The organism is Streptomyces violaceorubidus (assembly GCF_000717995.1).
GTDB lineage: Bacteria > Actinomycetota > Actinomycetes > Streptomycetales > Streptomycetaceae > Streptomyces > Streptomyces violaceorubidus.
Genome location: NZ_JODM01000033.1, coordinates 1 through 54,821, shown reverse-complemented (window position 1 = coordinate 54,821; position 54,821 = coordinate 1). Strand labels below are relative to the sequence as shown.

Sequence of the window (54,821 nt, the reverse complement as noted above, 5' to 3'; positions counted from 1 at the left end):
CTGCGCCAGGGCCACGCCGACAAGGCGGTCGCCACGGCCGTGCGGATGGCCGAGCAGGCCCGGGGAATGGAGTCCCAGCGGCTGCGCGACCGGCTGCGGGCGGTGCGTGAGCACCTGGTGAGCAGCGGGTGCGCGGGCACGGCCGAGGCCGCCGAACTCATCGACGGGGCCCTGCGCGTGCCGCTGTAGACGGGCCGGTCCGCGCGGCCCCCGCGGGCCTGTCCCTGCGCCCGTTACTGCGCCCGTTCCTGCGCCGTGAGCGATCGCCGTACGCCTCCTGCCGGGGCGCTGCTGCTGCGATATTGCCACCTACTCAAAGAAAGGTGGCAGAACCGTGCAGTGGACGAAAGAGACTGAACAAAATGTGTACTCGAATCGCTGGTTCAGCGTCCATCTTGCCGACGTCGCCCTACCGGACGGCCGGCACCTCGACCACTTCCTGATACGGATGCGTCCGGTGGCCGTGGCCACGGTCGTGAACGAGGCGGACGAGGTCCTCCTGCTGTGGCGGCACCGCTTCATCACCGACAGCTGGGGCTGGGAACTCGCGGCCGGCGTCGTCGAGGACGGCGAGGACGTCGCGGCGGCGGCGGCCAGGGAGCTGGAGGAGGAGACCGGCTGGCGGCCAGGGCCCCTGCACCACCTGATGAGCGTGGAGCCCTCCAACGGCCTCACCGACGCCCGGCACCACGTCTACTGGGCCGACGAGGGCACGTACGTCGGCCACCCCGTGGACGACTTCGAGTCCGAGCGCCGGGAATGGGCCCCCCTCAAGCTCGCCCCCGACCTGGTCGCCCGCGGGGAGGTCCCGGCCGCCAACATGGCGGCCGCGTTGCTCCTGCTGCACCACCTCAGGCTCGGGCGCGATCAGCCGTAGGCGTAGAAGCCCGAGCCGCTCTTGCGGCCGAGGCGGCCCGCGTCGACCATGCGCTGGAGCAGCGGGGGAGCGGCGTACAGCGGCTCCTTGTACTCCTCGTACATCGAGTACGCCACCGAGGCGACCGTGTCCAGGCCGATCAGGTCGGCCAGCTTCAGCGGACCCATGGGGTGGGCGCAGCCCATCTCCATGCCGTTGTCGATGTCCTCGCGGCTGGCGATGCCCGACTCGAACATCCGGATCGCGGAGAGCAGGTAGGGGATCAGCAGCGCGTTGACCACGAAGCCGGAGCGGTCCTGGGCACGGATCGCGTGCTTGCCGAGCACCTTCTCGGTGAACAGCTGGGCCCGGCTGAGGGTGCCCTCCGAGGTGGTGAGCGCCGGGATCAGCTCGACCAGCTGCTGCACCGGGGCCGGGTTGAAGAAGTGGATGCCGATGACGTGGTCGGGCCGCGAGGTGGCGACCGCCAGCTTCACCAGCGGGATCGAGGAGGTGTTCGAGGCCAGGATCGCGTCCGGCCGGGTCACGACCTGATCGAGCACCTGGAAGATCTCGGTCTTGACCTGCTCGTTCTCGACGACGGCCTCGATCACCAGATCACGGTCGGCGAACTCGCCGAGGTCGGTGGTGAAGCTGAGGCGCGCCTGCGTCGCGTCCCGCTCCTCCTCGGTGATCTTGCCGCGCTCGGCCGCCTTGGTCAGCGAGTTGTACAGCCGGGTGCGACCGATCTCCAGGGCCTCACCGGTGGTCTCGGCGACCCTCACCTCCAGACCCGAGCGGGCGCACACCTCGGCGATGCCCGCTCCCATCTGACCGCAGCCCACCACGCCGACGCGTGCGATATCTCCCGAGATGCCGGTCACATCGTCCCTTTCGCTGACTTCACGGCTGGCAGCAGGCACGCCGGGGTCCCCGGTGCCTGCTCCGATCGAGCACGTTACCTCCGAATGGTCACGGATCCGTCTCCCGGGTCGGGCATGCTGAGGCCCGTACACGATCCGTGACCGTACGGATCCACAGCGTTCAGGAGGTCTTGACATGGGCGGTGTCTCGCGCCGTGCCTTCACGGTGGCGGCGTTGTCGGCGTTCACGGCGGCATCCGGGGCATCGGGGGCGTCGGCGGCGCCCGCCGCCCGGGACCTCGCCGAGCCGGCGCCGGCGCCCTCGCGCAGCGCCGCCGCCGGGATGCGGGGGATGTGGCTGGCCACCGTGGCCAACCGCGACTGGCCCACCCGCGCGGGGCTGCGCGCCGCCGAGCAGCGCGCGGAGCTGATCGGACACCTCGACAACGCGGTCCGGCACGGCCTCAACACGGTGATCCTCCAGGTGCGGCCGACGGCCGACGCGCTGTGGCCCTCGGCACACGAGCCGTGGTCGCAGTACCTCTCCGGCAGCCAGGGCCGCGACCCGGGCTGGGACCCGCTGGGCACCGCCGTCGAGGAGGCCCACGCCCGCGGCCTGCACCTGCACGCCTGGTTCAACCCGTACCGCGTCGCCACCCACGACGACCCGGCCCACCTCGTCTCCTCCCACCCGGCGCGCAAGAACCCCGGGTGGGTGGTGCCCTACGGCGGGCAGCTCTACTACAACCCCGGACTGCCCGAGGTCCGGGCCTTCGTGCAGGACGCCATCATGGACGCGGTGGCGAAGTACGCGGTGGACGGGGTCCACTTCGACGACTACTTCTACCCCTATCCGGTGGCGGGCCAGAGCTTCGACGACGGTGGGACCTTCGGCACGTTCGGCACCGGCTTCGCCACGAAGGCCGACTGGCGCCGGGACAACATCGACCGGCTGGTGCGGGAGACCGCGCAACGCGTCAAGGAGGTCCGCCCGGCCGCCCGCTTCGGCGTCAGCCCCTTCGGCGTCTGGCGCAACGCCGCCACCGACGAGCGCGGCTCCGACACCCGGGCCGGCGTGCAGACCTACGACGACCTGTACGCGGACACCCGCAAGTGGGTGCGCGAGGGCTGGATCGACTACGTCGTGCCGCAGCTGTACTGGAACATCGGCCAGGACGGCGCCGACTACGCGAAGCTGCTGCCCTGGTGGGCCGAGGCCGCGCGGGGCAGCCGCACCCAGCTGTACGTGGGCGAGGCGCTGTACAAGTCCGGGGACCCGGCCCAGCCCGCCGCCTGGCAGGACCCGGCCGAACTCTCCCGGCACCTGACGCTGGCCGCCCGCTACCCGGAGGTCCGCGGACACGTCTACTTCTCCGCTAAGGACGTGGCCGAGGACCGCGGCGGCGCGATGGCGCGGGTGGCCGCCGACCACTACACGCAGCCGGCCACCGCCCCGCGCTGAACAGCTCCCGCGCGGTGTACGGCCGAGGCGCTACAGCTGGGTCTCCCTGTGCCGGATCTCCGAGTCGGGGCCGGGCGAGCACACGGCCTCGCGCCCGTCCTCGAACCGGACCCGGTACGGGGGAGTGCCCCGGTCGCCCATGACTTCGACGATCTCCGCGACCTTGTCGTGCTCACCGACCACCCGGCCGTGCTGGACCAGCTGGTCGCCCTTGGTTGCGTGCATCCGTGAGGCCTCCTCACCCATGTGCCGCCCGAGGGCAGGATGTTCGGATGGAACCGGGTCTAGCCCCTGGCCCGCTGGGTGACCGCGATGCACACCAGTACGGCCGCGGCCGTCAGCGGAGCGGCCACCGGCAGGTGCTCGCCCAGGAGAAGTACCGACCACACCAGTGTGAGCAGCGGCTGGGCCAGCTGCAACTGGCTGGCCTTCGGGATGCCGATCGCCGCCATGCCCCGGTACCAGACGACCAGACCGAGGAACTGCGAACCGAGCGCCACCCACAGCAGCCCGGACACGCTGTGCGCCGACAGGTGCACCGGCTCGGACGACAGCGCCACCGCCGCCATCGGCACCGTCAGCGGCAGGCACAGCACCAGCGCCCAGCCGATCACCCGCCACCCCGGCATCTCCCGGGCCAGCCGGCCGCCCTCCGTGTAACCGGCCGCGCACACCAGCAGCGCCCCGAAGAGATAGGCGTCGGCCGAGGTCAGCGCGCCACCGCTCTGCTGCACCGTGAAGGCGATCACGGCCGCCGCACCCGCCAGGGCCGCGATCCAGAAGGTGCGCGAGGGGCGGGTGCCGACGCGCAGGGCGGACAGCAGCGCGGTGGTCAGCGGGAGCAGACCCACCACGACGGCGGCGTGCGCGGTGGTCGACGTCTGCAGGGCGAGCGTGGTCAGCAGCGGGAAGCCCAGCACCACCCCGGCGCCGACCACCCCGAGGCCGAACCAGTGCCGCCGCTCGGGCGGCGCCGAGCCCACGGCCACCAGGCAGGCACCGGCGACCGCGGCGGCCAGGATGCTGCGCACGGCGATCAGGGACCAGGGGCCGAAGCCCTCCAGCCCCCAGGCGGTGGCGGGAAAGGTGAGGGAGAAGGCGACGACACCGAGGGCGGCCTGGACGGTGCCGGAGGACCTGCCGCCGGGATCCGTGCTCGTGGCGCCGACTGCTATCCGGGAAGGTGCGGTAGCGCTACTCTGTGCTCTCATGCAAGAGCGTAGCAGCGTCGCTGAACTGGTGACTGTTTTGCGGCGGGAGCTAGACCGCTACTCGCCGGGAGGAAAGCTCCCGTCCAGCCGCGCCCTCGTCGACCGGTTCCGGGTGAGCCCAGTGACCGTCTCCCGCGCCCTGGCCCAGCTGGCCGCCGAGGGGCTGGTCGTCACCCGGCCCGGCGCCGGAGCCTTCCGTGCCCGGCCGCGCCCCTCGGCGGCACCGACCGGGGACACCTCCTGGCAGGAGGTCGCGCTCAGCGCCGACGTCGCCGCCGACCTCGTACCGCGCTCGGTGGACGCCTCCGGGGTGCTGGTCTCGCTGGCCGCCCCGCCACCGGGTGTCGTGGAGTTCAACGGCGGCTACCTGCACCCGTCCTTGCAGCCGGAGCGGGCGATGGCGGCGGCCCTGGCACGGGCCGGGCGGCGGCCGGGCGCCTGGGGGCGGCCGCCGATGGAAGGACTGCCGGAACTGCGGGAGTGGTTCGCGCGCGGCATCGGCGGGGCCATCACGGCGGCGGAGGTGCTGATCACCGCCGGCGGCCAGTCCGCGCTGGCCACCGCCCTGCGCGCGCTCGCCCCGCCCGGCAGCCCCGTCCTCGTCGAGTCCCCGACCTACCCCGGCATGCTGGCCATCGCGCGGGCGGCCGGACTGCGCCCCGTGCCCGTCCCCGTGGACACCGACGGCGTTCGGCCCGCCCTGCTCGCCGACGCCTTCCGCGCCACCGGCGCCCGGGTCTTCGTCTGCCAGCCCCTGTTCCAGAACCCGACCGGCGCCGTGCTCGCCCCCGAACGGCGCGGGGAGGTGCTGCGCATCGCGCGGGCGGCCGGTGCCTTCGTCGTGGAGGACGACTTCGTGCGCCGGCTCGTGCACGAGGACGCGGGCCCGCTGCCCGCCCCACTCGCCGCCGACGACCCGGACGGCGTCGTCGTCCACGTCTGCTCGCTGACCAAGGCGACCTCGCCCAGCTTCCGGGTGAGCGCCCTGGCCGCGCACGGGCCGGTCCTCGACCGCCTGCGCGCCATCCAGATCGTCGACACCTTCTTCGTGCCCCGGCCCCTTCAGGAGGCGGCCCTGGAACTCGTCGGGTCACCCGCCTGGCCGCGCCATCTGCGGGCCGTTTCGGCCGAGTTGAAGGCTCGCCGGGACGCCATGACGTCCGCCCTGCGCCGCCGGCTCCCGGCGATCTGTCCGGCCCACATCCCCTCCGGCGGCTACCACCTGTGGCCGCGCCTGCCGGAGGGCGCCGACGAGACCGCCCTGACCACGGCCGCCCTGCGCGCGGGCGTCGCGATCACCCCGGGCCGCCCCTACTTCAGCGCCGAACCCCCGGCCGCGCACTTCCGGTTGAGCTTCGCGGCGGTGGCGAACGTCGGGGAGATCGAGGAAGGGGTGCGGCGCCTGAGCACCGCCTGCCCGCGGGCATGGGGCGGCTGACGCGCGCCCGATATCCGGTCGACGCGCTCTCACCGGCCCTGCGAGCATCCGGGGCATGACCTACACGCCGAGGCTCCCCGAGGGCTACGAGATCTCCACCGACCCGCACCGCGTCGACGCCGGGCGCGTGCACCAGTGGCTGTCCACCGACGCGTACTGGGCCCTGGGACGGACCCGCGAGAAGCAGGACCGGGCCATCGAGGGCTCGCTCAACTTCGGGGTCTACGACGCGGTCTCGGGCGAACAGGTCGCCTACGCGCGCGTGATCACCGACCTGGCCACCTTCGCGTGGCTCTGCGACGTGTACGTCGACCCGTCGGCGCGGGCCAAGGGCCTCGGCACGGCGCTCGTCGCGGCCGTGCGCGAGCACCTGGCGCCCCACGGACTGCGCCGCATCCTGCTGGCCACGCACGACGCGCACGGGGTCTACGAGAAGCTCGGGTTCACCGCGCTGGACCGGCCGGAGCAGTGGATGGTGTTCGCCTTCGACCGGTGAGCCGCGGCAAACCCTGCGTGAACCACAGGTAACACCCCTTGACCTGGACCCCGCCGCGCTCCACCATCACCGCATGGCGCTTCGGGTCACGTTCGTCGCGGCTGCGCGCAGCTCACCGCTGCTGGCGGAGCGCTTCGACGACGACCGTCCGCTGGACCGGGCCGGCTGGGACGAGGTGCTGCGCGTCGCGGGCGGCCTGCTGCCGCTGGCCGCGGCCGAGCTGCGCTACTGCTCGCCCACACCCCGCTGCCGTGCCACCGGCGATGCCATCGGCTGCGCGCCGCTGGTCCAACTCGCCCTGCGGGACTGCGACATGGGCCGGTGGCGCGGCCTGACGCTGGGTGAGGCCATGGCCCGCGAACCGGCTGCCGTGGACGCCTGGCTCGCCGATCCCCGGTCGGCGCCGCACGGCGGGGAGTCGCTGCTGGGCTTCATCACCCGGGTCGGCGGCTGGCTCGACACCCGTCCCGGCGAGGACGGCGACCGGATCGTCGCCGTGGCCGAGCCCTCCGTGATCCGGGCCGCGCTCGTCTACGCGCTGAAGGCGCCGCCCGGAACGTACTGGAACCTGGACGTCCGCCCGCTGTCGGCGACCACCGTGACGGGCCGCGCGGGCCGCTGGAGCCTCCGCCTCGAAGGCGCACCGGAACAGGGCCCTACGCACCCGGCGTTTCGCGAAGGTAATCCGTTGTGAGCAGCAGGTCCTTGGCCGGGCCGCCCACCCGCCACACGGTCCGCCAGCGGTCCGGATCCCGGACGGTGAACTCGCCCCGGTAGAGGTCGGCGGCGCACGGGTGGTCGGCCGCATGGCGGCCCGAGCTCAGGTCCAGCCCGTGGAAGGGGCGGCCGTCCGCGAAGCGCACGTCGGCGCGGCCCGGCGCACCGCCCGGCTCGTAGCGCAGGGTGCGCTCGGCGGGACGGGTCACGCCCTGCCAGGTGAAGGCGCCCGACTCGTGGCCGAGCAGCCCGCCGCCGTCGAGTGCGTCGAAGGACGTGACCCCCTCGAACCAGCCGTCGAGGCCGCTCGCCAGATCCCGCACCGAGCGTTCGGTGCGCCAGCGCCCCGCGAGGTACGCCAGGACATCGGGCACCGGCCACAACTCGCCCATTTCCACTCGCTTTCCCGCTCCGGCCCTCTCGTCGCCGCGCGACCCATTGACGCGCTGCCACCCCCTCCCTATCTTGCCGTTCGAAGTGCTGACCAATGTCCGATATCTCGAACGCCTAGTGAGAGCCGCGGAGTATCCATGTCACGCACCCGCTGGAGACTCGGTCTCAGCACCACCGCCCTCCTGACGGCCTCGGCCCTGCTGCCGTCCCCGGCACACGCCGAAGCCGTCGCCGACTACACGATCACCGTCGACCCGTCCGCCCAGGGCCCCGCGATCGACGACACGATGTACGGCGTCTTCTACGAGGACATCAACCGCGCCGCCGACGGCGGCCTGTACGCCGAACTCGTGCAGAACCGGTCCTTCGAGTACTCCACCGACGACAACGCCTCGTACACCCCGCTCACCGCCTGGGCCGCCGAGGGCGCGGCCGAGGCGGTGAACGACGGGGGCCGGCTCAACGAGCGCAACCGCACCTACCTCTCCGTGGCCGCCGGTTCCACCGTCACCAACGCGGGCTACAACACCGGCATCCGGGTCGAGGAGGGCCGCAAGTACGACTTCTCCGTCTGGTCCCGCGCGGAGAGCGGCACCACCCTCACCGTCGCCCTCCGGGACGCCGCGGGCACCCTCGCGAAGGTGCGCGAGGTGGCGGCGAAGGGGAAGTGGCGCAAGTACACCGCCACCTTCACCGCGACCCGCACCAGCAACCGCGGCCGCCTCGCCGTCACCACCACCGCCCCCGCCGCCCTCGACATGGTGTCCCTGTTCCCCCGCGACACCTACAGGCACCAGCCGAACGGCCTGCGCAAGGACCTCGCGGAGAAGATCGAGGCCCTCCGCCCCGGCTTCCTGCGCTTCCCCGGCGGCTGCCTGGTCAACACCGGCTCCATGGCGGACTACAGCGCGGACTCCGGCTGGCAGCGCAAGCGGTCCTACCAGTGGAAGGACACCGTCGGCCCCGTCGAGGAGCGCGCCACCAACGCCAACTTCTGGGGTTACAACCAGAGCTACGGCCTCGGCTACTACGAGTACTTCCGCTTCGCCGAGGACATCGGCGCCATGCCGCTGCCCGTCGTCCCCGCCCTGGTCACCGGCTGTGGCCAGAACCGGGCCGTCGACGACGACGCCCTGCTGAAGCGGCACGTCCAGGACACCCTGGACCTCATCGAGTTCGCCAACGGCCCCCGCACCAGCGAGTGGGGCGCCAAGCGCGCCGAGATGGGCCACCCCGAGCCCTTCCACCTCACCCACCTGGAGGTCGGCAACGAGGAGAACCTGCCGAAGGAGTTCTTCGCCCGGTTCGAGCGGTTCCGCGCCGCCGTCGAGGCGGAGTACCCGGACATCACCGTCGTCTCCAACTCCGGCCCCGACGACTCCGGCGCCACCTTCGACACCGCCTGGCAGCTCAACCGGGACGCCGGCGTCGCGATGGTCGACGAGCACTACTACAACGGCCCGCAGTGGTTCCTCCAGAACAACGACCGCTACGACTCCTACGACAGGAACGGCCCCGAGGTCTTCCTCGGCGAGTACGCCTCCCAGGGCAACGCCTGGAAGAACGCCCTCGCCGAGGCCGCCTTCATGACCGGCCTGGAGCGCAACGCCGACGTGGTCAAGCTCGCCTCCTACGCCCCGCTGCTCGCCAACGAGGACTCCGTGCAGTGGAGGCCGGACCTGGTCTGGTTCAACAACCACGCGTCCTGGAACTCGGCCAACTACGAGGTCCAGAAGCTGTTCATGAACAACACCGGCGACCGCGTCGTCCCCTCGAAGGCCAGCGGCACCCCCGCCGTCAGCGGCCCCGTCACCGGCGCCGTCGGCCTGTCGACCTGGGCGACCAGTGCGGCCTACGACGACGTGAGGGTGACCTCGGCCGACGGGAAGACGCTCCTGTCCGACGACTTCTCCGGTGACGCCTCGCGGTGGACCCACTCGGGCGGCGGCAGCTGGACCGTCCAGGACGGCCAGTAAGTCCAGACGGACCCGGCCGCCGAGAACACGATGGTCACGGCGGGCGACCCGGCCTGGCACGACTACGACCTGCACGTGAGGGCCACGAAGAAGTCCGGCAAGGAGGGCTTCCTGGTCGCCTTCGGCGTCAAGGACACCGGCACCTACTACTGGTGGAACCTGGGCGGCTGGAACAACACCCGGTCCGCGGTGGAGCAGTCCGCCGACGGCGGCAAGTCGACGCTGCTGTCCAAGGCCGGGTCGATCGAGACGGGCCGCGCCTACGACATCGACGTCAAGGTCAGGGGCCGCCAGGTCACCCTCTCCCTCGACGGCGAGAGGTGGGGCAGCTTCACCGACGACAAGCCGGCCGAGCCCTTCCGCCAGACCGTCACGCGCGACGAGCGCACCGGCGAGCTGATCGTCAAGGTCGTCAACGCCCAGGACGCCGCGGCCCGCACCGCCGTCGACCTCGGCGGCGCCAAGGTCGCGCCCAGGGCCCGCGTCACCACGCTGGCCGCCGACCAGGACGCGGTCAACACCGAGACGGACGCCCCGGTGACCCCGGTGGCGTCGACGTTCTCGGGGGCGGCGAGCCGGTTCACGTACAGCTTCCCGGCGAACTCGGTGACGTTCCTGCGGATCAGGCAGCGGTAGTCCGGCAGCCCGCGACCCGACCCGGACCGGCGACGAAACCCCCCACGGCGTCGTCGGTCCGGGCTAGCGTGGGGACGCATGATCGTATGGCTCAACGGCACCCACGGTGCGGGCAAGACGACGACCGCCGCGCTCGTGCGGCGGCTGCTGCCGGACTCCCGGGTCTTCGACGCCGAGAAGGTCGGCGAGACGCTCCTGGACATCTCTCCGGCGCTGCCCCCCGACGGGACGGACAACTTCCAGCACTGGCCGCCGTGGCGGCCCCTCGTCGTCGAGACCGCCCGGCACGTGCTCGACTACACCGGTGGCACCCTGGTGATGCCGATGACGGTCCTGGTCGAGGAGTACTGGCGGGAGATCGCGAGCGGCCTGGCCGCACACGGGATCCCCGTGCGGCACTTCGTCCTCCACGCCGACCAGGAGACCCTGCGCGGGCGCATCGCCGGGGACACCGTGCTGGGGCCGGACTCGCCGTTCCGCCTCCGGTACCTCCAGCCCTACGCCGAGGCCGCCCGCACCTGGCTGCACGCCGAGGCCGAGGTCGTCGACACCACCCGTCTCACGCCGGCCGAGGCGGCGCTGCGGATCGCGGAGGCCGTCAAGGGCCGAGGTGTGGACGGCCCGGCCGAGACCGGTATTCCCTGGATTGCATAAACGTGCAGCGAAACGTATAGTCATGCCATCCAGGAGGAGGGTTTTCCATGGCGGTACGTGCGGCGGTGGCCGGAGCGAGCGGGTACGCGGGCGGTGAGCTGCTGCGTCTGCTCCTGACCCACCCCGAGGTCGAGATCGGCGTCCTGACCGGCAACTCCAACGCCGGGCAGCGGCTGGGCGCGCTTCAGCCGCATCTGCCGCCCCTGGCCGACCGAGTCCTGGAGCCGACCACGGCGGAGGTTCTCGCGGGGCACGACGTCGTCTTCCTCGCGCTGCCCCACGGGCAGTCCGCCGCCGTCGCCGAGCAGCTCGGGCCGGAGGTCCTCGTCGTCGACATGGGCGCCGACTTCCGGCTGAAGGACGCCGGTGACTGGGAGCGGTTCTACGGCTCGCCGCACGCCGGCACCTGGCCCTACGGCCTCCCCGAACTTCCGGGTGCCCGCGCCGCGCTGGAGGGGTCCAAGCGCATCGCGGTGCCCGGTTGCTACCCCACGGCCGTGTCCCTGGCCCTCTTCCCGGCGTACGCCGCGTCGCTGGCCGAGCCCGAGGCCGTGATCGTCGCCGCCTCCGGCACCTCCGGCGCCGGCAAGGCGGCCAAGCCGCACCTGCTGGGCAGCGAGGTCATGGGCTCCATGTCGCCGTACGGCGTCGGTGGCGGACACCGGCACACCCCCGAGATGATCCAGAACCTGGGCGCGGTGGCGGGGGAGCCGGTCACCGTCTCCTTCACGCCGACCCTCGCGCCGATGCCGCGCGGCATCCTCGCCACCTGCACCGCGAAGGCGAAGCCCGGAGTCACCGCCGAGATGGTGCGGGCCGCCTACGAGAAGGCCCTCACCGACGAACCGTTCGTGCACCTGCTCCCCGAGGGGCAGTGGCCCGCGACCGCCTCCGTGTACGGCTCCAACGCCGTCCAGGTGCAGGTCGCCCACGACGCCGCCGCGGGCCGGATCATCGCCATCAGCGCCATCGACAACCTGGCCAAGGGCACCGCGGGCGGTGCCGTCCAGAGCATGAACATCGCCCTGGGGCTCGACGAGAGCACCGGACTGACGACGATCGGAGTTGCGCCGTGAGCGTGACGGCAGCGAAGGGATTCACGGCGGCGGGCATCGCCGCCGGGATCAAGGAGAGCGGCAACCCCGACCTGGCCCTCGTGGTCAACACCGGGCCCCGACGCTCCGCCGCGGGCGTCTTCACCTCCAACCGGGTCAAGGCCGCTCCGGTCCTGTGGTCCGAGCAGGTCCTCAAGAGCGGTGAGCTGACCGCCGTCGTGCTCAACTCCGGCGGCGCCAACGCCTGCACCGGGCCCAAGGGCTTCCAGGACACGCACGCCACCGCCGAGAAGGCCGCGGAGGTGCTCGGGACCGGGGCGGGCGAGGTCGCCGTGTGCTCCACCGGGCTCATCGGCGTACTGCTGCCCATGGACAAGCTGCTCCCGGGTGTGGAGATCGCCGCCGGTCAGCTCTCCGAGCACGGCGGCGAGAAGGCCGCCATCGCCATCAAGACCACCGACACCGTGCACAAGACGTCGGTCGTCAGCAGGGACGGCTGGACCGTCGGCGGCATGGCCAAGGGCGCGGGCATGCTCGCCCCCGGGCTCGCCACCATGCTCGTCGTGCTCACCACCGACGCCGACCTGGAGAGCGAGGCCCTGGACCGCGCCCTGCGCGCCGCCACCCGCGTCACCTTCGACCGGGTCGACTCCGACGGCTGCATGTCCACCAACGACACCGTGCTGCTGCTCGCCTCCGGCGCCTCCGGTACCACCCCGGAGTACGACGACTTCGCCGAGGCCGTCCGCACCGTCTGCGACGACCTCGGACAGCAGCTCGTCCGGGACGCCGAGGGCGCCAGCAAGGACATCAGGATCGAGGTCGTCAACGCCGCGACCGAGGACGAGGCCGTCCGGGTGGGCCGCACCATCGCCCGCAACAACCTCCTCAAGTGCGCCATCCACGGCGAGGACCCCAACTGGGGCCGTGTGCTCTCCGCCATCGGCACCACCGACGCGGCCTTCGAGCCCGACCGGCTGAACGTCGCCATCAACGGCGTCTGGGTCTGCAAGAACGGCGGCGTCGGCGAGGACCGCGAGCTGGTCGACATGCGCTACCGCGAGGTCCACATCGTGGCGGACCTCGCCGCGGGCGACGCCACGGCCACCATCTGGACCAACGACCTCACCGCCGACTACGTCCACGAGAACAGCGCGTACTCGTCATGAGCAGCGGACCCACGCGGAAGCACACCGCGCTCCCCAAGGCCCAGATCCTCATCGAGGCGCTGCCCTGGCTGACCCGGCACCACGGCAAGACCGTCGTCATCAAGTTCGGCGGCAACGCCATGATCGACGAGGACCTCAAGGCCGCCTTCGCCCAGGACGTCGTCTTCCTGCGGCACGCCGGTCTCAAGCCCGTCGTCGTGCACGGCGGCGGCCCGCAGATCAGCGCCGCCCTCGACAGGCACGGCATCGTCAGCGAGTTCAAGGCGGGCCTGCGCGTCACCACCGAGGACGCCATGGACGTCGTACGGATGGTGCTGGCCGGGCAGGTGCAGCGCGAGCTGGTCGGGCTGCTCAACCAGCACGGACCGTTCGCCGTCGGCCTCACCGGCGAGGACGCGCACACGCTCACCGCCACCAAGCACCAGCCCGAGATCGACGGCGAACCGGTCGACATCGGCCGGGTCGGCGAGATCACCGAGATCGACACCGGCGCCATCGAGGCACTGCTGGCCGACGGCCGCATCCCGGTCGTCTCGTCCATCGCCCGCTCACAGGACGATCACCATGTCTACAACGTCAATGCTGATACGGCGGCTGCGGCACTCGCTGCGGCGCTCGGCGCCGAGACTCTCATGGTCCTCACCGACGTCGAGGGCCTCTACGAGGACTGGCCGAACTCCGACGAGGTGATCAGCCGCCTCACCGCCACCCAGCTGGAGAAACTGCTGCCCGACCTGTCGGCCGGCATGGTGCCGAAGATGGAGGGCTGCCTGCACGCCGTACGCGGCGGCGTCACCACCGCCCGGGTCATCGACGGCCGGGTCCAGCACTCGATCCTGCTGGAGATCTTCACCGACGAGGGGATCGGCACGATGGTCGTGCCGGACGAACAGGGGGAGTCGTGAGCAACACGGAGCTGACCGAGCGGTGGCAGGGCACCCTCATGAACAACTACGGCACGCCGCGCCTGCCCCTGGTGCGCGGTGAGGGCTCCCGGCTGTGGGACGCCGACGGCAAGGAGTACCTCGACTTCGTCGGCGGCATCGCGGTCAACGCGCTCGGCCACGCCCACCCGGCGGTCGTCGACGCGGTGAGCCGCCAGATCGCCTCCCTGGGCCACGTCTCCAACCTCTTCATCGCCGAGCCGCCCGTCGCCCTCGCCGAACGGCTGCTCCGGCACTTCGGCCGCGAGGGCAGGGTCTACTTCTGCAACTCCGGCGCCGAGGCCAACGAGGGCGCGTTCAAGATCGGGCGGCTGACCGGCCGGCCGCACATGGTCGCCACCCGGGGCGGCTTCCACGGCCGCACCATGGGCGCCCTGGCGCTGACCGGCCAGCCCGGCAAGCAGGAGCCGTTCCTGCCGCTGCCCGGCGACGTCACGCACGTACCGTACGGCGACCCGCAGGCGCTGGCCGCGGCGGTCACCGAGGAGACGGCACTGGTCGTCATCGAGCCGATCCAGGGCGAGAACGGCGTCGTCGTCCCGCCCCCCGGCTACCTGAAGGCGGCCCGCGCCATCACCGCCGCCACCGGTGCGCTGCTCGTCCTGGACGAGGTGCAGACCGGCGTCGGCCGGACCGGGCACTGGTTCGAGTACCAGGCCCACGAGGGCGTCCTGCCGGACGTCGTCACCCTCGCCAAGGGCCTCGGCGGGGGCCTGCCCCTGGGCGCCACGGTCGCCTTCGGACGCGCCGCCGAGCTGCTCCAGCCCGGCCACCACGGCACGACCTTCGGCGGCAACCCGGTCGCCTGCGCCGCCGGACTCGCCGTCCTGGACACCATCGAGGACGAGGGACTGCTGGACAACGTCAAGCGGCAGAGCGAGACGCTGCGCGGCGGCGTCGAGGGCCTGGGCCACCCGCTCGTCGCCCACGTCCGGGGCGCCGGACTGCTCCTGGGTATCGTGCTCACCGAGCCGCTCGCCGCCCAGGTGCAGCAGGCGGCTCAGGACGCCGGAATCCTGGTGAACGCGCCCGCATCCGATGTCGTACGGCTGATGCCCGCGCTGAACCTCGGCGACGACGTGGTGGACGCGTTCCTCGGGGCGCTGCCCGGCATCCTTGACCAGGCCGCCGACGCGGCCCACGGGGACGGACGATCCGGAGAATGAGACGACGATGAGCCACGCGCAGGAGCACGAGCAGACGGCGGGGCCGGCCCTGCCGCAGACCCGCACCGCACGCCACCGCCGGATCGTGGACATCCTCAACCGGCAGGCGGTGCGCTCGCAGAGCCAGCTGGCGAAGCTGCTCGCCGACGACGGGCTCACCGTCACCCAGGCGACGCTCTCCCGGGACCTGGACGAGCTGAACGCGGTCAAGATCCGCAACACCGACGGCGACCTCATCTACGCGGTGCCCAGCGAGGGCGGCTTCCGCACCCCGCGGGCCCCGCTCGGGGAGTCGGCCAAGGAGGAGCGGATGCGGCGGCTCTCCGCGGAGCTGCTGATCTCCGCGGAGGCGTCGGCGAACCTCGTGGTCCTGCGGACCCCTCCGGGGGCGGCGCAGTTCCTCGCCTCGGCGATCGACCAGGCGGAGCTGCACGACATCCTGGGAACGATCGCGGGCGACGACACGCTGATGCTGATCAGCCGGGAGCCGACGGGTGGGCAGGCTCTGGCGGACCACTTGCTGCGGTTGGCGCAGAACGGGGCCTGAAGGGGGCGGTGCGGTGGTCTGCCGACCGCGGGCACGCCGAGGCCGGTCGCGCGGTTCCCCGCGCCCCCAGGGTGTTCGCGGCAAGGTCGGCCACATCGGCACGACGCCACCGCGGCGAGTGGCAACGCCGGTACCTCAGCCCAGACGGGCCGCCAGTCCCCCCGTGCACCGCACCTCGTCCCCCGCCGTGATCAGCAGCCCCTCGACATCTGGCAGCGACTCCAGCCACCGCAACCCCTCCCGCGCCCCCATCGCGAACGCCGCCGTCGCCCAGCAGTCCGCCCACGTCAGCCGGGGCGCCACCACCGTCACGGACAGCAGGTCGGTCACCGCCGAGCGGCCCGTGCGCGGGTCGACGACATGCGGGCCGCGCTCGGCGGAACCGGACGTCGCCACGGCCAGCTCCGCGGTCCCCGCCGCCGAGACGACCGCCGCGAGGCCGCCCGGACGCAGCGGGTCCGACACCCCGACCCGCCAGGGCCGCGCCGCACCCGGTGACCCGAGCAACTGGACGTCCCCGCCGCCGTTGACGCTGACCCCGCTCGCACCGCCCGCCGCCGCGATCCGCCGCGCGGCGCGCTCCACGGCCCAGCCCTTGACGATCCCCGTCGGGTCGAGCCGCCCCTCGTACCGCGTGCTGAACCAGCCCTCGCTCACCCGCTCCGCCTCGGCCGCCAGCTCCAGTACCTCGGCGACCTCCGGCGCGCAGGCGGCGACGGTCAGTTCCCCGCGCGCCAGCCGGGAGATCTGGCTGCCGTCCCGGTAGGTGGAGAACACCTCGTCGGCCCGGTGCAGCCCGGCGACCGCCTCGTCCAGCGCCGCCCGGACGGCCGCCGGTTCCCCGCCGCGGACGTCGATGGAGAAGACGGTCCCCATCGCCTCCTCCACCTGACGCACCGCGGCGGGAGTCCGTGCGGACCCGGCGCCGGTGTCAGCCACCGGCCCGGTCCAGCGCCGACTGGAGGGACCGCCGGTACCCGGCGCTGGTGCAGGTGGCGCCGGAGACCGCGTCGATGTCGGCGTTCCCGGCCGCGACGGCCGCCCGGTTGAGCTTGGGCACGGCGTCGGCGGTGACCTGGTCGCTGCGACCGCCCTTGGGCGCCTGGAGGGCCTCGGCGCCGGTGATCCTCCCGCCGCTGACGGTGACCCGGACCTGCACGGGTCCGTACTCGGTCTGCGCGGCGTCCCCGGTGAGCACCTGCGTGCCCTGCCCGGCTCCGGCGCCCTCTTCGGCGGCTCCGGCTTCGGCGTTGGATCCGGTCGCCGCGGCGGCCTTGTCCAGGGCCGACTGGAGGGACTTCACGTATCCGGCACTGGTGTAGGTGGCCCCCGACACCGCGTCGATGTCGGCGCTGCCGGCCGCGACCGCCGCCCGGTTGAGCCTGGGCACCGCGTCGGCGGTGACCCGGTCGCTCTGCCCGCCCTCGGGCGCCCGCACGGCCTCGGCCCCGGTGATCTTCCCGCCGCTCACGGTGAGCCGGACCTGCACGGGGCCGTACCGCGTGCGGACCGCGTCACCCGTGACCGCGCCGTCCCCGGTTCCCCGGCCGCCCTGCGGCGACTGCGCGGCCACGGGCGGGGCCGCACCGCCCGCCGCCGAGGCGGAGCCCGGGTCGGACCCCGGTTTCAGCGACAGCAGCAGCACGATCCCGGACACCGTGGCGGCCCCGGCGAGCACGGCACGCCGAACGGGGTGGCTTTTCCTCATCTGTCCTGGACTCCCGATGTCCGTCGCTCACATCTCGAACGACTCGTGGTGGATACGGCGAGCGGGGACCCCCGCGCCGCGCAGTGCCTCGTACACCGACTGGGCGAAGCCGGGCGGCCCGCACAGGAAGACGTCGTGGCGCTCGACGTCCGGGATCTTCCGGGCCAGGGTCTCGGCCGAGATGTCCGGGCGCCGGCCGTCCGGGCTGTTGACCGCGTACATCAGCCGGGCGCCGCGTTCGTCGGCGATCGAGGCCAGCTCGTCCCACAGCGCCAGGTCCTGGGTGCTGTTGGCCCGGTAGAGCAGCGTGATGTCGCCGGACGCGCCGGGCAGCGTCTCGAACAGCGCCCGCATCGGCGTGATCCCCACCCCGCCCGCCACCAGCAGCACCTTGCCGCGGCTGCGGCGCCGGGCGGTCAGGGCGCCGTACGGGCCCTCCGCCCACACCCGGGTGCCGGGCGCCAGCTCACGCAGCCGGGCGCTGTGGTCACCGATCGCCTTCACGGTGATCCGCAGCATGTCCGGGCGGGGCGCCGCCGACAGCGAGTACGGGTGCGAGCTGAACCGCATGCCCGGCGCCAGGAACCGCCAGCGGAAGAACTGCCCGGCCTCCGCGCCCATCCGGTGCAGCCGGCGCCCGCCGATGAGCACCGACACGATCCCGGGCGTCTCCTCGATCACCGCCTCCACCCGCATCCGGTGCCGCAGGTTGAGCCGGAGGGGGGTCAGTACGCGGTACCAGAGCACGAGCGCGGTCACCGAGCCGTACAGCGCGTACCAGACGGTCTTGGCGGCCGGTTCGACGGCGAGGTCGTTGCCGGTGGTCAGCTGGTGCCAGAAGGTCAGGAACACCGCCGCGTAGGTGAGCAGGTGCACGTGGTACCAGGCGTCGTACGGGATCCGGCGGCGGACGGGGCCGATGGACAGCAGCCCGATGACGACCAGCAGGCCGGTGCCGACGGCCGCCTTGCCCAGGTCGGGCAGCCGGTTCACCGAGTCGACCGTCTGGCCGACGATGTCGCCGGGACCCCGGCCCGCCTGCGCCGCGTAGCCCCACATGATCAGGAGGACGTGGGCCAGGACCAGGCAGAGGGTGTAGCGGCCGGTCATGGCGTGCCAGCGGGCGACCCGGTCGGACCCGACACGCCGCTCCAGGGCCGGCACCCGGGCCATCTGGAGCACCACCAGCGCCATCAGGTACCCGGCGAGCAGGCCGGTGATCCGCCCGGCGCCGAGGATCCTGCCCGTGTCGTCGGAGATGGCGGGCGTGTTGCGCCACCACAGCCACAACACGCCCGCCGCGCCCGCCCACACGGCGAGCAGCAGGGGGACGGCGGGGGAGCGGCGCGGACGGATGCGCCGCATCGTCTGGCGGCGGGCGGCACGGCCGCCGGCGAGCGTGGTGGTCACGGTTCCTCCGTGGGGGACTCGGCCCTTGGCCCACAGATACGCGCCGTGCCCGGCGAGCGTTCAGCCCGCGCCGGCGATGGCGTCCGCGTTCAGTACCGGGTGACCGCGGTCGCCCCGCCCTCGGTGCCGATGGCGAGGTGCGGCCGCTGCCCCGGCTCGGCCCACCGCAGGATCCGCCGCATCGCCTCCTTCGGCACCGACACGCATCCCGCGGTCGCCCCGCGCCCGTTGACGTGCAGGAAGATGCCCGCGCCGCGGCCGTGCACCGGGCGCTCGTAGTTGAAGCCGACGACCAGGGCGTGGGCGTACTGGGCGGTGTAGGTGACCAGGTGCTCGGCCTCGGCGGCCCGGCAGTCGGCGGGGCGCGGCTCGGTCCAGCGGTTGTAGGAGCGGGAGGCGTTGTCCTGGCACCACCAGGAGTCCTCGCGGACCGGACGGTACCGGTACGCCGTGCCGGGCGGCGCGGGTTCGATGCCGAAGGCGTAGGGCAGGTCGTACAGGCCGGTCGGGGTGGTGCTGGTGCCCTGGACGCGCGTCGGTCCGTCGGCGAGTCCGCCGGACCCGAAGCGGGCGGGCGCGGAACCGGCCGCCACCCAGTGCCCGTCGCCCTCGTGGTCCCACCAGGTGACGGTGCCCGTGGTCGAGCCGGTGTCCGGCGCGACGGCGGTGATCAGCTGGGTGCCGCCGCCGGTGTCGGCCATCCGGGTCGGCAGCGGCGGGGCGGTGGGCCCGTCGGCGGGGGCGGCGCCGAGCAGGAGGAGGGAGGCGGCGGACACGAGGACGGCGACGGCACCGGGAGGCATGGTTCAGACGGTAGAAGGAGGCAGCGGCAACGGCAGCCCGGGAAGGCCGTCGATGCTGGAGGCGATGTGCTCCTTCTTGGTGAAGTACGCGCTGAGCGAGGCGTCGTCCTCCCGCGCGAACCGCTTGCCGTGCAGGTTGCGGTCGCTCTCGTAGGCCATGAAGGGGACGGCGTAGCCGCAGGTGTCGCGGATGCGTTCGGCGCTCACCACGATGACCGCGCGCAGTCCGTGCGCGGTGGGGTCGATGTCCGGGAAGTGGGTGAGCAACTCGGCGAAGCGGGGGTCGTCGCGGAAGACCGGCTCGCCCCGGCCGTGCACCCGCACGATGTTCGGCGGGCCCTGGAAGGCGCACCACATCAGGGTGATCCGCCCGTTCTCCCGCAGGTGGGCGATCGTCTCCGCGTTGGAACCCGCGAAGTCGAGGTAGGCCACGGTCAGTTCGTCGAGCACCGCGAAGCAGCCCGTGAGGCCCTTGGGGGACAGGTTGACCGTGCCGTCGCCGGCCAGGGGAGCGGTGGCGGTGAAGAAGAGGGGCTGCGCCTCGATGAAGGTGCGGAGTCTGCCGTCTATGCGCTCATAAGTCTTTCCCATGTCTAACGATTATGGGGGCGCGGTGCGGGGCGGGCGGCGCCACTCCGCAAGATTGACGAAACATGCAGAGTTCTGCATACTCATGCATGACAGTGATCGTACGGTGAGGAGCGACCCAAGTGAGCAGCAACAGCGGTGACGTCCGGCTCTGGGGCGGGCGTTTCGCCGACGGTCCCGCCGAGGCCCTGGCGAAGCTGTCCGCGTCCGTCCACTTCGACTGGCGGCTCGCGCCCTACGACATCGCCGGTTCGCGTGCCCACGCGCGCGTGCTGCACAAGGCCGGGCTGCTCACCCAGGACGAGCTGACGCGGATGATCGCCGGGCTCGACCGGCTGGAGGCGGACGTCGCCGACGGCTCCTTCACCGGCACCATCGCCGACGAGGACGTCCACACGGCCCTGGAGCGCGGGCTGCTGGAGCGCCTCGGTGCGGACCTCGGCGGCAAGCTGCGCGCCGGCCGGTCCCGCAACGACCAGGTGGCCACCCTCTTCCGGATGTACCTGCGCGACCACGCCCGGACCGTCGGCTCCCTGATCGCCGACCTCCAGGACGCGCTGATCGGTCTCGCCGAGGCCCACCCGGACGTGGCCATGCCCGGCCGCACCCACCTCCAGCACGCCCAGCCGGTGCTCTTCGCCCACCACGTCCTCGCCCACGCCCAGGCGCTGGGCCGGGACGCGGAGCGGCTGCGCCAGTGGGACGAGCGCACGGCCGTCTCCCCGTACGGCTCGGGCGCCCTCGCGGGCAGCAGTCTCGGCCTGGACCCCGAGGCGGTCGCCCGCGACCTCGGCTTCGAGCACGGCAGCGCCGGCAACTCCATCGACGGGACGGCCTCGCGGGACTTCGTCGCCGAGTTCGCCTTCATCACCGCGATGATCGGCGTCAACGTCTCGCGGATCGCCGAGGAGATCATCATCTGGAACACGAAGGAGTTCTCCTTCGTGACCCTGCACGACGCCTTCTCCACCGGCTCCTCGATCATGCCGCAGAAGAAGAACCCGGACATCGCCGAGCTGGCCCGCGGCAAGTCCGGCCGGCTGATCGGCAACCTGACTGGCCTGATGGCCACCCTCAAGGCCCTCCCGCTCGCGTACAACCGCGACCTCCAGGAGGACAAGGAGCCGGTCTTCGACTCCATCGACCAGCTGGAGGTCCTGCTCCCCGCCTTCACCGGGATGATGGCCACCCTCACCGTGCACCGGGAGCGGATGGAGGAGCTGGCCCCGGCCGGGTTCTCGCTGGCCACCGACATCGCCGAGTGGCTGGTCAAGCAGGGCGTGCCGTTCCGGGTCGCGCACGAGGTGGCCGGCGAGTGCGTCAAGGTCGCCGAGGCCGACGGCAAGGAACTGGACGAGCTGACCGACGAGCAGTTCGCCAAGATCTCCGAGCACCTCACCCCCGAGGTGCGCACCGTCCTCAACGTCCCCGGTGCCCTCGCCTCCCGCGACGGACGCGGCGGTACGGCGCCCAGTGCGGTCGCCGTCCAGCTCGCCGAGGTGAAGGCGGACGTGGCGGCCCAGCACGCCTGGGCGGACGCCAAGAAGTAGCGGCGGGCGCCGGCAGCCTGTGTGCCCGAGGGGCATCGCGGTTACGTTGGTCAACAGCCCACCAGCTGAACAGCTCAGTAGCTGAGCAGCCCAGTAGCTGAGCAGCGCAGCAGCTGAACAGCCCAGCAGCTCAACAGCTTCAGCAGCCGACCGAACGGAGCCCGCGATGCCCTTCGCCCGCCTGGCCGCGGCGACCACCCCCACCTGCCACATCGGACTGGGTCTCGCCGCCGTGGGCCGCCCCGGCTACATCAACCTCGGCCGCGACCGCGACCTCGGAGCGGACCGCTCCGTCGAGGCGCTGCGCGAACGCACCCACGACCTCCTCGACGCCGCCTACGCCCAGGGCGTGCGCTACTTCGACGCGGCCCGCTCCTACGGCCGTTCGGAGGAGTTCCTGGCCGGCTGGCTCCGGGACCGCCCGGACGTCGACGACGTGGTCGTCGGCAGCAAGTGGGGCTACACCTACACCGCCGACTGGTCCACCGACGCCGAGAAGCACGAGGTCAAGGACCACGGCGTCGCCACCTACGAGCGCCAGCGCGCCGAGACCGACGCCCTGCTCGGCGACCGGCTCGACCTGTACCAGATCCACTCGCTCACCCCGGACAGCCCCGCCCTCACCGACAAGGAACTGCACGACAGGCTGGCCGAGGCCGCCGCGCAGGGCAGCACCGTCGGCTTCTCCACCAGCGGCCCCGCCCAGGCCGAGACCATCCGCGCCGCGCTCGCCGTGACCGTCGACGGCGAGCCCCTCTTCCGTACCGTCCAGTCGACGTACAACGCGCTGGAGACCTCCGCCGGACCCGCGCTGGCCGAGGCGCACGAGGCCGGGCTCACGGTGATCGTGAAGGAGGGCATGGCCAACGGCCGCCTCGCGGAGCCGCACGCCCCCCACGTCCTGAAGGCCGTCGCCGAGGAGACGGCCCTGGGCTGCGACGCGGTCGCCCTCGCCCTGGTCCTGCGGCAGCCCTGGGCCGGTGTCGTGCTGTCCGGCGCGGCGACGGTCAACCAGCTCGGCTCCAATCTGCACGCCGCCGTGGTCGACCTCGACGACGACCAGGTGGCGCGCCTCGGCGCGCTCGCCGAGGACCCGCACGCCTACTGGGAGCACCGCGGGCAGTTGCCCTGGCACTGAGCCGCCGCCCCCGCTGGACCCCGTGACCGCCCCGAGGGCTGAGTCACGCATGCCCGGCATGAGACAAGAATGTCTCATGTGGGTTATCGTTGTCTCATGGCTGTCGATCGTGAACAGGTACTGCGCAGCGCCGCAATCCTGCTGACCCGGAAATCCACCGCGACCATGGACGAGGTCGCCAGGGCCGCCGGACTCAGCCGGGCCACCCTGCACCGGCACTTCGCCGGGCGCGACGCCCTCGTCCGCGCCCTGGAGTCGCTCGGCATCGCCGAGTGCGAGGCCGCCCTCGCGGCGGCCCGGACCGACGAGGGCCCGGCGGCCGAAGCGGTGCGCCGGCTGGTCCGCGCGATGGAGCCCTCCGCCGGTCTGCTCGCCTTCCTCTACACCGAGAACCAGCTGTTCGAGGGCGAGGAGCAGAACGAGGGCTGGGCCCGCATCGACGCCGGGCTCACCGAGCTGTTCCGCAGGGGCCAGGAGAGCGGCGAGTTCCGCATCGACCTCACGCCCGCCTGGCTCACCGAGGCGCTGTACGGCCTGCTGGCCTCCGGCGCCTGGGCGGTGGCCGAGGGCCGCGTGGCCCGCAACGACTTCACCCACATGATCGTCGAGCTGCTGCTCGGCGGCGCGCTCCGGAGAGAGGAACCATGACCCGCACCCTGCAGCCGGCCCACCCGACCGAGGCGGTGAAGCGCCCCGGCCGCTGGCTGGCGCTGTCCGTCCTGGTGCTGGCCGTGCTGCTGGTGGCCGTCGACGCGACCGTCCTCGGTCTCGCGACTCCCTACATCAGTGAGGACCTCGCACCCTCCGGCACCCAGCTGCTCTGGATCGGCGACGTCTACTCCTTCGTCATCGCCGGCCTGCTCGTCTCCATGGGCAGCCTCGGCGACCGCATCGGACGCAAACGGATCCTGCTCGTCGGCGCCACCGCGTTCGGCGCGATCTCCGTCCTCAACGCCTACGCGCACACCCCCGAGGTGATGATCCTCGCCCGGGCCCTGCTCGGCGTCGCGGGCGCCACCCTGATGCCCGCCACCCTCGCCCTGATCCGCAACCTCTTCCACGACCCGCGCGAACGCAGCCTCGCCGTCGGCATCTGGGGCGCGGCCGCCTCCGCCGGTGCGGCGGTCGGTCCGGTCGTCGGGGGGTTCCTGCTGGAGCACTTCTGGTGGGGCTCGGTCTTCCTGATCAACCTGCCCGTGATGGCCGTCCTGGTCGTCGTCGGCGTCAAGCTGCTGCCCGAGTCCCGCAACCCGAACCCGGGTCCCTGGGACCTGGCCAGCGTCGCCCTGTCGCTGATCGGCATGGTCGGCGTCGTGTACGCGGTCAAGGAGACCGCCGCCCACGGATTCGCCTGGGCCACGCTCGCCGCGGGCCTGCTGGGCGCCGCCGCGCTCTACGGCTTCGTCCGCCGCCAGCTGACCATGCCGCTCCCGCTGCTCGACATGCGCCTGTTCCGCAACCGCGGCTTCAGCGGCGCCGTCCTGGCCGACCTGCTGACCATCCTGGGCCTGTCGGGGCTGGTGTTCTTCCTCTCCCAGTACCTGCAACTCGTCCAGGGCAGGCGGCCCTTCGAGGCGGGCCTGGCCGAACTGCCCGCCGCCGTCGGCGCCGTGGTGGCCGGTCTGATCGCGGGCCGCGCGGCCCGGCGCTTCTCGGTCCGCGCCGTGGTCTCCGGCGGGCTCGCCGCCGTCGGTCTGGCGCTCGCCGCGCTGACGGTCATCGGCCAGGACACCGGCTATCCGCTGCTCGGCGCGGCCCTCCTCGTCGTCGGCCTCGGCGCGGGCTTCGCCTTCACCGTCACCGCCGACGTGATCCTCTCCAGCGTGCCCGGGGAACAGGCGGGCGCCGCGTCCGCGGTCTCCGAGACGGCGTACGAACTCGGCGCCGCCCTCGGCATCGCGGTGCTCGGCTCCATCGTGACCGGTGTCTACCGCGACTTCACCGGCCCCGCGGGCACCCCGGCCGCCGCCCACGAGTCACTGGGCGGCGCGGTCGAGGCCGCAGCCCAACTCCCGGCGCCCACCGGCGCGGCGCTCCTCGACTCCGCCCGTCAGGCCTTCGTCGACGGTCTGACCCTCGCGGCGGGTGTCGGCGCCGCCGTGCTGCTTGCCGCCGCCGCGGCGTCCTGGTACCTGCTGCGCGGCCAGCGCCTGGAGGACGGGGTGGAACACCCGTAGCCGCACGGCGCGGCGACGCGGCACGGGAACGCGAGACGGCGGACCGCCCACCGGGCGGTCCGCCGTCTCGCGCGGTCGGGTGTGCGGCGCTACGCCGCCTTCGCCTTGCTCGCGTAGATGTCCACGTACTCCTGGCCGGACAGCCGCATGACCTCCGTCATCACGGAGTCGGTCACCGCCCGCAGGACGTAGCGGTCGCGGTCCATGCCCTCGTAGCGGGAGAACTCCATCGCCTCGCCGAAGCGGACCGTCACCCTGCCCGGCCGGGGCAGGCCCGCACCGCCCGGCTGGAGCTTGTCGGTGCCGATCATGGCGAACGGGACCACCGGGGCGCCGGTCATCAGGGTCAGCCGGGCGATACCGGTGCGGCCACGGTAGAGGCGGCCGTCGGGGGAGCGGGTGCCCTCCGGGTAGATGCCGAAGACCCGGCCCTCGTCCAGCACCCGCCGCCCGGTCATCAGCGCCGCGACACCGCCCCGGCCGCCGTCGCGGTCGACCGGGATCATGCCGACGCCGGTGAAGAACCAGGCCATCAGCCGGCCCTTGAAGCCCTTGCCCGTGACGTACTCGTCCTTGCCGATGAAGAAGACCTGACGGTCGCAGACCAGCGGCAGGATCATCGAGTCGATGAAGGTGAGGTGATTGCCGGCCAGGATCACCGGACCGTCGCCCGGGATGTTCTCCACACCCTCCACCCGTGTGCGGAACATCAGGCGCATGATCGGACCGAGCATTGCCTTGATGAACACGAAGCGGGACAACGGGCCCTCCGGTGTCGGGGATACGGTATGAGTCTGTGCAGGTGAGGACATTACTCGCGGCCCGGGGGGTCACGCACCTCGGGTCACGCGGGTCTTACACGCCGTTGACGCGTGTTCACCTGCGGTGTGTGGGCGTTGCGCGGAGGTAACGCCCGCACGCGGATGTGAGGCAGGTCGCGCCCGCGAGGACCGGCGTCCGGGCTCCACGGTGCGGCCACGGCCCGGATCGAAGCACATGCGGCCCGCGCACCGGGTGAGGCGCGCCGCCCGGATGCCGCCACCGAGCCCCTGCCCTTCGCCTACCCCGCGAGCTCGCCGCCAAGCCGACGGCGCGTCAGCCGTCCGCCCCACACGACATCTGCGCGCACCCGCGTGTTCCGGCCGGGGTCTCCCGCTCGTCATGTACGCGCCCCTACGATCGGCCCGCACCGGACGGTCAACGGCAGGAGAGCCCCATGGGAACACAGGAGTCGAACGAGCAGTCGGGCGGCGGCACCGCACGGCGGGCGCTCCTGTGCGCGGCGGTGCTCGGCGCGGGCGGGGCGGTACTCGGCCTGCCCGGCACGGCCAAAGCCGCCGGCGCCCGGCACGGAGGCGGCCACGGCGGCGGGGTCGAGAGCCTGCCCGTCCCGACCGTCATCGGTCACCGCGGCGCCAGCGGCTACCGCCCCGAGCACACCTTCGGCTCCTACGAGCTGGCCCTCGACATGGGCGCCGACATCGTCGAGGCCGGTGACCTGGTCCCCACGAAGGACGGTCACCTCGTCTGCCGGCACGAGCCGGAGATCGGCGGCACCACGGACGTCTCCGACCACCCGGAGTTCGCCGACCGCAAGAGCACCAAGCTGCTCGACGGGGTGTCCACCACCGGCTGGTTCACCGAGGACTTCACGCTCGCCGAGCTGAAGACGCTCCGCGCCACCGAACGCATCCCGGCCAACCGCCCGCACAACACCCTCTACGACGGCCGCTGGGAGATCCCCACCTTCGAGGAGGTGCTGCGCTGGCAGGACGAGCAGACCCGCAGGCGCGGCAGGCAGGTCTGGATCTACCCCGAGCTCAAGCACCCCACCTACTTCCGCAAGCTCGGCCTGGGCACGGAGGAACGCCTGGCACGGCTGCTGCGCAGGTACGGCAAGGACCGCAGGAACTCGCCCGTGATCATCCAGTCCTTCGAGCCCACCAGCATCCAGCGGATGAACAAGCTGGTCGGCAACCCGCTGGCCGTCCTGCTGTCCGGCGCGACCAGCCGCCCCTGGGACTTCGTCGAGACCGGCGACCCGCGCACCACGGCGGACCTCGTCACGCCCAAGGGCCTCAAGGAGATCGCCTCCTACGCCGAGGGCATCGGCCCCACCCTGGACCTGATCATCCCGAAGGACTCCGCCGGGCGGCTCACCGAGCCGACGACACTCGTCCGCGACGCGCACCGAGCGGGCCTGATCCTGCACCCGTACACCATGCGCAACGAGAACCCCTTCCTTCCCGCGGACTTCCGCACGGGCAGCGACCCCGACGCCTACGGCGATGTCTTCGGCGCGTTCCGGACGTACTTCGCCACCGGTATCGACGGCATCTTCACCGACAACCCGGACACGGGTGTGCTGGCCCGCGAGGACTTCGTCAACGGCTGAGCGCACACTCCCGGTTGGGGTGAGCTTCGGCCGTCCGGGCAACCCGCCGCCCGGACGGCCGCGTCGACCCGCATATGACGCACGACCTGCTCACCTCCCTGCGCCCCCTGCTCACCGCCGAGGCCTCGGCCGAGGCATATGCGTGCGGAACCGAGCCCGGCGATCTCGAACAGGCCGTCTGGCTGCGCCTGCTGGAACGCCTGGCGTCCGAGGGCCCGCCCCCCGATCCGCACCGCTGGCTGCGCGGCGCCGTCCGCACCGAGGCCCGCCGCACCCGCCGCGCGGCCCGCAACGAGCGGCCGTACGGGAGGGAACCCGCCGGCGTCGCCGAGTACGCCCACGAGCCCGAGCGGCTCGCGCTCGCCGCGGCACGGCAGCGCGCCCTGCGCGAGGCCGTGCGCCGGCTGCCGGGCCGCTGCCCCCGTCTGATGGAGGCGCTGTTGTCGCCCAGGGACCTCACATACCGGGAAATCGCGGGGGAGTTGGGTATGTCACAGGGCAGTCTTGGCCCGGAACGCTCCCGATGTCTGGGATGTCTGCGTCGATTGCTGACGGCGGAGGTTGCGGTGGGGTGAGGACGGGGATAGGAGTGGGGGACCACAGGTGATCAGGTGAGCGGGAGGCATGCGCACATGGGCATGAGCGTGACCATCTCGGCGGCGACCGAACAGGACACCGAGCAGATCTTCCGGCTGCAGTACCTCTGCTTCCAGAGCGAGGCGGCGCTGTACGCCAACTACCGCATCGACCCGCTCGTCCAAACCCTGGACTCCGTGCGCGAAGAGGTCGCCGCCGACTGCGTCTTCGTGGCGCGGCTCGGCGACGAGGTCGTCGGCTCGGTGCGGGGGCGGGTGACCGAGGACGGGGCGGCCTCCATCGGCAAGCTCTGCGTCCACCCCCGGCTCCAGGGGCACGGCATCGGGGCCCGGCTGCTGCGGGCCGCCGAGTCCGCCCTGGTCGAGGAGCGCGGGGCCAGGCGGTTCCGGCTGCACACCGGGCACCGCAGCGAGGGCAACCTGCGGCTGTACCGGCGTGTCGGCTACGAGCGGGTGGGGACCGCCGAGGGCGCCGACGGCGTACCCATGATCGTCCTGGAGAAGCCGGCGCAGACGTACGCGACCACGGCCTGAGCGATCGCCGGGCCCCGACGGCCGCTACGCGGTGCGGGCCCGGCGCAGCCAGTACAGGGCCGACAGCGGCAGCAGCACGGGAATGAAGAGGTAGCCCATCCCGTAGTCCGACCACACGGTCGCGTCGGGGAAGGCCGACGGCTCCACCAGCGTCCAGGTGCCGACCGTCAGCACGCCCACCAACTCGGCGGCGCAGCACACCCGCGCCGCCCTGCGGGCCCTCTCGCCGCCGCGCACCAGGGTGTAGGTGATGAACCCGTAGACCACGCCCGCGAGAGCTGACAGCGAGTAGGCGAGCGGTGCCCGGTCGAACTCGGTCGCGATCTGGTACACGGACCGCGACACCGCGCCGACGACCATCACGCCGTACAGCCACACCAACAGGATGCCGGGCCCGCCGATCAGCCGCTGTCCGGTCCGCTTCTCCTGCGTGGCCACCATCTCAGCCTCCCCAGATGTCATACAGCCGGACTTCCAGGACGGCGAGGACGACACCGCCCGCCGCGACCGTCACCGAGCCCCAGCGGGTGCGCTCGGCCAGCGACATGAAGCCCGCCGCCGGCACACACGCGAAGGCGCCCAGCAGATACGCCACGAAGATCGTCGTGCCCTGATCCGGTTCCTCGCCCCGCGCCAGCTGCACGACGCCGACCACCAGCTGGATCAGCGCCAGCGCCGAGACCACGGCTATGCCGATGAAGTGCCAGTCCTTCGTCGGCTGGTCACGGTAGGCGGCCCAGCCGCACCAGGCGGCGAGCAGCAGCGCGGCGACGCCGGTCACCAGCGTCAGGACGTCAAGCATGGCAGCGAGCCTATTACGGCGGAAAAGGCCCGCCGTCCCCGGCCCCGTAGGGTCGGGGTCATGAAGCTCCACGCACAGGCCCTCCTGTTCGACAACGACGGCACCCTCGTCTCCTCCCTCGCATCCGTGCGCCGCTGCTGGACGCGGTGGGCCGCCGAGTACGGGATCACCGCCGAGCGGTTCGGGCGGGTGGAACTGCACGGGCGGCCGGCCGCCGAGATAGCCGCCGACCTGCTCCCCGCCGACGTGGTCCCCGAGGCCGTCGCCCGCATCGAGCAGCTGGAGGTCGAGGACGTACCGGACGGGGGCGTGCACCTGCTGCCCGGCACCCGCGACTTCCTCGACGCGCTGCCCGCCGACCGCTGGGCCGTCGTCACCTCCGCCACCCGGCGCCTCGCCGAGGCCCGCCTCGACGCCGTCGGCATCCTCCCCAAGACCCTCGTGGCGGCCGACGACATCACCCGCGGCAAGCCCGACCCCGAGCCCTACCTCGTCGGCGCCCGCGCCCTGGGGGTCGACCCGGCCGACTGCGTCGTTTTCGAGGACGCCCCCGCCGGGCTCCAGGCCGGCCGCGCCGCCGGCATGCGGACCGTGGCGTTGGCCACAACCCACCGCGCCGACGAACTCGACGCCGACCTGGTGGTCACCGACCTCTCGGCCTTGTCGGCACTGGCCACCGGGGCCGGAGTCGAGATCGCCGTCCGAGGCTGATCCGGGCCCCCGGGACCAGCCACCGTCCACCGCTGTCCAGTATCCGGACAGCGGTCCCCGGGCCGGTCCGTACGTCTGCTTTACTGATCGGCATGAGCACCACGAGCGACCGCACCCCTGCGACCGAGGCGACGACCACGCCCGGTGCTCGTTGTATGTGCCGCCGAATGTGCGCCTTCTAGAGGGCCCCCGCACCACCTGAGCCTCGCGCCCCGAAGCGAGCGCCCGCTCCCGCCCGCCCGCGCCCGACGCGCAGGCGGCGGAGCCACGCCCCGCGCACACGTTTCTCCCCGGTCCCCCCGTCATGGCGCACCGCCACCGCGAGAACCGTGCCGCGTTCCGAAGGGCCCCCAGAACCCGAAGAACAACGCCCCGTGCCCGGCGCACACCACCGCGCCGCGCACTCGACAGTGACGGAAACCCACGTGATCACCACCTCGGGCCTCACCAAGGTCTATCGTTCACGCGGCCGTGAGGTCACCGCCCTGGACGGCGTCGACCTGCACGTCCGCGAGGGCGAGGTGTACGGCGTCATCGGCCAGTCCGGCGCCGGCAAGTCCTCGCTCATCCGCTGCGTCAACCTCCTGGAGCGTCCCACCGCCGGCACCGTGACCGTCGCCGGGCAGGACCTCACCGCGCTGGCCGGGCGCGGGCCTCGCGCGGGCCGGGAACTGCGGCAGGCGCGCAGCCGTATCGGCATGGTCTTCCAGCACTTCAACCTGCTCTCCTCCCGGACCGTCCGGGACAACGTCGAACTGCCGCTGGAAATCCTCGGCAAGTCCGGGAAGGAACGTTCCCGCAAGGCGCTGGAGCTGCTCGACCTCGTCGGTCTCGCCGACAAGGCGGGCGCCTACCCCGCCCAGCTCTCCGGCGGCCAGAAGCAGCGCGTCGGCATCGCCCGCGCCCTGGCCGGCGACCCCAAGGTCCTGCTCTCCGACGAGGCCACCAGCGCCCTCGACCCGGAGACCACCCGCTCCATCCTCCAGCTGCTGCGCGACCTGAACCGGCAGCTCGGGCTGACCGTCCTGCTCATCACCCACGAGATGGACGTCGTCAAGAGCATCTGCGACTCGGCCGCCCTCATGGACCGGGGCCGCATCGTCGAGTCCGGCACGGTCGGCGAACTCCTCGCCACCCCGGGCTCCGAACTGGCCGCCGCGCTCTTCCCGGTCGGCGGCGAGGCCTCCGGGGACGACCGCACCGTCCTCGACGTCACCTTCCACGGCGAGGCCGCCACCCAGCCGGTGATCTCCCAGCTGTCGCGCACCTACAACATCGACATATCGATCCTCGGCGCCGCCATCGACACCGTCGGCGGCCTCCAGGTCGGCCGGATGCGCATCGAACTGCCCGGCCGCTACGAGGACAACGTGGTGCCGGTCGGCTTCCTGCGCGAACAGGGACTGCAGATCGACGTGGTGGACGAGAGGCCGGACGCCCCGGCCCTGTCGGCTTCGCTGGTGAAGGAAGGTGCCAAGTGACCTGGTCGGAGATGCAGCCGCTGCTGGAGCAGGCCTCCTGGGAGACCCTGATCATGGTCGGCTGGTCCACCGTGATCGCCGTCGTCCTCGGACTGCCGCTCGGCGTGCTCCTCGTCCTCACCGAGCGCGGCGGCCTGCTGCAGAACGTCCTGCTGGGCAAGGTCATCGGGCAGATCGTGAACATCGGCCGCTCGATGCCGTTCATCATCCTCATGGTCGCGCTGATGAGCTTCACCCGCTGGGTCACCGGCACCACCATCGGCAGCGAGGCCGCGATCGTGCCGCTCGCCATCGGCGGCATCCCGTTCTTCGCGCGGCTCGTGGAGACCGCCGTGCGCGAGGTCGACGGAGGGCTCGTGGAGGCCGTCCAGTCCATGGGCGGCAACACCTGGACCATCGTCCGCAAGGTCCTGGTCCCCGAGGCGCTCCCCTCCTTGATCGCCTCCACCACCACCACGGTCATCGCCCTGATCGGCTACTCCGCCATGGCCGGCACCGTCGGCGGCGGCGGCCTCGGCGACCTCGCCGTCCGCTACGGCTACCAGCGCTTCGAGCCCGGCTTCATGTGGATCACCGTCGCGCTCCTCGCCGTCGCGATCTCGCTCATCCAGTTCGCCGGCGACCACACGGCCCGCACCCTGCACCGCCGCGGCGGACGGGGCGGGGTGGCGCCCAGGCTCCGGCTGCTCAAGGCCAAGGAGCCCGCCGCGGCCGACGTGAGCAAGGTCGCCTGACCGCACCGCGAAGAAGACCGCAAAAGACTCCCCGCCCTACCGGGACGGGGCCGCACCACCTTAAGGAAAGGCACTTTTCGTGCGTAACACCGCCAAGTTCACCACCGCCGTCCTCGCCGCCGGAGCCCTCACCCTCGGCCTCACCGCCTGCGGCTCCGACAAGGACTCCGCCTCCGACACCTCCGGCCCGCTGGTCGTCGCCGCGAGCCCCACCCCGCACGCCGAGATCCTCGACTACGTCAAGGACAACCTGGCGAAGAAGGCGGGCCTCGACCTCGAGGTCAAGGAGTTCACCGACTACGTCACGCCGAACACGGCGACGGAGGACGGCTCCGTGGGCGCCAACTACTTCCAGACCCAGCCCTACCTCGACGACTTCAACAAGAAGAACGGCACCCACATCGTGTCCGTCGTCGACGTGCACCTGGAGCCCCTCGGCCTCTACTCCCACAAGGTCAAGAAGGCCGAGGACCTGAAGAGCGGTGCGACCGTCGCCGTCCCCAACGACACCGTCAACGAGGGCCGCGCGCTGCAACTGCTCGCCTCCCACGGGATCATCACCCTCAAGGACGGCGTCGGCACCGCGGCGACCCCCGCGGACATCACCAAGAACCCCAAGAACCTGGAGTTCAAGGAGCTGGAGGCGGCCCAGACCCCGCGCTCCCTGGACGACGTGGACGCGGCGGTCGTCAACGGCAACTACGCCATCGAGGCCGACCTGAAGCCCGCCCAGGACGCCCTCGTCCTGGAGAGCGCCAAGGGCAACCCGAACAGCAACCTCCTCGCCGTGAAGGAGGGCCACGAGGACGACCCGCGCGTCAAGAAGCTCGCCGAGCTCCTCAACTCGCCCGAGGTGAAGAAGTTCATCGAGGACGAGTACGCCGGCGCCGTGCTGCCCTCGTTCTGACCCTCCCTCCGGCCCGCCGTACGGGCCGGACACCGCGTCACCCACCGGGTCCGCTCCGTGCTCACGGGGCGGACCCGGTGGTGTGGTTGAGTGCTTTCATGCTGCATGCTGGGCAGTTCGAACAGGCCCTGACGGTCACACAGGTTACGGAGCGGCGCATGACGAGCACCTTCCCCAACATCTCCATCAGCACGGAGCGGTTGGTGCTGCGCCCCCTCGACGAGGACGACGTCCCCGCGCTGGCCGCGATGATGAATGACGAGCAGGTCGCCGCCTGGACCCACGTCCCCCAGCCCTTCACCGAGGCCGACGCCGGCACCTGGATCGGCGACCACGCCCCCGCCGAGCGCACCGCGGGCCGCGGGCTCGACCTCGCCGTCACCGAGTTCCTGACCCAGCGGCTGGTCGGCGTCATCCAGCTGGCCAAGACCAACTGGCACGTACGGTCCACCGAGCTGTCCTACATAGTCGCCCCCTGGGCCCGGGGTGAGGGGTACGCGTCCGAGGCGGCGCTCGCCACCGCCCAGTGGCTCTTCGGCGACCAGAAGTTCGAGCGCGTCGAGCTGCGCACCGCGGCCGACAACACCGCCTCCCAGCAGGTCGCCCAGAAGATCGGCTGCATCAACGAGGGAGTCCTGCGCGGCGCCTGCATCGCGCGCACCCGCGGCGACGACGGCGTCTGGACGGACGTACGCACCGACTTCATCGTGTGGAGCCTGCTGCCGGAGGACCTCGAAGGCACCACCGGACAGCTGACCGACACCGACGGTTTCACGACCTTCACGGACTGGAACTGACAGAGGGGGGGCCGACCGGCGCCACCACTGCGGAGCCGGGCCGCACCAGGTACCCTCACGGGGCGCGCCCGCGACGGTACCGCGACCACGACCTGCGAAAACCCTGGAGACTGACGACGATGGCCGACCGGGTCACGGTGATCGGCTGGGACGGTTCGCCGCTGACCGCCGCGGCACGTTCCGCACTGGGCGCCGCCACCCTGGTGGCCGGCGCCGCCCACCACCTGGCACTTCCCGAGGTACCACCCGACGCCGAACGCATCCGCCTGGGCAGCGTCGCCCTCGCCGCCCGCCGCCTCGCCGCCCACCGCGGCACCACGGTGGTGCTGGCCGACGGCGACCCCGGCTTCTTCGGCGTCGTGCGCACCCTGCGGGCTCCCGAGTTCGGCCTGGAGGTGGAGGTCGTCCCCGCCGTCTCCTCCGTGGCCGCCGCCTTCGCCCGCGCCGGGATGCCCTGGGACGACGCCCATGTGGTCGTCGCCCACCCCCGCACCCTGCGACGCGCGGTGAACGTATGTCGGGCCCACACCAAGGTCGCCGTCCTCACCTCACCGGGCGCCGGACCGGCCGAACTCGGGCTGCTGATGGAGGGCGTCCACCGCACCTTCGTCATCTGCGAGGAGCTCGGCACCACCCGCGAGCGGGTCACCGTCGTCACCTCCGACAAGGCCGCCGACCACACCTGGCGCGACCCGAACGTCGTTATCGTCGCGGGCGGCAGCGCCGGACCGGCCCCCGCGGGCGACGGCACCGGCTGGATCGCCGGCCGCGACCCCGCCACCGGCCCCCGCGGCTGGTCGCTGCCCGCCTCGGCCTACGGCGGTGAACTGGGCGAGGGCGAGACCGATCTGCTGCGCACCGCCCAACTCGCCCGGCTCGGGCCCCGCCTCGGCGACCTCGTGTGGGACATCGGCTGCGGCAGCGGCGCCTTCGCCACCGAGGCCGCCCGTGGCGGCGCCGCCGTCATCGCGGTCGACCGGGACGCGGAGGCCTGCGCCCGTACCGAGGCCACCGCACGGCACTTCGGCGTCCAGCTCCAGACCGTGCACGGCGACGCCCCGCACATCCTGGAGAACCTCCCCGAACCGGACGTCGTACGGGTCGGCGGCGGGGGAGCGGCCGTGGTCTCCGCGGTCGCGGACCGCCGTCCGCAGCGCATCGTCGCGCACGCCGCGACGCGCGACGCGGCCGAACTCGTGGGCAGGGACCTGACGGAGCACGGGTACCGCGTCGAGTGCGCCCTGTTGCAGTCCGTCGGACTCGACACCCGTGCCTGGACGGAGACGGAGCGGAGCGTCGCGTTCCTGCTCAGCGGAGAGATCGTGCGGCGCGAGTCACCCCGCTGAGGAGCGAGGGGGAGCGCGCCCCGTGATCGGTTGGTCATACCGCGCGGGGTAGGCTGGCGGATTGTTGTACCGCATGCGGACACCCGGCAGTTCGTCGGTCGATGTCCGTAAAAACCCACTCCTTCGGGGGCGGGTGTGGTACGGCAGAACCGGAGGACGCGCAACGTGGCGCAGTCCACAGCGGGCCGTCGCGGATCAAGCTGTCGTGGCGGGGGAACGACCGCGACAATGCCACTCAATGGCTTTGTCGTCTTTTCCCGCGGGTCGTTCGTGCCGCTGGGCACGCCCGCTCGTTCTTCACTACGGGGCGGTCGGTGCGCCGTCCCGGGTGAGCTGGTCGTAGAAGCACTAACCGATGGGCGAGGGGTTACGCATGACCGACACCGGCCAGATCCCGGGCGAGGGGCTGCCGGAGAACGCAGGCATGGTGGAGCAGCCGGGCGTCCCCGCACCCGGCGCGTACACCTACCTCTCCGAGGCCACCGCCGAGGACGAGGACCTGTTGTTGCTGCCGGGAGCCCAGAGTGCCTGGGGCAACGAGGTCGCGCCGCCGGCGCCGGAGCCGGTCGTCGAGACCGTGCACCAGCCCGGCCCGCACGAGATGTCCGGCCGTGACAGCGGCTCGGTCGACCTCGGCGGCGTCCGGCTGCCCGACCCGGCGCAGGACGCCGCCTCCGCCCCGGCCCCGCCGCGCAGGCCCCTCCACCTCGGTCCACCGATCCCGGACAGCTCCGCGAGCCCGGTCCGCTCCCTCGCCGACCGCGGCCCCGCCGACGCGCCGGTACGGCACCCCGGCCCGCCGGCCGCGGGACCCGAGTACCTCGACGCGCCGCAGGCCGCCGCGCCGACCCTGCAGGCGGCGGCTCCCTGGGGAGCACAGACGGTGGCCCCCGCCCAGGAGGCCCCGGTGAACGCCGGGGCGGGGCATGCGGAAACGGTTGTTCCGGTACCCGAGCAGCAGTCGGCCGAGCCGGTGGGCGCGGCCCAGGCGCTCGTGACCCGCGTGGCGACGGAGGCCGTGGCGGCGACGGGCGGGACGCCGGCAGGCGCGGGCGAGTCCGGCGAACCGCAGGAGGTGGCGCGGGCCGACGCGGAGCAGACGAGCGGTCCCGCGGAGGACGCCGTACCGGCTCCCGAGGCGGTCCCGGCGGAGCCCGTGGTCCCCGTGGTCCCCGTGACCTCGGTGACCGAGCCGCCCGTCCAGACGTCTCAGGACAACGCGGGGCCGGAGGCGGCGCCCGCGGTCCCGGAGGCCCAGGAGCCTTCCGTGGTCCACCCCCTGCAGGCGCCGCCGGAGGAAGCACCGGTGGAGGAACCGGCGGTGGCCCCGGCAGAAGCACCGCGACCGCTCGACGAAGCGCCGGTGGGCGACACCCCGGAGGCCGCCGCCCCGGGGGAGGTCCCGCCCTCCGACGTACCCGAGGCCGAGGCCGAGCCCGAGCCCGAGCAGGATGACGTCCAGGCGTCCGACGCGTCGGTGGCCGTCGCGGAACCCGGGGCGGCCGTGTCCGTGCCCGTGCCCGAAACCGCCAGCCCCGAGCCGTCCCCGGCTCCGGACGAGCCCGCTGCCGCCGAGGCGGAGCCCGCGGCGCAGCCGGACGTTTCGCCCGCGCCGCGGTCCGCCGTCCCGCAGCCGTCCCCGGAAGCCGCTGTGGAGCCGCAGCCCGCCGAGGCCCCCGCACCGCAGCCCGCCCAGGGCCCCCAGTCCGTCCCGGACGCCGACCTGGCGCAGGAGCAGGAGCAGGAGCAGGAGGCGGCCGTGGCCGACGGCACGGCGGAGCCCGTGCCCGCGCCGGCCCCCGACGCCCAGGAACCGCACCCCGCCCAGCCCGTGGGCCAGTTCCTGCCCGTCGACGGCGGACAGGTGCCCACCACCCCGCACCTCGCCCCCACGCCGCCCGAGACGGTCCTGGTCCCGCCGGAGTTCCCGGCACCGGAGCCCGTCGCCGCGGCCCCGGAGGCCGAGGACGCCGTGGCCGCCGTACCGGTGCCGCGCGAGGCCGACCCCGAAGTCGAAGTCGATGTCGAAGTCGCCCAGAGCGTCGACGACCTGGACACCCGCGACGCCGGACAGGAAGACCAGGCAGACCAGCAGGACCAGCAGGACCAGCAGGACCGGGACGCGAGCACGGCCGCGGCCGCGGCGGCACCCCGGCCCGTCGGCCCGGCGGCACCCGCCTACGACGACGCCGAGCGGGAGGCCGTGCTGAAGGTCATGCGCGAACGCCGCGACATCCGCAACGGCTTCCGCAGCGACCCCATCCCGCACGAGGTGCTGCTCCGGGTCCTGGAGGCCGCGCACACCGCGCCCTCCGTCGGCCACTCGCAGCCCTGGGACTTCGTCGTCATCCGCTCCGCCGACACCCGCCGCGCCATGCACGAACTGGCGACGCGTCAGCGCGACGCGTACGCGAAGTCGCTGCCCAAGGGCCGGGCCAAGCAGTTCAAGGAACTGAAGATCGAGGCCATCCTCGACACTCCGGTCAACATCGTCGTCACCGCCGACCCGACCCGCGGCGGCCGGCACACCCTCGGCCGCCACACGCAGCCCCAGATGGCGCCGTACTCCTCCGCGCTCGCCGTCGAGAACCTCTGGCTCGCCGCCCGCGCCGAGGGCCTCGGCGTCGGCTGGGTCAGCTTCTTCGACGAGCGCGAGATGGTCCGCGCCCTCGGCCTGCCCGAGCACCTGGACATCGTCGCCTACCTGTGTGTCGGCTACGTCGACGAGTTCCCGGACGAGCCCGAGCTGATGCAGGCCGGCTGGTCCAAGCGTCGCCCGCTGTCGTGGGTGGTGCACGAGGAGACGTACGGGCGTCGCGCCCTGCCGGGCGAGGCACCGCACGACCTGCTCGCCGAGACCGTCGCGCAGATCCGCCCGCTGGACGCCAAGGCGCTCGGCGAGGCGTGGGAACGGCAGAAGCGGATGACCAAGCCGGCCGGCGCGCTCGGCATGCTGGAGATCATCTCCGCGCAGCTGTCCGGGCTGTCCCGGCAGTGCCCGCCGCCCATCCCGGAGCCCGCGGCCGTCGCCGTCTTCGCCGGCGACCACGGGGTGCACGCCCAGGGCGTCACCCCCTGGCCGCAGGAGGTCACCGCCCAGATGGTGGCCAACTTCCTCGGCGGCGGAGCGGTCTGCAACGCCTTCGCCACCCAGGTCGGCGCCGAGGTGTGCGTCGTGGACGTCGGTGTCGCCACCGACCTGCCCGCGACGCCGGGCCTGCTGCCCCGCAAGGTCCGCGCGGGCACCTCCGACATGACCACCGGCGCGGCGATGACCCGCGAGGAGGCCAAGCAGGCCATCGAGGTCGGCATCGAGACCGCCCGCGACCTGGTGGCGGCCGGCAACAAGGCACTGCTCACCGGCGAGATGGGCATCGCGAACACCACCGCGTCCGCCGCCCTCATCTCCGTCTTCACCGGCGCCGATCCGGCCGAGGTCACCGGCCGCGGCACCGGCATCAACGACGAGACGCTGGCCCGCAAGACCGAGGTCGTCCGCCGCGCCCTCGAACTCCACCAGCCGGACCCGGCCGACCCGATCGGCGTGCTCGCGGCGATCGGCGGCTTCGAGCACGCGGCCATGGTGGGCCTGCTGCTCGGCGGCGCCTCCCTGCGCACCCCCGTGATCCTGGACGGCGTCAGCGCCGGTGCCGCCGCCCTGGTGGCCCGCGCGATCGCCCCCGAGGTGCTGGCGGCCTGCATCGCCGGCCACCGCAGCGCCGAGCCCGGCCATGTCGCCGCGCTCAACAAGCTGGGCCTGCGTCCGCTGGTCGACCTCGACCTCCGCCTCGGCGAGGGCACGGGCGCGCTGCTCGCCCTGCCCATGGTGCAGAGCACGGCCCGGGCCATGCACGAGGTGGCGACGTTCGACTCGGCGGGGGTCACCGAGAAGTAGAGTCGCGGAGGCCGGGCGGGGGCGGTTCCGGGGGCCGCCCGGCGGACCCGCGGCAGAGAGGTCCAGCCAACGGACCGACCGAGCCCCCGCTCCCGGCCGCACCTTAAAATGCGCACGTCAGCACCAGCGCATCACCGCACCAGCGCACCACCGCCCCGCCGCCCCGCCGCCCCAAGAGGAGCCGTCCCCGCATGGCCGAACACCCCGCGTACCCCGTAGGCCTCCGCCTCACCGGCCGCCACGTGGTCGTCCTCGGCGGCGGACAGGTCGCCCAGCGCCGCCTGCCCGCCCTCATCGCGGCGGGCGCCGACATCCGCCTCGTCTCCCCGGGTGCGACCCCGTCCGTCGAGGCCATGGCGGACTCGGGGGAGATCACCTGGGAGCGGCGCCCGTACGCCGAGGGCGACCTTGCGGACGCCTGGTACGCCCTGATCGCGACCAGCGACACCGAGGCCAACAACGCCGCCTCCGCCGAGGCCGAGCGGCACCGCGTCTGGTGCGTCCGCTCCGACGACGCCGACCGCGCGACGGCCTGGACCCCGGCGACCGGACACAGCGAGGGCGTCACCGTCGCCGTGCTCACCACCGACGCGCGCCACCGCGACCCCCGCCACACCGCCGCCATCCGCGACGCGGTGGTCGAGGGCCTGCGCGACGGCACCCTCGTCGCCCCGCACCAGCGCACCCGTACGCCCGGCGTCGCCCTGGTCGGCGGGGGCCCCGGCGACCCGGACCTGATCACCGTCCGCGGCCGCCGCCTGCTCGCCGAGGCCGACGTCGTCATCGCCGACCGGCTCGGCCCGCGCGACCTCCTCGCCGAACTGCCGCCGCACGTCGAGGTCATCGACGCGGCCAAGATCCCCTACGGGCGCTTCATGGCCCAGGAGGCCATCAACAACGCGCTGATCGAACACGCCAAGCAGGGCAAGGCGGTCGTACGGCTCAAGGGCGGCGACCCGTTCGTCTTCGGCCGGGGCATGGAGGAGGCGCGGGCGCTCGCCGAGGCGGGCATCGCCTGCACCGTCGTCCCCGGCATCTCCAGCTCGATCTCGGTCCCCGGCGCGGCCGGCATCCCGGTCACCCACCGGGGCGTCGCCCACGAGTTCACCGTGGTCAGCGGGCACGTCGCCCCCGACGACGAGCGCTCCCTGGTCGACTGGCCGTCCCTCGCGAAGCTGACCGGCACGCTCGTGATCCTCATGGGCGTCGACAAGATCGGCCGGATCGCCGAGACCCTCGTCGCGCACGGCAGGTCACCCGACACCCCGGTCGCCCTCGTCCAGGAGGGCACCACCGCCGCCCAGCGCCGGGTGGACGCGACCCTTGCCACCGTCGCCGACACGGTGGTCGCGCAGGAGGTCAGGCCGCCCGCCGTCATCGTCGTCGGCGAGGTCGTCGCCGTCGGTCCGCAGGGGACGGTCTGACGTGGCCGGCATCGTCACGATCGACGACCCCGACGACCCGCGCCTGCACGACTACACCGGCCTGACCGACGTCGAACTGCGGCGCCGCCGCGAACCCGCCGAGGGCCTGTTCATCGCCGAGGGCGAGAAGGTCATCCGGCGGGCCGGCGAGGCGGGCTACGCGATGCGCTCGATGCTGCTGTCGGCCAAGTGGGTCGACACCATGCGCGACATCATCGACGCGGCCCCGGCCCCGGTGTACGTCGTCGACCCTGCGCTCGCCGAAAAGGTCACCGGCTATCACGTGCACCGCGGCGCGCTCGCCTCGATGCAGCGCAAGCCGCCGACCCCGGCCGCCGACCTCCTGACCACGGCCCGTCGCGTCGTCGTCATGGAGTCCGTCAACGACCACACCAACATCGGCGCGATCTTCCGCTCCGCCGCCGCGCTCGGCATGGACGCGGTCCTGCTCTCCCCGGACTGCGCGGACCCCCTGTACCGGCGCAGCGTCAAGGTCTCGATGGGCGCGGTCTTCTCCGTGCCGTACGCCCGCCTCGACACCTGGCCGGCCGGTCTGGCGACGGTGGGCGAGGCGGGCTTCACCCTCCTCGCCCTCACCCCCGACGAGCGGGCCGAGCCGCTCGACGCGGTCGCCCCGCACCGCATGGACCGGGTGGCCCTCATGCTGGGCGCCGAGGGGAGCGGCCTGTCCCGGCGGGCCCTGGCGGCGTCCGACACGTGGGTGCGCATCCCGATGTCCCACGGTGTCGACTCCCTGAACGTGGGCGCGGCGGCCGCGGTCGCCTTCTACGCGGTGACGGCCGGACGCCCCTCGGCGTAGGCCGCTTCGGGCGCTGCCCTCAGAGCTCGGGGGTACGCCGCCCCGGAAGGCCGCCGGACGGGTCCACGCGCTCCTGCTGCGCCGCCCGCAGCACGCCGCCCCGCTCGTCGCCGAGCCCGCGCGAGGGCCCCTGGCAGCCCTGGGCGGCGGCGATGCCCAGCGCCACCAGCAGCGTCACGACCACGAACACGAACAGGCGCTGGCGCAGCAGCCGGGGATTGGCGGGCCGCCGCCAGCCGGTCCCCGTCGTCCTGGACCCCGTACGGCCGGCTCCGCCGCGCGGTGCGGACCGGCCACCGTCGTTGCGGGAGGCGTTCCGGCCGGTCGTGTCGCGGGAGGACGGCACGGGCCGGGACCCGGACCGGGCCCCCGTACCGCCGCCCCGCGACGGCGTACCGCCGCGCGAGGGACCGGAGCCACGCGCAGGCGTTCCGCCCCGCGACGGAGCGGAACCCCTAGGCACCTGCCCCCGTGACGCGGACGCGCCGCGCGGCGGGGGAGTGCCCTGCGCGCCGGGCCGGCCCTGCGGTCGCCGCTGGGCACGCTCCGGGTAGGTGTCGGCGAGCCGCCCCGTGGGCACGTCCGCCTCACCACTGCGCGGCGCGGGCGGCCGTACGTCGGCCATGCCCTGGGCCTCCCGGGCGGCGATCTCCTTGAGCCGCAGCGACAGTTGCAGGGTGCTGGGGCGTTCCTCGGGGTCCTTGGCGAGGCAGGCCCGCACCAGCGGGGCGAGCGCGTCCGGGACCCCGTGCAGCTGGGCCTCCTCGTGCACCACGCGGTAGAGCATCACCTCGGAACTGCCGTGCCCGAAGGGCGAGTCGCCCATCGACGCGTACGCCAGCGTGGCACCGAGCGAGAACACGTCCGTGGCCGGGGTGACGGCGGCCCCGCGCACCTGCTCCGGCGCGAGGAACCCGGGGGAGCCGACCGCGGTGCCGACGTGCGTGAGGGTGGAGGCACCGGTCGCCCAGGCGATGCCGAAGTCGATGATCCGCGGCCCCTTCGGGGACAGCAGGATGTTGGACGGCTTGAGGTCCCGGTGCACCACCCCGGCCTCGTGCACGGCGACCAGTCCCTCGGACAGCGCGGCACCCACGGCCGCGACGTCGGCCGCGACGAGCGGGCCCCCGTCGACGACCTTGTCGTGCAGGGAGGGGCCGGGGACGTACTGCGTGGCGAACCAGGGTCGGTCCGCCTCCAGGTCCGCGGCGACCAGCCGGGCCGTGCAGCCCCCCCGGATGCGCCGGGCCGCCGACACCTCGCGCGCGAACCGTGACCGGAACTCCTGGTCCTCCGCCAGGTCCGGCCGGATGACCTTCAGCGCGACCCGCTGCCCCTTCTTGTCGGAGCCCAGGTAGACCACGCCCATTCCACCCGCGCCGAGCCGCCTATGAAGCCTGAACGAGCCGACGACGCGCGGGTCCTCGCGCCTCAGGCGCATCATCGCCATGTTCATCCCCGCTGCCCGGTCCCTGTGACGTGCCACAGCTTACGTTTCCACGGCCGCCCGCGCGCAGAGGCCGCGCCCTCTCGCGAGAACGGATTGTCAGTGCCCGGTGCGAGAGTTGAGAGGCGGTCAGCGCATCCGGGGACGCGGCGGCCACGCCCCGTCCTTGATCCCAACCGGCAGCCGGGGCGGGGGGATTGAGCCGGGAGAGCGGGACCGGCCGGTGACGGCCGGGCGCGGCGGGGCGAGGCCGCGCACGTACGGCGCGGTGGCGGGCCGAGTGGGCCCCGGGGCGGGCGCGGAGGCGTGCCGGGAGGTGATCGAAGTGAGGGAAGTCACCGGACAGTCCGGAGATACCGGCACACGCTGGGCACCCCGTCCGGGAAGACCCCGAGACCCGGGAGCCGGTCTCCACCCAGGGGAGTACTCGGCAGGTGACGGCTCATCCTCCGGGAGGCCCGGCAATCGGTACGAGGGCATGACGTCCGGCGATCGCCCGACGCCTAGATTTGAGGTCAAGCGGCGGGTGCAGCACTCGTCCCCCGAGGTCAGACACCCGCCGCTGCACGAGACAACGAAACGGTCAGGAGAGGGACCATGGCCCAGACGGTTCCGCGGACGCTGCTCCGCACCCGGCAAAGCCGCCGTCAAGGCCGTCGCCACCCCGCGGTGGCGACGCTCATGGCCCTGCCCCTGGCGGTCCTGCTCCTCCTCGTCTTCGACGGGTGGGAGACAGTGGCCACACAGGCGTCGTCCGTGGGTGCGGTGCTGGGGCGCTGAGCGGCGACCCCAGGCCCGGAAGAGCGGTCCGGGCGGGGACACCCATCCATGAAACCCCGTGGGGACGGGGGTGCGGCGGACGGCAGAATGCCGGCGCAGCTGGGGAGCTGCGCCGGCATTGCCTTTCCCCCGCACGGCGAAACTCCGACGCACGGCCACGACAACCGGCCCCCACGTGGCGCGGGTGTCGTGCGCGCCCCGACGACCGGCCCCCAGGGGGTGCGGGTGTCGTACGGCCGCGGTGACCGGCCCTCAAGTGGCGCGGGTGTCGTTCCGGCCCGGCGACCGACCCCCGGGGTATGCAAAGCGGGCCCGGCGACCAGCCCCCAGGCGGTACGGACGCCCCCTGGAAGGCGGAACCGGTGCCGGGCCGCGGGGACCTGAGCGGGACCGGTGCCGGACCGAAGAAGGACCAGTACGGGCCGGATCGGGTCGGGACCGGGACCGGGACCGGGGCCGGGCCCGGGGCCTGGCCGCCGCCCTGCTTGCGTACCCTCACCACGTGACCACGGACGCCCACGCCCTCCTCCCCGCCCTCGCGGCCCGCGTCAGGGAGACGGCCCACGCCCGCACCCCGGCCTGTCCCTGCGGCGCGGCCACCCTCGCCGACCGCCCCGACGCCACCGTTGTCCGGCACGCGGGCACCGTCGCCAAGGCGCACGCCGTGGACGCCGACCCCGCCGAGCTGGCCCTCCGTGTCACGGCCGCCGCCCACCTCCCCGGCGTGCTCCTGCCCCCGCTGGCCCCGACCCCCGCCGACCTGCACGGGCGGCTCGTCACGTACTGGCCCTACGGCGAGCCCGTCGACCCGCAGGACCCGGACGCCGCTCCGTGGGAGGCCGCGGCCACCCTCCTCGCCCGCCTCCACCGCACCCCGGCCCCCACCCCCGTGCCCCCGATGCGCGGCCCCGCGAAGGCGGCCCTGGCCGCGACCCGGCTCCGGGACACCGCCCCCGGTCACTCCGCCACCGCGCCCGTGCTCGCGGCCTGGGCGGCGCTCCCCGCCTGGGCGCGCGGCGAGGCCGCCATGCCGGACACGACCACCCTCTGCCACGGCGACCTCCACCTCGGCCAGCTCATACGCCACCCCGCTCCCGCGGGCCCCTGGCTGCTGATCGACGTCGACGACCTCGGCACCGGCATGGCGGCCTGGGACCTGGCCCGCCCCGCGGCCTGGTACGCCTGCGGGCTGCTCCCACCCGACGCGTGGCACCGCTTCCTGACCGCCTACCGCGCCGCCGACGGCCCCGCCGTCCCCGCCGACGGCGACCCCTGGCCCGCCCTGGACGTCCCCGCCCGCGCCCTCACCGCCCAGACCGCCGCCAGGGCCGTCACCAAGACGGCCCTGGAGGACCGGCCGCTGGACGAGGTCGAACGCGCCCTGGTCGACGCCTGCGCGCGCATGGCGTCCGTCCCGCCCGCGGCCCCTCGGGGTTGAGCCGAAGTTCCGCGAAGTAGGGTGCAACCGACCCGCGGCGGGACAGAGTCTGTCCTGGCGATACGCGAAGCAGGACCGACCGGCGAGGAGTTGAGCCGAGCATGCAGTGCCCCAAGTGCCACGCACCGATGCACACCTACAACCGCAACGGCGTTCAGATCGAGCAGTGCAGCGGCTGCCGCGGCATCTTCCTCGACTACGGCGAGCTGGAGTCGCTGACCCGCCTGGAGGCCCAGTGGTCCCAGCCCGCGCCGCCGGCCCCGCCCGCCGCCCCGCAGGCGTACCCGGCGGCCCAGCCCCCGGCCTGGGGCGCCCCGCAGCACGGCGGCCACGGTCACTACGGCCACCACCGCCAGAAGAGCTTCGGCCGCATGCTCTTCTCCAGCTGATCCGCCCACGACGAAGCCCCCGGCCGCTCGAGGCGGCCGGGGGCTTCGTTCCGTGTGGACGATACTGGGATTGAACCAGTGACCTCTTCCGTGTCAGGGAAGCGCTCTCCCGCTGAGCTAATCGTCCGGGAGTGGTGCGATTACTGCGTGCGCGATACTGGGATTGAACCAGTGACCTCTTCCGTGTCAGGGAAGCGCTCTCCCGCTGAGCTAATCGCGCGGGGATCCGTACGGATCGGTGATCCAGGCGGATCAGTGGACGATACTGGGATTGAACCAGTGACCTCTTCCGTGTCAGGGAAGCGCTCTCCCGCTGAGCTAATCGTCCTTGGAGGTGGAGACGGGATTTGAACCCGTGTAGACGGCTTTGCAGGCCGTTGCCTCGCCTCTCGGCCACTCCACCAGGAGTGCAGAAGGCCCGGGAGGCCCCCTGTTCCTGCGAGCGGACGACGAGGCTCGAACTCGCGACCTCAACCTTGGCAAGGTTGCGCTCTACCAACTGAGCTACGTCCGCCTGTCGGTTCGGTCCGCTTGCGCGGCCCGGCGACGTGATGAACTCTAGCGGATTCCGGGGCCAGCACAAAAACGCGTTTGCGCAGCGTGCTGCGGTGCGTCCGCTCGCGGACCAGGTCAGGGCACCCGGAAGGACACGTTCGGGTCATCTCGGGGCCACCGGCCTAGACTCGACAGCGTGCTCGGCCTCCCTCCCCTCGCCCGCTTCGGCGACCGTCTCGCCACCGGCCTCCTCGACGTCACGAGCGATCCCGCCGCCCTCGACTCCGAGGGGTTCTGGGCGGTCTGCGCGGACTTCGAAGGACGCCTGACCTGCGCACGCTTCGCACAGGTGCGGACCGAACCGGTTCCCGCGCCCACGGCGGGAGCGTGGCGGGGCCCCGCCGCCGGCGACTGGACGTCGTCGCTCGACCGCGCCGCGTACACAGCCGGCGTACGACGCATCCGCGCGCACATCGCCGCCGGCGAGGTCTACCAGGCCAACCTCTGCCGGGTGCTCTCGGCGCCCGTGGACCCCGGCGCCGACGTGGACGCGCTCACCGCCCTGCTGGCCCGCGGCAACCCGGCGCCGTATGCCGGAACGATTCGGCTGCCCGGGCACGGCGTCGAGATCGCCACCGCCTCGCCCGAGCTGTTCCTGCGCCGGGACGGCCGCACGGTCGAGTCCGGGCCGATCAAGGGGACCGGGCGGACCGAGGCCGACCTGCTGGAGAAGGACTACGCCGAGAACGTCATGATCGTGGACCTGGTCCGCAACGACCTGGGGCGGGTCTGCGCCACCGGCACGGTCACCGTGCCCGACCTGTGCGCCGTCGAGAAGCACCCGGGCCTGGTCCACCTGGTCTCCACGGTGTGCGGCGAGCTGTCCGCGGACGCCGGGTGGCCCGAACTGCTCGACGCCGCCTTCCCGCCCGGATCCGTCACCGGCGCGCCCAAGTCCAGCGCCCTGCGGATCATCGAGGCCCTGGAGACCGCGCCCCGGGGCCCGTACTGCGGGGGCGTCGGCTGGGTCGACGCCGACCGGGGCACGGGTGGGCTGGCCGTCGGCATCCGTACCTTCTGGATCGACCGGGCCACCGACGGCTCCGCGCGGCTGCGCTTCGGCACCGGCGCCGGCATCACCTGGGGCTCCGACCCGCAGGGCGAGTGGCGGGAGACCGAACTGAAGGCCGCCCGGCTGCTCGCGATAGCGTCGGGGGCGTACGAGGCGAACGGAACCGGAGAGGCGTTGGCGACGTGAAGATCTGGCTCGACGGCGGGTTGCAGGACATCGAGTCCGCCCGCGTCTCCGTCCTCGACCACGGACTGACCGTGGGCGACGGCATCTTCGAGACGGTGAAGGCGGTGGACGGCAGGCCGTTCGCACTGACCCGGCACCTGGACCGGCTGACCCGCTCGGCCCGCGGCCTCGGCCTGCCCGACCCCGACCTCGACGAGGTGCGCCGCGCCTGCGCCGCCGTCCTCGACGCCAACCCGATGCCGCTCGGCCGGCTGCGCATCACCTGCACCGGCGGCCACGGCCCCCTCGGCTCGGACCGCGGCGAACACGGCCCGACCCTCGTCGTCGCCCTCGGTGAGACCGGCCGCCGCCCCGACTCCACCGCCGTGATCACCGTGCCGTGGACCCGCAACGAACGCGGCGCGCTCACCGGACTGAAGACCACCTCCTACGCCGAGAACGTCGTCGCCCTGGCCCGCGCCCGTGAACGGGGCGCCTCCGAGGCGCTGTTCGGCAACACGGTCGGGCAGCTGTGCGAGGGGACCGGGTCCAACGTCTTCGTCGTCCTCGACGGCGAGATCCACACCCCGCCGGTCGCCTCCGGCTGCCTCCCCGGGATCACCCGCGCCCTGGCCGTCGAGTGGACCGGCGCCCGCGAGAGCGACCTCCCGCTGGACGTCCTGGAGCGCGCCGACGAGGTCTTCCTCACCTCGACCCTGCGGGACGTCCAGGCCGTGCACCGCGTCGACGACCGCGAACTGCCCGGCGCACCGGGACCGGTGACCGCCAAGGCCATGCGGATCTTCGAGGAGCGGTCCGGGGACGACCTGGATCCGTGACCCCGGAGCCGCGAAGCCGCCGATATTCGGCTGCCGTTCTCGTCCACGGTGGGTAGAACTGCGGTGATGACCACGACCCTGCGGCCGACCGAGCCGCTCCAGCGCACCGCCGACGGGACCCGTTCGCGCCACTACCAGGTGTGCGTGAACAGCCGCCCCGTCGGCGTGCTGCACCTCGGCACCTCGTCCTCCCTCGGCGACTCGGTGGCCGTGATCCACACGCTGCGCGTCGACGAGCCGGACCGGCGGCGCGGCCGGGGCACGGTGGCCGCGCTCGCCGCGGAGGAGGTGGCGCGGGCCTGGGGCTGCGGGCAGATCGAGGCGGGCGTCCCCGGCGACGCCGAGGCGGGCACCCGGCTCGCGCAGACGCTCGGCTACGTCCTGCGCAACCGCGCCATGACCAAGCCGCTCGGCGCCACCCCGCCCGTCCTGCCCGCGGGCAGCCGAACGCGGCCCATGACACCGCAGGACTTCGCCGCCTGGCAGGCGTACGAGTCGCAGCGGTACGCCCGCACCTGGACGGAGCGGGGCGTGCCCGAGGCCGACGCGCACGAGAAGGCCCGCCGCGACCACGAAGTGCTGCTGCCCCAGGGGCTGGACACCGAGAACGTGCTGCTGAGCGTGCTGGAACACGAGGGCGAGCGGGTCGGGGTCCTGTGGCTGGCGTTGCAGGACGACCGGGCCTTCGTCTTCGGCGTCGAGGCCGACGCGCCCCACCGGGGCCGGGGCCACGGCCGCACCCTGATGCTGGCGGCCGAGGCCCAGGCGATCAGCGCCGGCCGCTCCCTGATCGGCCTCAACGTCTTCGCGGGCAACACCCCGGCCGAGCGGCTCTACGAGTCGCTCGGCTACCGGACCACGCGGTACAGCTACTACAAGCCGCTGCTGTGACGGCGGGCGGCCGGCCCCGGCCGGGCCGCCGCTCCTCAGCCCGGCTGCCCGGCGAGCAGCCGGTCGGCGATCTCCTCGACGCGCTCGCGCAGCCCTTCCTGGCTCTTGCCGCCGTCCAGCCGCTCACCGCCGATCACGTACGTGGGGGTGCCGGTCACGCCGATCGCCTTGCCCTCGGCCTGGTCGGCGTCGACGATCAGGATGTGCCGGCCGTCGATCAGCGCCGTGTCGAACTCCTCCGCGTCCAGACCCAGTTCCCGGGCCACCTCGACCAGGAAAGGCTCTCCCGCGCGGTCCAGCTCCGCGACCCGGTTCAGGACGGCCTCGGTGTACGCCCAGCCCCTGCCCTGGGCGAAGGCCTCCTCGGCGGCCTGCGCGGCGGCGAAGGCGTGCCGGTGCTTCTCCAGCGGGAAGTGCCGCAGCCGTACGTCCAGACGGTCGCCGTAGCGGGCGCGCAGGGCACGGAGGTCGTCCAGAGCCGTGTGGCAGTCCGGGCACTGGAGCTCGCACCAGACGTCGAGGACGGGCACGGCGGGACGGGCGGGGGAGGAGTCGCTCATGCCCTCCATCCTCCCAGCCCGCGGCGCGCCGCCCCAACCGGCCTCGTACCGGGCCGACCGGCACCTGTGGAGGAGCCGACCCCGAGATCTCCCTGATCTCGGTCTCCCGGCATGGCCGCGCGGCGGGCGGACGGTGCAGGATGGAAGGGACGAAGTACCCATGCCCGACCGAGCCCAGCCCTGGAGGACCGGATGATTGCCGAGACCGTCTGCTCCGCGGTGTCCGCGGCGGGCCTGGGCATCGCGGCGGTCACCGCGTACCGCAAGCGCTTCCTCACCGCCGCCCGCATCGCCGCCTACGCACTGGTACCGATCGGCCTGGTGATGACGGGGGTCGTCGAGTGGCTGGCCGACACCGCCTTCAGCCCGGTGGCCTGGGCCGGCTTCGGAGTGCTGGGCGTGGCCTGGGTGCTCTTCATGACCACGCGCGCCGTGGAGCGCCGCCGCGGCGGCACCCGCAAGGAGCGCAAGGAGGCCCGGGCCGCGGCCCGGCGCGAGGCGGTGGCTCCCGGCGCCTCCGCGCCCTCCCTGGGCACCGGCCCCCGTCCGGCCGCCGAGCCCGCGTCCCGCCCGGCGAAGACCTCCCGGGGCGGTGACGACGACTTCAGCGACATCGAGGCCATCCTCAAGAAGCACGGCATATGAAGCAGGGGACTTGAAGCACGCCTGACGGCCGATGCCAGGGGTGAAACGACACAGCGGTCCCAGGTCGACAGCGCGTGCTCCGGAATGATCACGATCCGACCGGAGATTGCGACATTCAACCAACACGCGGTCGAAACGGGCGTGTTGATCGCGTAGACCCCGCCCGCTGCGTCATCATCGCGGCGAGATGCCGGACACCACTCAGCTGGATTCCCAGCTGGACACGAGACAGAGCGAAACCGCGCGGGTGCAGGACGAACCACGCGGCTGCCTCTTCGCCCTATCCCAGCCACCGCTCATGATCTTTCTGGCGGTGATCGGGTGTCTGCTGCTCATGGCTTCGTTGCACGATCTGCTGTTGCTGTGAGCCGTACCCGCGCTCCCCGGCGCCACCCGCCGGGGGCCGCGTCGCAGTCCGCGCCTCGGCCTGCGCACGGCGCCCCGAGAAGTGGCGTCAGCCCGCCGCCTCCTTGCGCCGGGCCCGGTAGGCGGCCACGTGCAAGCGGTTCCCACAGGTGCGACTGTCGCAGTAGCGCCGCGAGCGGTTCCGGGAGAGGTCGACGAAGGCGCGGCGGCAGTCGGGCGCCTCGCACCGGCGCAGCCGCTCCTGCTCCCCGGCCACCACGAAGAAGGCCAGAGCCATCCCGCAGTCCGCGGCGAGGTGGTCCGCGACGGAGGCGCCGGGCGCGAAGTAGTGGATGTGCCAGTCGTAGCCGTCGTGGTCGGTGAGCCGGGGCGTGGTGCCGGCGGCCGCGACCAGGTCGTTGATCAGTCCCGCCGCGGTCAGGGCGTCGGAGGCGGCGAAGACCGCCGCGAACCGGCCGCGGATCCCCCGCACCGCCGAGAGATCGAGGTCCGTGAGGACGCCGACCTCGCTGATGTCGTGCGTCGTCACGAATTCCTGGAGGGCCGCGACGTCCGGCAGCCCGTCCGGAGCCGATTCGTCCTCCGGCATCGTGTTCACCAGATCCACCACGGTGTCGAGCGCGCACCGGGTGTCGTGGGTGATCAGCACGTTTCGCTCTCCCTGGCCTGGGGGTCGGGCGGGCGCCCGCCGATGCTGGCCGATGGTAGTGGCTGGCGCGGCGGGCGAAACCGGCCGCGAGCCGGGTCCCGGTCGTCGGTTGCCCCTACAACGGCGGCCGGCGCCCCTTCGTTCCCCGTGCCGCGCACACCGCGGCGCCGCCCCCGCGGAGATCCGCGGCGACGACGCCGTGTGTGCCGTATGCGGTTGTCCGGGCCCGTGCCGTCACCCCGAGTCGACGGCGACGGGCGGCTTCACGCGGGGTCCCGCCCTAGCTTTCCGCCAGGATGTGCGAGAGCTCCTGATCGAGGTCGAAGTGCCGGTGTTCCGTGCCGGGGGGCACGGCGGCGTCTGTGCGCTTCAGGAAGGACTCCAGGGCCCGCGCCGGGGCCTCGAGCAGTGCTTCGCCCTCCGGGGAGCTGAGAGCGATGCACACGACGCCCTGGCCGTGACTGCGGGACGGCCAGACTCGGACGTCGCCGGTGCCCGTGGGGCGGTGGAGGCCTTCGGCGAGGAGGTCGCGGGCGAACACCCACTCGACGGTCTCCTCGGCTCCGGTGTGGAAGGTGGCGTGCACGGCGTAGGGGTCGGCCGTGTCGTACCGCAGGCCTGCGGGGACAGGCAGGGAGGACTCGCTCGACACAACGAGGCGCAGGTGCAGCTCGCAGCTGACCGTGGTGTTCATAAGCGCCAGGGCCTTTCGCTCAGTGTGCGCTCGGGGATTCGCACGTCGGCGAAATCGACATGCCACCTACGGTGCCGTTGTAAACCCCTCTGAGGGTTTTGCGTGTGTTTAGGTAACTCTTCCGGCCGAGAGATCGTTCGGGTCGTGCGCCCATTCCGGTGACAGGTTTCGCTCCGGTAGTGTTTGGCCGTATGAACACGGGGAGTAACAAGCCCGGCGATGCGGCCGTGGCGGCAGACCGTACGGGGACGGACGAGGCCACGACCGAGCGGGCGCTCGGTTCCCGGGCGCCGGAATTCGTCAAGGCGCGCCGTGCGCTGCACCTGAGCTGGCAGGTCGGGGTCTTCGTCGTCGGCCTCGCGGTCGTGGCGGCCGGCGTCGCCATGCTGGTGCTGCCCGGACCGGGCTGGGTGGTGATCTTCGGTGGCATGGCGATCTGGGCGACCGAGTTCGTCTGGGCCCAGCTGGTGCTGCGCTGGACCAAGCGCAAGGTCACCGAGGCGGCGCAGCGTGCCCTCGACCCGAAGGTGCGGCGCCGGAACATCATCCTGACCTCGATCGGCGTGGTGGTCATCGCCGTGCTGGCCGGGATCTACCTGTGGAAGTTCGGCCTGCAGCTGCCCTGGAAGATCAAGGACCAGTGATCGGCCGCGGGGGCCGCCGTCGCGGCTCCCGCTGGTCACGGGCGCTCCTGACATGGGGTAATGTTCTTCCTGCGTCCGGGCGATTAGCTCAGTGGGAGAGCGCTTCGTTCACACCGAAGAGGTCACTGGTTCGAACCCAGTATCGCCCACCGGATCATCAGGCGGCCCGGCTCACGATCGTGAGCCGGGCCGGTTTCGTGCGCGGTCCGGCTTCGTCCGTGGTCCCTCCGGGCGGGCCGGCGTTCCGCTTCCGCCCGCCTTCATCCAACCGTGACCTTCGGGGTCGGGGCGCCCCGCCGTCCCGCGGGCGTTCGGCCGGTCGGCCGCGCCGCGTCGACCTGGGGATTCCGGAGAGCGCCGAACGGTGCGCACCGGAAGGGTCCCGCGGACCGGTCGCGGCCGGGCCCAGCAATTCCTGTCCGAATCATTGACGCACTCCCGGGCCCTTCGTACCTTGTGCCAGCAAGCGCTTACTTGAAACGATTCATGAGGCGGACGCAACGTCGCGGGGAGGCTCGTATGCAGCAGGGCGGGAATGCGGAGCGGCAGGCCGGGAGGCGCACGATCCTCAAGGCGGCGGGGCCTCGCTGGCCGTCGCGGGGCTGGGGGCCACGGCCACCGCGTGCGGCGGCGGAAGCGGTTCGGGAGACGGAACGGTGACGATCCGTTACTCCTGGTGGGGTGCCGAGGACTTGGCGGAACGCATCAACAAGACCATCGCGCTCTTCGAGAAGAAGTATCCCAAGATCAAGGTCAAGACCGACTTCCAGCCGTACACCGACTTCTGGAAGAAGTTCAACACCCAGGCCTCCGGGGGGAATCCGCCGGACGTCTTCCAGAATGCCATCGGATTCCTGCGCAAATACGATGCCAAGAATGTCCTGCTCGATCTCGGCGGGCAGGTCGAGGCGGGAAACCTCTCCATGGACGGATTCCGCGCGGGCCTGGAGAAGTTCGGCGAGATCGACGGAAAGCTCCTCGGTGTGCCCGTCGGTTCGAACTCGATGGCCCTGGTCATCGACAGGCCCGTCTACACCCGGGCCGGTGTCACACCGGAACAGGGCTGGACGTGGGACGACTTCGACGAGGCGATGACGAAGGTCCGCGACAGGACCGGCCGGGCCGGTGACAGCGGCATGTACGGCGTCATGTACCTCTACGACCTGTACCTGCGTCAGAACGGCAAGGCCTTCTTCACCGAGGACGGACTCGGCTTCACCGAGGCGGACCTGACCGCGTGGTGGACCAAGGCGGAGAAGGACGTGAAGTCCGGCGCCTGTTCGCCGACGCCAAGAAGGTCGCCCAGATCAAGCCCAAGTCGGCCCTCTCCGCGGAACTCGCCGGCAGCGAGTTCACCTGGGACAACTTCACCGTGCGCTACACCTCCGAGGGCAAGAGCGAGTACGGTCTCGCGCCGATCCCCACCACGGACGGCAAGAGGACCGGCCAGTACCTCGGCTCCCTGATGCTCAGCGCCTACAAGCGCACCCAGCACCCCAAGGAGGTGGCCCAGTTCATCGACTTCATGGTCCACGACCCCGAGGTCGCCAAGATCATGGGTTACGACCGGGGCGTGCCCACGACCCAGGCCCAGTACGACGCCTACCAGCCGGCCGACCCGGTCAACAAGGCCATCGCCGCCTACGAGGAGTCGCTCGTCGAGGCCGGTGTGCTGGAGCAGATCACCCCGCACCCCAACGGGGCCGACATCTGCGAGGCCGCGTTCCTGCGCATCGCGGAGGAGATGGCGCTGGGCTCGCGGTCCGTCGAGGACTCGGTCGAGCAGTTCTTCACCGAGTCGAAGACGGCTCTCGCCGGCTGATGGGAAGCGCCGTGACACACGCCCCCGCGCTGGAGGGCCCGACGGACTCCGAGCAGCGGCGCGGCCCGGTGAGGCCCGCGCGCCCCGCCGGGCTGAAGCGGCGGCGCCGCCGGGAGAACCTGGCCGGATACCTCTTCATGTCCCCCTGGATCGCCGGGTTCCTGCTGCTGACCGCGGGCCCGATGGTCGCCTCGCTCTACTTCGTTCACCGACTACAACCTGTTCGACGCGCCCAGGTGGATCGGCCTGGACAACTTCTCCGAGATGTTCGGCGACCCCCGCTGGCGCCACTCGGTCCGCATCACCCTGTGGTACGTCGTGGTCGGCACGCCGATCAAGCTGATCGCGGCACTCGGGGTCGCGCTGCTGCTGGCCCAGAAACGGCGCGGGCAGGCCTTCTACCGGGCCGCGTTCTACGCGCCGTCAATGAGCCTCTTTCATCCTGTGCTGGTGGGTGAAATGGGCTGGTCAGCGGGTGTGGTGACGAGACAGGGCCCCTTGTCGTTGGCGTGGTGATCTCACTCAT

53 protein-coding genes, 6 tRNA genes and 3 pseudogenes (1 of these 62 running past the window's edge) are annotated in these 54,821 nt (G+C 72.8%); 41 read left to right on the top strand and 21 right to left on the bottom strand.

The window, feature by feature from the left end:
- Window positions 1-189, top strand: the 3' end of a protein-coding gene (locus IE94_RS0129460; protein ID WP_030190233.1) for an NsdA family TPR-like regulatory protein. It extends 1,152 nt beyond the left edge of the window; the window shows 189 of its 1,341 coding nt (coding positions 1,153-1,341); its start codon lies beyond the left edge, outside the window; it ends in the stop codon at window positions 187-189.
- Between the two features lie 145 nt (window positions 190-334).
- Entirely contained in the window at window positions 335-877 is a 543-nt protein-coding gene (locus tag IE94_RS0129455) for an NUDIX domain-containing protein (RefSeq protein WP_030190231.1), read from the top strand.
- Here the strand turns inward: IE94_RS0129455 and IE94_RS0129450 are convergent.
- Complete coding sequence (locus tag IE94_RS0129450; RefSeq protein ID WP_030190229.1) at window positions 868-1,740, bottom strand: 3-hydroxybutyryl-CoA dehydrogenase; 873 nt, start codon at window positions 1,738-1,740, stop codon at window positions 868-870. The two genes, IE94_RS0129455 and IE94_RS0129450, sit on opposite strands and share 10 nt — an antisense overlap.
- A 175-nt stretch (window positions 1,741-1,915) precedes the next feature.
- Between IE94_RS0129450 and IE94_RS0129445 the strand changes: the two genes are divergently transcribed.
- On the top strand, window positions 1,916-3,181 hold the full coding sequence (locus IE94_RS0129445; protein WP_030190227.1) for a glycoside hydrolase family 10-like protein: 1,266 nt from the start codon (window positions 1,916-1,918) through the stop codon (window positions 3,179-3,181).
- A gap of 30 nt (window positions 3,182-3,211) precedes the next feature.
- On the opposite strand, the gene IE94_RS0129440 is transcribed toward IE94_RS0129445, so the two are convergent.
- Window positions 3,212-3,406, bottom strand: a complete 195-nt coding sequence (locus IE94_RS0129440) for a DUF1918 domain-containing protein (protein ID WP_030190225.1) — start codon at window positions 3,404-3,406, stop codon at window positions 3,212-3,214.
- Window positions 3,407-3,465: 59 nt separating this feature from the next.
- Window positions 3,466-4,392: a DMT family transporter gene (locus tag IE94_RS0129435; protein ID WP_030190223.1), complete on the bottom strand. Its 927-nt coding sequence runs from the start codon at window positions 4,390-4,392 to the stop codon at window positions 3,466-3,468.
- Between IE94_RS0129435 and IE94_RS0129430 the strand changes: the two genes are divergently transcribed.
- The 3 genes from IE94_RS0129430 (at window position 4,391) to IE94_RS0129420 (ending at window position 7,020) form a co-directional block, all read left to right on the top strand.
- The gene (locus tag IE94_RS0129430) at window positions 4,391-5,830 is read left to right on the top strand and encodes an aminotransferase-like domain-containing protein (RefSeq protein ID WP_037923865.1); all 1,440 of its coding nucleotides are present in this window, start codon (window positions 4,391-4,393) and stop codon (window positions 5,828-5,830) included. The two genes, IE94_RS0129435 and IE94_RS0129430, sit on opposite strands and share 2 nt — an antisense overlap.
- Before the next feature lie 55 nt (window positions 5,831-5,885).
- The gene (locus IE94_RS0129425; protein WP_030190220.1) at window positions 5,886-6,326 is read left to right on the top strand and encodes a GNAT family N-acetyltransferase; all 441 of its coding nucleotides are present in this window, start codon (window positions 5,886-5,888) and stop codon (window positions 6,324-6,326) included.
- Window positions 6,327-6,399: 73 nt separating this feature from the next.
- Window positions 6,400-7,020 (top strand): histidine phosphatase family protein, encoded by a 621-nt coding sequence (locus IE94_RS0129420; RefSeq protein WP_030190218.1) that lies wholly within the window; start codon window positions 6,400-6,402, stop codon window positions 7,018-7,020.
- Here IE94_RS0129420 and IE94_RS0129415 read toward each other — a convergent pair.
- Window positions 6,983-7,435: a DUF6314 family protein gene (locus tag IE94_RS0129415; RefSeq protein ID WP_030190216.1), complete on the bottom strand. Its 453-nt coding sequence runs from the start codon at window positions 7,433-7,435 to the stop codon at window positions 6,983-6,985. The two genes, IE94_RS0129420 and IE94_RS0129415, sit on opposite strands and share 38 nt — an antisense overlap.
- A gap of 138 nt (window positions 7,436-7,573) precedes the next feature.
- On the opposite strand from IE94_RS0129415, the pseudogene IE94_RS36210 reads away from it, so the two are divergent.
- From IE94_RS36210 to IE94_RS0129380, 7 genes and pseudogenes are all read left to right on the top strand, one after another.
- Window positions 7,574-10,048, top strand: a pseudogene (locus tag IE94_RS36210) (alpha-L-arabinofuranosidase C-terminal domain-containing protein).
- A 78-nt stretch (window positions 10,049-10,126) separates the two neighbouring features.
- The gene (locus IE94_RS0129405; protein WP_051777737.1) at window positions 10,127-10,702 is read left to right on the top strand and encodes a P-loop nucleotide/nucleoside kinase family protein; all 576 of its coding nucleotides are present in this window, start codon (window positions 10,127-10,129) and stop codon (window positions 10,700-10,702) included.
- Window positions 10,703-10,749: 47 nt separating this feature from the next.
- Window positions 10,750-11,778, top strand: a complete 1,029-nt coding sequence (argC, locus tag IE94_RS0129400) for an N-acetyl-gamma-glutamyl-phosphate reductase (protein WP_030190212.1) — start codon at window positions 10,750-10,752, stop codon at window positions 11,776-11,778.
- Window positions 11,775-12,926, top strand: coding sequence for a bifunctional glutamate N-acetyltransferase/amino-acid acetyltransferase ArgJ (argJ, locus tag IE94_RS0129395; protein ID WP_030190210.1), 1,152 nt, complete (start codon window positions 11,775-11,777; stop codon window positions 12,924-12,926). The genes argC and argJ overlap by 4 nt, the downstream gene beginning before the upstream one ends.
- Window positions 12,923-13,831: an acetylglutamate kinase gene (gene argB, locus IE94_RS0129390; protein WP_030190208.1), complete on the top strand. Its 909-nt coding sequence runs from the start codon at window positions 12,923-12,925 to the stop codon at window positions 13,829-13,831. Before argJ ends, argB begins: the two co-directional genes overlap by 4 nt.
- A complete protein-coding gene (locus tag IE94_RS0129385) occupies window positions 13,828-15,036 on the top strand; it encodes an acetylornithine transaminase (protein WP_030190206.1) in 1,209 nt (402 codons plus the stop codon). The genes argB and IE94_RS0129385 overlap by 4 nt, the downstream gene beginning before the upstream one ends.
- Window positions 15,037-15,043: 7 nt before the next feature.
- Entirely contained in the window at window positions 15,044-15,583 is a 540-nt protein-coding gene (locus tag IE94_RS0129380) for an arginine repressor (protein ID WP_030190204.1), read from the top strand.
- Between the two features lie 135 nt (window positions 15,584-15,718).
- On the opposite strand, the gene IE94_RS0129375 is transcribed toward IE94_RS0129380, so the two are convergent.
- The 5 genes from IE94_RS0129375 to IE94_RS0129355 form a co-directional block, all read right to left on the bottom strand.
- Complete coding sequence (locus IE94_RS0129375; protein ID WP_030190201.1) at window positions 15,719-16,459, bottom strand: FAD:protein FMN transferase; 741 nt, start codon at window positions 16,457-16,459, stop codon at window positions 15,719-15,721.
- Between the two features lie 55 nt (window positions 16,460-16,514).
- On the bottom strand, window positions 16,515-17,291 hold the full coding sequence (locus IE94_RS0129370) for an FMN-binding protein (protein ID WP_030190199.1): 777 nt from the start codon (window positions 17,289-17,291) through the stop codon (window positions 16,515-16,517).
- Between the two features lie 27 nt (window positions 17,292-17,318).
- Entirely contained in the window at window positions 17,319-18,701 is a 1,383-nt protein-coding gene (locus IE94_RS0129365; RefSeq protein WP_030190192.1) for a ferredoxin reductase family protein, read from the bottom strand.
- Window positions 18,702-18,790: 89 nt separating this feature from the next.
- Window positions 18,791-19,504, bottom strand: a complete 714-nt coding sequence (locus IE94_RS0129360) for a L,D-transpeptidase family protein (RefSeq protein WP_030190190.1) — start codon at window positions 19,502-19,504, stop codon at window positions 18,791-18,793.
- Between the two features lie 3 nt (window positions 19,505-19,507).
- The gene (locus tag IE94_RS0129355; RefSeq protein WP_030190188.1) at window positions 19,508-20,095 is read right to left on the bottom strand and encodes a pyridoxamine 5'-phosphate oxidase family protein; all 588 of its coding nucleotides are present in this window, start codon (window positions 20,093-20,095) and stop codon (window positions 19,508-19,510) included.
- Between the two features lie 119 nt (window positions 20,096-20,214).
- Here IE94_RS0129355 and argH point away from each other — a divergent pair, with 119 nt between their 5' ends.
- The 4 genes from argH to IE94_RS0129335 all read left to right on the top strand — a co-directional run bounded on the left by argH (window position 20,215) and on the right by IE94_RS0129335 (window position 24,957).
- Window positions 20,215-21,642, top strand: coding sequence for an argininosuccinate lyase (gene argH, locus IE94_RS0129350; protein WP_030190187.1), 1,428 nt, complete (start codon window positions 20,215-20,217; stop codon window positions 21,640-21,642).
- Window positions 21,643-21,808: 166 nt separating this feature from the next.
- Window positions 21,809-22,780 (top strand): aldo/keto reductase, encoded by a 972-nt coding sequence (locus IE94_RS0129345; RefSeq protein ID WP_030190184.1) that lies wholly within the window; start codon window positions 21,809-21,811, stop codon window positions 22,778-22,780.
- A 96-nt stretch (window positions 22,781-22,876) separates the two neighbouring features.
- Window positions 22,877-23,428 (top strand): TetR/AcrR family transcriptional regulator, encoded by a 552-nt coding sequence (locus IE94_RS0129340; RefSeq protein WP_030190182.1) that lies wholly within the window; start codon window positions 22,877-22,879, stop codon window positions 23,426-23,428.
- Window positions 23,425-24,957 carry an MFS transporter gene (locus tag IE94_RS0129335; RefSeq protein WP_030190181.1) on the top strand — a complete coding sequence of 511 codons (1,533 nt, stop codon included), beginning with the start codon at window positions 23,425-23,427 and terminating at the stop codon, window positions 24,955-24,957. Before IE94_RS0129340 ends, IE94_RS0129335 begins: the two co-directional genes overlap by 4 nt.
- Before the next feature lie 89 nt (window positions 24,958-25,046).
- On the opposite strand, the gene IE94_RS0129330 is transcribed toward IE94_RS0129335, so the two are convergent.
- Complete coding sequence (locus IE94_RS0129330; protein ID WP_030190179.1) at window positions 25,047-25,718, bottom strand: 1-acyl-sn-glycerol-3-phosphate acyltransferase; 672 nt, start codon at window positions 25,716-25,718, stop codon at window positions 25,047-25,049.
- 455 nt (window positions 25,719-26,173) lie between these two features.
- On the opposite strand from IE94_RS0129330, the gene IE94_RS0129325 reads away from it, so the two are divergent.
- The 3 genes from IE94_RS0129325 (at window position 26,174) to IE94_RS0129315 (ending at window position 28,482) form a co-directional block, all read left to right on the top strand.
- Window positions 26,174-27,352: a glycerophosphodiester phosphodiesterase gene (locus tag IE94_RS0129325; protein ID WP_030190176.1), complete on the top strand. Its 1,179-nt coding sequence runs from the start codon at window positions 26,174-26,176 to the stop codon at window positions 27,350-27,352.
- 74 nt (window positions 27,353-27,426) lie between these two features.
- Window positions 27,427-27,927, top strand: a complete 501-nt coding sequence (locus tag IE94_RS0129320; RefSeq protein WP_030190174.1) for a sigma-70 family RNA polymerase sigma factor — start codon at window positions 27,427-27,429, stop codon at window positions 27,925-27,927.
- A gap of 57 nt (window positions 27,928-27,984) precedes the next feature.
- Window positions 27,985-28,482 (top strand): GNAT family N-acetyltransferase, encoded by a 498-nt coding sequence (locus IE94_RS0129315; protein ID WP_030190172.1) that lies wholly within the window; start codon window positions 27,985-27,987, stop codon window positions 28,480-28,482.
- 24 nt (window positions 28,483-28,506) lie between these two features.
- Here IE94_RS0129315 and IE94_RS0129310 read toward each other — a convergent pair whose 3' ends face one another.
- Complete coding sequence (locus IE94_RS0129310; RefSeq protein WP_030190169.1) at window positions 28,507-28,923, bottom strand: hypothetical protein; 417 nt, start codon at window positions 28,921-28,923, stop codon at window positions 28,507-28,509.
- 1 nt (window position 28,924) lies between these two features.
- Complete coding sequence (locus tag IE94_RS0129305) at window positions 28,925-29,284, bottom strand: hypothetical protein (RefSeq protein WP_030190167.1); 360 nt, start codon at window positions 29,282-29,284, stop codon at window positions 28,925-28,927.
- Window positions 29,285-29,344: 60 nt separating this feature from the next.
- Here IE94_RS0129305 and IE94_RS0129300 point away from each other — a divergent pair, with 60 nt between their 5' ends.
- From IE94_RS0129300 to IE94_RS0129260, 9 genes are all read left to right on the top strand, one after another.
- A complete protein-coding gene (locus IE94_RS0129300) occupies window positions 29,345-29,995 on the top strand; it encodes an HAD family hydrolase (RefSeq protein WP_030190165.1) in 651 nt (216 codons plus the stop codon).
- Between the two features lie 425 nt (window positions 29,996-30,420).
- On the top strand, window positions 30,421-31,476 hold the full coding sequence (locus IE94_RS0129295; RefSeq protein ID WP_030190163.1) for a methionine ABC transporter ATP-binding protein: 1,056 nt from the start codon (window positions 30,421-30,423) through the stop codon (window positions 31,474-31,476).
- Window positions 31,473-32,210 carry a methionine ABC transporter permease gene (locus tag IE94_RS0129290; RefSeq protein ID WP_030190161.1) on the top strand — a complete coding sequence of 246 codons (738 nt, stop codon included), beginning with the start codon at window positions 31,473-31,475 and terminating at the stop codon, window positions 32,208-32,210. Before IE94_RS0129295 ends, IE94_RS0129290 begins: the two co-directional genes overlap by 4 nt.
- A gap of 79 nt (window positions 32,211-32,289) precedes the next feature.
- On the top strand, window positions 32,290-33,117 hold the full coding sequence (locus tag IE94_RS0129285; RefSeq protein ID WP_030190159.1) for a MetQ/NlpA family ABC transporter substrate-binding protein: 828 nt from the start codon (window positions 32,290-32,292) through the stop codon (window positions 33,115-33,117).
- 158 nt (window positions 33,118-33,275) lie between these two features.
- Window positions 33,276-33,914, top strand: a complete 639-nt coding sequence (locus IE94_RS0129280; RefSeq protein WP_030190156.1) for a GNAT family N-acetyltransferase — start codon at window positions 33,276-33,278, stop codon at window positions 33,912-33,914.
- Window positions 33,915-34,033: 119 nt separating this feature from the next.
- Complete coding sequence (cbiE, locus tag IE94_RS0129275; RefSeq protein ID WP_030190154.1) at window positions 34,034-35,260, top strand: precorrin-6y C5,15-methyltransferase (decarboxylating) subunit CbiE; 1,227 nt, start codon at window positions 34,034-34,036, stop codon at window positions 35,258-35,260.
- A gap of 373 nt (window positions 35,261-35,633) precedes the next feature.
- Complete coding sequence (gene cobT, locus IE94_RS0129270; protein WP_030190152.1) at window positions 35,634-39,155, top strand: nicotinate-nucleotide--dimethylbenzimidazole phosphoribosyltransferase; 3,522 nt, start codon at window positions 35,634-35,636, stop codon at window positions 39,153-39,155.
- Window positions 39,156-39,346: 191 nt separating this feature from the next.
- Complete coding sequence (gene cobA / locus IE94_RS0129265) at window positions 39,347-40,579, top strand: uroporphyrinogen-III C-methyltransferase (RefSeq protein ID WP_030190150.1); 1,233 nt, start codon at window positions 39,347-39,349, stop codon at window positions 40,577-40,579.
- Window position 40,580: 1 nt separating this feature from the next.
- A complete protein-coding gene (locus IE94_RS0129260; protein WP_030190148.1) occupies window positions 40,581-41,399 on the top strand; it encodes a TrmH family RNA methyltransferase in 819 nt (272 codons plus the stop codon).
- A 19-nt stretch (window positions 41,400-41,418) separates the two neighbouring features.
- Here the strand turns inward: IE94_RS0129260 and IE94_RS0129255 are convergent, their stop codons facing one another.
- Window positions 41,419-42,855, bottom strand: coding sequence for a serine/threonine-protein kinase (locus IE94_RS0129255; protein WP_037923854.1), 1,437 nt, complete (start codon window positions 42,853-42,855; stop codon window positions 41,419-41,421).
- 588 nt (window positions 42,856-43,443) lie between these two features.
- On the opposite strand from IE94_RS0129255, the gene IE94_RS0129250 reads away from it, so the two are divergent.
- The 3 genes from IE94_RS0129250 (at window position 43,444) to IE94_RS0129240 (ending at window position 45,453) form a co-directional block, all read left to right on the top strand.
- Entirely contained in the window at window positions 43,444-43,626 is a 183-nt protein-coding gene (locus IE94_RS0129250) for a hypothetical protein (protein WP_030190144.1), read from the top strand.
- Between the two features lie 502 nt (window positions 43,627-44,128).
- Window positions 44,129-45,064 (top strand): phosphotransferase, encoded by a 936-nt coding sequence (locus IE94_RS0129245; protein ID WP_030190141.1) that lies wholly within the window; start codon window positions 44,129-44,131, stop codon window positions 45,062-45,064.
- Between the two features lie 101 nt (window positions 45,065-45,165).
- Window positions 45,166-45,453: a TFIIB-type zinc ribbon-containing protein gene (locus tag IE94_RS0129240; protein ID WP_030190138.1), complete on the top strand. Its 288-nt coding sequence runs from the start codon at window positions 45,166-45,168 to the stop codon at window positions 45,451-45,453.
- Between the two features lie 55 nt (window positions 45,454-45,508).
- On the opposite strand, the gene IE94_RS0129235 is transcribed toward IE94_RS0129240, so the two are convergent.
- From IE94_RS0129235 to IE94_RS0129215, 5 genes are all read right to left on the bottom strand, one after another.
- Window positions 45,509-45,580, bottom strand: a tRNA-Val gene (locus tag IE94_RS0129235).
- Between the two features lie 21 nt (window positions 45,581-45,601).
- Window positions 45,602-45,673: transfer RNA gene (locus IE94_RS0129230), tRNA-Val, on the bottom strand.
- A gap of 36 nt (window positions 45,674-45,709) precedes the next feature.
- Window positions 45,710-45,781 (bottom strand) — tRNA-Val (locus tag IE94_RS0129225).
- A gap of 1 nt (window position 45,782) precedes the next feature.
- A tRNA-Cys gene (locus IE94_RS0129220) sits at window positions 45,783-45,856 on the bottom strand.
- Between the two features lie 38 nt (window positions 45,857-45,894).
- Window positions 45,895-45,967, bottom strand: a tRNA-Gly gene (locus tag IE94_RS0129215).
- Between the two features lie 177 nt (window positions 45,968-46,144).
- Between IE94_RS0129215 and IE94_RS0129210 the strand changes: the two genes are divergently transcribed.
- The 3 genes from IE94_RS0129210 to IE94_RS0129200 all read left to right on the top strand — a co-directional run bounded on the left by IE94_RS0129210 (window position 46,145) and on the right by IE94_RS0129200 (window position 48,915).
- On the top strand, window positions 46,145-47,206 hold the full coding sequence (locus IE94_RS0129210; RefSeq protein WP_030190136.1) for a chorismate-binding protein: 1,062 nt from the start codon (window positions 46,145-46,147) through the stop codon (window positions 47,204-47,206).
- Window positions 47,203-48,024, top strand: a complete 822-nt coding sequence (locus IE94_RS0129205) for an aminotransferase class IV (protein ID WP_030190134.1) — start codon at window positions 47,203-47,205, stop codon at window positions 48,022-48,024. The genes IE94_RS0129210 and IE94_RS0129205 overlap by 4 nt, the downstream gene beginning before the upstream one ends.
- Before the next feature lie 66 nt (window positions 48,025-48,090).
- A complete protein-coding gene (locus IE94_RS0129200; protein WP_030190132.1) occupies window positions 48,091-48,915 on the top strand; it encodes a GNAT family N-acetyltransferase in 825 nt (274 codons plus the stop codon).
- A 35-nt stretch (window positions 48,916-48,950) separates the two neighbouring features.
- Here IE94_RS0129200 and IE94_RS0129195 read toward each other — a convergent pair whose 3' ends face one another.
- Window positions 48,951-49,475: a DsbA family protein gene (locus IE94_RS0129195; RefSeq protein WP_030190131.1), complete on the bottom strand. Its 525-nt coding sequence runs from the start codon at window positions 49,473-49,475 to the stop codon at window positions 48,951-48,953.
- A 192-nt stretch (window positions 49,476-49,667) separates the two neighbouring features.
- Between IE94_RS0129195 and IE94_RS0129190 the strand changes: the two genes are divergently transcribed.
- Together IE94_RS0129190 and IE94_RS0129185 are read left to right on the top strand one after the other, a co-directional pair.
- Window positions 49,668-50,120: a hypothetical protein gene (locus IE94_RS0129190; RefSeq protein ID WP_030190130.1), complete on the top strand. Its 453-nt coding sequence runs from the start codon at window positions 49,668-49,670 to the stop codon at window positions 50,118-50,120.
- A 187-nt stretch (window positions 50,121-50,307) separates the two neighbouring features.
- Complete coding sequence (locus IE94_RS0129185) at window positions 50,308-50,487, top strand: hypothetical protein (RefSeq protein ID WP_003977283.1); 180 nt, start codon at window positions 50,308-50,310, stop codon at window positions 50,485-50,487.
- Between the two features lie 87 nt (window positions 50,488-50,574).
- Here IE94_RS0129185 and IE94_RS0129180 read toward each other — a convergent pair whose 3' ends face one another.
- Entirely contained in the window at window positions 50,575-51,135 is a 561-nt protein-coding gene (locus IE94_RS0129180) for a CGNR zinc finger domain-containing protein (protein ID WP_030190127.1), read from the bottom strand.
- A gap of 280 nt (window positions 51,136-51,415) precedes the next feature.
- Window positions 51,416-51,829 (bottom strand): SsgA family sporulation/cell division regulator, encoded by a 414-nt coding sequence (locus IE94_RS0129175; protein ID WP_004002642.1) that lies wholly within the window; start codon window positions 51,827-51,829, stop codon window positions 51,416-51,418.
- 191 nt (window positions 51,830-52,020) lie between these two features.
- On the opposite strand from IE94_RS0129175, the gene IE94_RS0129170 reads away from it, so the two are divergent.
- The 4 genes and pseudogenes from IE94_RS0129170 to IE94_RS36200 form a co-directional block, all read left to right on the top strand.
- Window positions 52,021-52,473 carry a TIGR02611 family protein gene (locus IE94_RS0129170; RefSeq protein WP_030190122.1) on the top strand — a complete coding sequence of 151 codons (453 nt, stop codon included), beginning with the start codon at window positions 52,021-52,023 and terminating at the stop codon, window positions 52,471-52,473.
- Window positions 52,474-52,550: 77 nt separating this feature from the next.
- Window positions 52,551-52,622 (top strand) — tRNA-Val (locus IE94_RS0129165).
- Window positions 52,623-52,992: 370 nt separating this feature from the next.
- A pseudogene (locus IE94_RS36205) lies at window positions 52,993-54,295 on the top strand (ABC transporter substrate-binding protein).
- Window positions 54,295-54,724, top strand: a pseudogene (locus tag IE94_RS36200) (carbohydrate ABC transporter permease); the annotation flags it as partial. The pseudogenes IE94_RS36205 and IE94_RS36200, both read left to right, overlap by 1 nt.
- Window positions 54,725-54,821: the final 97 nt, after the last annotated feature.

What these genes read in the sequence shown, in the direction of transcription:
- cobT (WP_030190152.1), top strand. Translation starts at nt 35,634, where the DNA reads ATGACCGACACCGGCCAGATCCCGGGCGAGGGGCTGCCGGAGAACGCA.
- IE94_RS0129375 (WP_030190201.1), bottom strand. Translation starts at nt 16,459, where the DNA reads ATGGGGACCGTCTTCTCCATCGACGTCCGCGGCGGGGAACCGGCGGCC.
- IE94_RS0129240 (WP_030190138.1), top strand. Translation starts at nt 45,166, where the DNA reads ATGCAGTGCCCCAAGTGCCACGCACCGATGCACACCTACAACCGCAAC.
- IE94_RS0129445 (WP_030190227.1), top strand. Translation starts at nt 1,916, where the DNA reads ATGGGCGGTGTCTCGCGCCGTGCCTTCACGGTGGCGGCGTTGTCGGCG.
- IE94_RS0129315 (WP_030190172.1), top strand. Translation starts at nt 27,985, where the DNA reads ATGGGCATGAGCGTGACCATCTCGGCGGCGACCGAACAGGACACCGAG.
- IE94_RS0129420 (WP_030190218.1), top strand. Translation starts at nt 6,400, where the DNA reads ATGGCGCTTCGGGTCACGTTCGTCGCGGCTGCGCGCAGCTCACCGCTG.
- IE94_RS0129415 (WP_030190216.1), bottom strand. Translation starts at nt 7,435, where the DNA reads ATGGGCGAGTTGTGGCCGGTGCCCGATGTCCTGGCGTACCTCGCGGGG.
- IE94_RS0129370 (WP_030190199.1), bottom strand. Translation starts at nt 17,291, where the DNA reads ATGAGGAAAAGCCACCCCGTTCGGCGTGCCGTGCTCGCCGGGGCCGCC.
- IE94_RS0129195 (WP_030190131.1), bottom strand. Translation starts at nt 49,475, where the DNA reads ATGAGCGACTCCTCCCCCGCCCGTCCCGCCGTGCCCGTCCTCGACGTC.
- IE94_RS0129310 (WP_030190169.1), bottom strand. Translation starts at nt 28,923, where the DNA reads ATGGTGGCCACGCAGGAGAAGCGGACCGGACAGCGGCTGATCGGCGGG.
- IE94_RS0129185 (WP_003977283.1), top strand. Translation starts at nt 50,308, where the DNA reads ATGCCGGACACCACTCAGCTGGATTCCCAGCTGGACACGAGACAGAGC.
- IE94_RS0129280 (WP_030190156.1), top strand. Translation starts at nt 33,276, where the DNA reads ATGACGAGCACCTTCCCCAACATCTCCATCAGCACGGAGCGGTTGGTG.
- argC (WP_030190212.1), top strand. Translation starts at nt 10,750, where the DNA reads ATGGCGGTACGTGCGGCGGTGGCCGGAGCGAGCGGGTACGCGGGCGGT.
- cobA (WP_030190150.1), top strand. Translation starts at nt 39,347, where the DNA reads ATGGCCGAACACCCCGCGTACCCCGTAGGCCTCCGCCTCACCGGCCGC.
- IE94_RS0129320 (WP_030190174.1), top strand. Translation starts at nt 27,427, where the DNA reads ATGACGCACGACCTGCTCACCTCCCTGCGCCCCCTGCTCACCGCCGAG.
- IE94_RS0129405 (WP_051777737.1), top strand. Translation starts at nt 10,127, where the DNA reads ATGATCGTATGGCTCAACGGCACCCACGGTGCGGGCAAGACGACGACC.
- IE94_RS0129200 (WP_030190132.1), top strand. Translation starts at nt 48,091, where the DNA reads ATGACCACGACCCTGCGGCCGACCGAGCCGCTCCAGCGCACCGCCGAC.
- IE94_RS0129340 (WP_030190182.1), top strand. Translation starts at nt 22,877, where the DNA reads ATGGCTGTCGATCGTGAACAGGTACTGCGCAGCGCCGCAATCCTGCTG.
- IE94_RS0129435 (WP_030190223.1), bottom strand. Translation starts at nt 4,392, where the DNA reads ATGAGAGCACAGAGTAGCGCTACCGCACCTTCCCGGATAGCAGTCGGC.
- IE94_RS0129175 (WP_004002642.1), bottom strand. Translation starts at nt 51,829, where the DNA reads ATGAACACCACGGTCAGCTGCGAGCTGCACCTGCGCCTCGTTGTGTCG.
- IE94_RS0129380 (WP_030190204.1), top strand. Translation starts at nt 15,044, where the DNA reads ATGAGCCACGCGCAGGAGCACGAGCAGACGGCGGGGCCGGCCCTGCCG.
- IE94_RS0129190 (WP_030190130.1), top strand. Translation starts at nt 49,668, where the DNA reads ATGATTGCCGAGACCGTCTGCTCCGCGGTGTCCGCGGCGGGCCTGGGC.
- argB (WP_030190208.1), top strand. Translation starts at nt 12,923, where the DNA reads ATGAGCAGCGGACCCACGCGGAAGCACACCGCGCTCCCCAAGGCCCAG.
- IE94_RS0129440 (WP_030190225.1), bottom strand. Translation starts at nt 3,406, where the DNA reads ATGCACGCAACCAAGGGCGACCAGCTGGTCCAGCACGGCCGGGTGGTC.
- IE94_RS0129255 (WP_037923854.1), bottom strand. Translation starts at nt 42,855, where the DNA reads ATGAACATGGCGATGATGCGCCTGAGGCGCGAGGACCCGCGCGTCGTC.
- IE94_RS0129360 (WP_030190190.1), bottom strand. Translation starts at nt 19,504, where the DNA reads ATGCCTCCCGGTGCCGTCGCCGTCCTCGTGTCCGCCGCCTCCCTCCTC.
- IE94_RS0129325 (WP_030190176.1), top strand. Translation starts at nt 26,174, where the DNA reads ATGGGAACACAGGAGTCGAACGAGCAGTCGGGCGGCGGCACCGCACGG.
- IE94_RS0129345 (WP_030190184.1), top strand. Translation starts at nt 21,809, where the DNA reads ATGCCCTTCGCCCGCCTGGCCGCGGCGACCACCCCCACCTGCCACATC.
- IE94_RS0129305 (WP_030190167.1), bottom strand. Translation starts at nt 29,284, where the DNA reads ATGCTTGACGTCCTGACGCTGGTGACCGGCGTCGCCGCGCTGCTGCTC.
- IE94_RS0129425 (WP_030190220.1), top strand. Translation starts at nt 5,886, where the DNA reads ATGACCTACACGCCGAGGCTCCCCGAGGGCTACGAGATCTCCACCGAC.
- cbiE (WP_030190154.1), top strand. Translation starts at nt 34,034, where the DNA reads ATGGCCGACCGGGTCACGGTGATCGGCTGGGACGGTTCGCCGCTGACC.
- IE94_RS0129355 (WP_030190188.1), bottom strand. Translation starts at nt 20,095, where the DNA reads ATGGGAAAGACTTATGAGCGCATAGACGGCAGACTCCGCACCTTCATC.
- IE94_RS0129170 (WP_030190122.1), top strand. Translation starts at nt 52,021, where the DNA reads ATGAACACGGGGAGTAACAAGCCCGGCGATGCGGCCGTGGCGGCAGAC.
- IE94_RS0129335 (WP_030190181.1), top strand. Translation starts at nt 23,425, where the DNA reads ATGACCCGCACCCTGCAGCCGGCCCACCCGACCGAGGCGGTGAAGCGC.
- IE94_RS0129430 (WP_037923865.1), top strand. Translation starts at nt 4,391, where the DNA reads ATGCAAGAGCGTAGCAGCGTCGCTGAACTGGTGACTGTTTTGCGGCGG.
- IE94_RS0129300 (WP_030190165.1), top strand. Translation starts at nt 29,345, where the DNA reads ATGAAGCTCCACGCACAGGCCCTCCTGTTCGACAACGACGGCACCCTC.
- IE94_RS0129250 (WP_030190144.1), top strand. Translation starts at nt 43,444, where the DNA reads ATGGCCCAGACGGTTCCGCGGACGCTGCTCCGCACCCGGCAAAGCCGC.